The 57,671-nt window shown below is 60.2% G+C and carries 42 protein-coding genes, 1 tRNA gene and 2 pseudogenes (1 of these 45 running past the window's edge); 26 read left to right on the top strand and 19 right to left on the bottom strand.

What is annotated here, in order from left to right; all coding sequences use genetic code 11:
* Positions 1 to 64 precede the first annotated feature (64 nt).
* From HXW87_RS15730 to proP, 3 genes are all read right to left on the bottom strand, one after another.
* Positions 65 to 991, bottom strand: coding sequence for an alpha/beta hydrolase (locus HXW87_RS15730; RefSeq protein WP_239776527.1), 927 nt, complete (start codon positions 989 to 991; stop codon positions 65 to 67).
* A 90-nt stretch (positions 992 to 1,081) separates the two neighbouring features.
* Positions 1,082 to 2,344, bottom strand: coding sequence for an MFS transporter (locus HXW87_RS15735; protein ID WP_239776528.1), 1,263 nt, complete (start codon positions 2,342 to 2,344; stop codon positions 1,082 to 1,084).
* Between the two features lie 136 nt (positions 2,345 to 2,480).
* Positions 2,481 to 3,983 (bottom strand): glycine betaine/L-proline transporter ProP, encoded by a 1,503-nt coding sequence (proP, locus tag HXW87_RS15740; protein WP_041071723.1) that lies wholly within the window; start codon positions 3,981 to 3,983, stop codon positions 2,481 to 2,483.
* Between the two features lie 230 nt (positions 3,984 to 4,213).
* Between proP and HXW87_RS15745 the strand changes: the two genes are divergently transcribed.
* Positions 4,214 to 6,418 (top strand): OsmC domain/YcaO domain-containing protein, encoded by a 2,205-nt coding sequence (locus tag HXW87_RS15745; RefSeq protein WP_239776529.1) that lies wholly within the window; start codon positions 4,214 to 4,216, stop codon positions 6,416 to 6,418.
* A 270-nt stretch (positions 6,419 to 6,688) separates the two neighbouring features.
* Here HXW87_RS15745 and HXW87_RS15750 read toward each other — a convergent pair whose 3' ends face one another.
* Positions 6,689 to 7,330 carry a hypothetical protein gene (locus HXW87_RS15750; protein WP_121185854.1) on the bottom strand — a complete coding sequence of 214 codons (642 nt, stop codon included), beginning with the start codon at positions 7,328 to 7,330 and terminating at the stop codon, positions 6,689 to 6,691.
* A 191-nt stretch (positions 7,331 to 7,521) separates the two neighbouring features.
* Positions 7,522 to 7,803: a hypothetical protein gene (locus tag HXW87_RS15755; RefSeq protein WP_239776530.1), complete on the bottom strand. Its 282-nt coding sequence runs from the start codon at positions 7,801 to 7,803 to the stop codon at positions 7,522 to 7,524.
* A gap of 152 nt (positions 7,804 to 7,955) precedes the next feature.
* Here HXW87_RS15755 and HXW87_RS15760 point away from each other — a divergent pair.
* A pseudogene (locus HXW87_RS15760) lies at positions 7,956 to 8,177 on the top strand (hypothetical protein); the annotation flags it as partial.
* 57 nt (positions 8,178 to 8,234) lie between these two features.
* On the opposite strand, the gene HXW87_RS15765 reads toward HXW87_RS15760, so the two are convergent.
* Positions 8,235 to 9,143: a LysR family transcriptional regulator gene (locus HXW87_RS15765; RefSeq protein ID WP_239776531.1), complete on the bottom strand. Its 909-nt coding sequence runs from the start codon at positions 9,141 to 9,143 to the stop codon at positions 8,235 to 8,237.
* A 178-nt stretch (positions 9,144 to 9,321) separates the two neighbouring features.
* On the opposite strand from HXW87_RS15765, the gene HXW87_RS15770 reads away from it, so the two are divergent.
* The 3 genes from HXW87_RS15770 to HXW87_RS15780 all read left to right on the top strand — a co-directional run bounded on the left by HXW87_RS15770 (position 9,322) and on the right by HXW87_RS15780 (position 12,872).
* A complete protein-coding gene (locus tag HXW87_RS15770; RefSeq protein WP_121185848.1) occupies positions 9,322 to 9,759 on the top strand; it encodes a DoxX family protein in 438 nt (145 codons plus the stop codon).
* Between the two features lie 36 nt (positions 9,760 to 9,795).
* On the top strand, positions 9,796 to 10,719 hold the full coding sequence (locus tag HXW87_RS15775; RefSeq protein WP_131671707.1) for an NADP-dependent oxidoreductase: 924 nt from the start codon (positions 9,796 to 9,798) through the stop codon (positions 10,717 to 10,719).
* A gap of 233 nt (positions 10,720 to 10,952) precedes the next feature.
* A complete protein-coding gene (locus HXW87_RS15780) occupies positions 10,953 to 12,872 on the top strand; it encodes a tyrosine-protein phosphatase (protein ID WP_239776532.1) in 1,920 nt (639 codons plus the stop codon).
* A 187-nt stretch (positions 12,873 to 13,059) separates the two neighbouring features.
* Here HXW87_RS15780 and HXW87_RS15785 read toward each other — a convergent pair whose 3' ends face one another.
* A complete protein-coding gene (locus HXW87_RS15785) occupies positions 13,060 to 14,028 on the bottom strand; it encodes an AraC family transcriptional regulator (RefSeq protein ID WP_239776533.1) in 969 nt (322 codons plus the stop codon).
* A 150-nt stretch (positions 14,029 to 14,178) separates the two neighbouring features.
* On the bottom strand, positions 14,179 to 15,075 hold the full coding sequence (locus tag HXW87_RS15790) for an AraC family transcriptional regulator (RefSeq protein ID WP_041072747.1): 897 nt from the start codon (positions 15,073 to 15,075) through the stop codon (positions 14,179 to 14,181).
* 138 nt (positions 15,076 to 15,213) lie between these two features.
* Between HXW87_RS15790 and HXW87_RS15795 the strand changes: the two genes are divergently transcribed.
* From HXW87_RS15795 to HXW87_RS15805, 3 genes are read left to right on the top strand one after another with little or no spacing between them, the layout of a single operon-like run.
* The gene (locus tag HXW87_RS15795; protein ID WP_131671711.1) at positions 15,214 to 15,957 is read left to right on the top strand and encodes an SDR family oxidoreductase; all 744 of its coding nucleotides are present in this window, start codon (positions 15,214 to 15,216) and stop codon (positions 15,955 to 15,957) included.
* Positions 15,958 to 15,991: 34 nt separating this feature from the next.
* Entirely contained in the window at positions 15,992 to 16,393 is a 402-nt protein-coding gene (locus tag HXW87_RS15800) for a VOC family protein (RefSeq protein WP_041072743.1), read from the top strand.
* Positions 16,390 to 17,367: a saccharopine dehydrogenase NADP-binding domain-containing protein gene (locus HXW87_RS15805; protein ID WP_041072741.1), complete on the top strand. Its 978-nt coding sequence runs from the start codon at positions 16,390 to 16,392 to the stop codon at positions 17,365 to 17,367. The genes HXW87_RS15800 and HXW87_RS15805 overlap by 4 nt, the downstream gene beginning before the upstream one ends.
* A 10-nt stretch (positions 17,368 to 17,377) precedes the next feature.
* On the opposite strand, the gene HXW87_RS15810 is transcribed toward HXW87_RS15805, so the two are convergent.
* The gene (locus tag HXW87_RS15810) at positions 17,378 to 17,791 is read right to left on the bottom strand and encodes a helix-turn-helix domain-containing protein (RefSeq protein ID WP_041072739.1); all 414 of its coding nucleotides are present in this window, start codon (positions 17,789 to 17,791) and stop codon (positions 17,378 to 17,380) included.
* A 95-nt stretch (positions 17,792 to 17,886) separates the two neighbouring features.
* On the opposite strand from HXW87_RS15810, the gene HXW87_RS15815 reads away from it, so the two are divergent.
* Positions 17,887 to 18,351 carry a nuclear transport factor 2 family protein gene (locus tag HXW87_RS15815; RefSeq protein WP_239776534.1) on the top strand — a complete coding sequence of 155 codons (465 nt, stop codon included), beginning with the start codon at positions 17,887 to 17,889 and terminating at the stop codon, positions 18,349 to 18,351.
* Positions 18,352 to 18,596: 245 nt separating this feature from the next.
* Here HXW87_RS15815 and HXW87_RS15820 read toward each other — a convergent pair whose 3' ends face one another.
* On the bottom strand, positions 18,597 to 18,959 hold the full coding sequence (locus HXW87_RS15820; RefSeq protein WP_239776535.1) for a DUF6124 family protein: 363 nt from the start codon (positions 18,957 to 18,959) through the stop codon (positions 18,597 to 18,599).
* Positions 18,960 to 20,024: 1,065 nt separating this feature from the next.
* Here HXW87_RS15820 and HXW87_RS15825 point away from each other — a divergent pair.
* Together HXW87_RS15825 and HXW87_RS15830 are read left to right on the top strand one after the other, a co-directional pair.
* A tRNA-Gln gene (locus HXW87_RS15825) sits at positions 20,025 to 20,099 on the top strand.
* A 171-nt stretch (positions 20,100 to 20,270) separates the two neighbouring features.
* Positions 20,271 to 20,651: a RidA family protein gene (locus HXW87_RS15830; protein WP_239776536.1), complete on the top strand. Its 381-nt coding sequence runs from the start codon at positions 20,271 to 20,273 to the stop codon at positions 20,649 to 20,651.
* A gap of 65 nt (positions 20,652 to 20,716) precedes the next feature.
* Here HXW87_RS15830 and HXW87_RS15835 read toward each other — a convergent pair whose 3' ends face one another.
* The 4 genes and pseudogenes from HXW87_RS15835 to HXW87_RS15850 form a co-directional block, all read right to left on the bottom strand.
* Positions 20,717 to 21,787 carry an SMP-30/gluconolactonase/LRE family protein gene (locus HXW87_RS15835; protein ID WP_239776537.1) on the bottom strand — a complete coding sequence of 357 codons (1,071 nt, stop codon included), beginning with the start codon at positions 21,785 to 21,787 and terminating at the stop codon, positions 20,717 to 20,719.
* Positions 21,784 to 22,929, bottom strand: a pseudogene (locus HXW87_RS15840) (SRPBCC family protein). Before HXW87_RS15840 ends, HXW87_RS15835 begins: the two are co-directional and overlap by 4 nt.
* A 112-nt stretch (positions 22,930 to 23,041) precedes the next feature.
* Entirely contained in the window at positions 23,042 to 23,905 is an 864-nt protein-coding gene (locus HXW87_RS15845; RefSeq protein WP_041072725.1) for a LysR family transcriptional regulator, read from the bottom strand.
* Positions 23,906 to 24,172: 267 nt separating this feature from the next.
* Positions 24,173 to 25,891: a hydrogenase maturation protein gene (locus tag HXW87_RS15850; RefSeq protein ID WP_239776538.1), complete on the bottom strand. Its 1,719-nt coding sequence runs from the start codon at positions 25,889 to 25,891 to the stop codon at positions 24,173 to 24,175.
* Positions 25,892 to 26,186: 295 nt separating this feature from the next.
* Between HXW87_RS15850 and HXW87_RS15855 the strand changes: the two genes are divergently transcribed.
* From HXW87_RS15855 to HXW87_RS15905, 11 genes are all read left to right on the top strand, one after another.
* Positions 26,187 to 26,696 (top strand): sigma-70 family RNA polymerase sigma factor, encoded by a 510-nt coding sequence (locus HXW87_RS15855; protein ID WP_047291417.1) that lies wholly within the window; start codon positions 26,187 to 26,189, stop codon positions 26,694 to 26,696.
* The gene (locus HXW87_RS15860) at positions 26,693 to 27,655 is read left to right on the top strand and encodes a FecR family protein (protein WP_239776539.1); all 963 of its coding nucleotides are present in this window, start codon (positions 26,693 to 26,695) and stop codon (positions 27,653 to 27,655) included. The genes HXW87_RS15855 and HXW87_RS15860 overlap by 4 nt, the downstream gene beginning before the upstream one ends.
* Before the next feature lie 191 nt (positions 27,656 to 27,846).
* On the top strand, positions 27,847 to 30,768 hold the full coding sequence (locus HXW87_RS15865) for a TonB-dependent receptor (protein WP_239776540.1): 2,922 nt from the start codon (positions 27,847 to 27,849) through the stop codon (positions 30,766 to 30,768).
* A gap of 269 nt (positions 30,769 to 31,037) precedes the next feature.
* A complete protein-coding gene (locus HXW87_RS15870; RefSeq protein ID WP_182401459.1) occupies positions 31,038 to 31,514 on the top strand; it encodes an MbcA/ParS/Xre antitoxin family protein in 477 nt (158 codons plus the stop codon).
* On the top strand, positions 31,511 to 32,014 hold the full coding sequence (locus HXW87_RS15875; RefSeq protein WP_108182862.1) for an RES domain-containing protein: 504 nt from the start codon (positions 31,511 to 31,513) through the stop codon (positions 32,012 to 32,014). The genes HXW87_RS15870 and HXW87_RS15875 overlap by 4 nt, the downstream gene beginning before the upstream one ends.
* Before the next feature lie 115 nt (positions 32,015 to 32,129).
* On the top strand, positions 32,130 to 34,772 hold the full coding sequence (locus tag HXW87_RS15880) for a TonB-dependent receptor (RefSeq protein WP_239776541.1): 2,643 nt from the start codon (positions 32,130 to 32,132) through the stop codon (positions 34,770 to 34,772).
* A gap of 302 nt (positions 34,773 to 35,074) precedes the next feature.
* A complete protein-coding gene (locus tag HXW87_RS15885) occupies positions 35,075 to 36,925 on the top strand; it encodes an extracellular solute-binding protein (RefSeq protein ID WP_239776542.1) in 1,851 nt (616 codons plus the stop codon).
* Positions 36,912 to 37,976 carry a microcin C ABC transporter permease YejB gene (gene yejB, locus HXW87_RS15890; RefSeq protein WP_239776543.1) on the top strand — a complete coding sequence of 355 codons (1,065 nt, stop codon included), beginning with the start codon at positions 36,912 to 36,914 and terminating at the stop codon, positions 37,974 to 37,976. Before HXW87_RS15885 ends, yejB begins: the two co-directional genes overlap by 14 nt.
* A complete protein-coding gene (locus HXW87_RS15895) occupies positions 37,976 to 38,998 on the top strand; it encodes an ABC transporter permease (RefSeq protein ID WP_239776544.1) in 1,023 nt (340 codons plus the stop codon). The genes yejB and HXW87_RS15895 overlap by 1 nt, the downstream gene beginning before the upstream one ends.
* A 1-nt stretch (position 38,999) precedes the next feature.
* A complete protein-coding gene (locus tag HXW87_RS15900) occupies positions 39,000 to 40,619 on the top strand; it encodes an ABC transporter ATP-binding protein (RefSeq protein WP_239776545.1) in 1,620 nt (539 codons plus the stop codon).
* Between the two features lie 218 nt (positions 40,620 to 40,837).
* The gene (locus HXW87_RS15905) at positions 40,838 to 41,428 is read left to right on the top strand and encodes a hypothetical protein (protein WP_131671723.1); all 591 of its coding nucleotides are present in this window, start codon (positions 40,838 to 40,840) and stop codon (positions 41,426 to 41,428) included.
* 56 nt (positions 41,429 to 41,484) lie between these two features.
* Here the strand turns inward: HXW87_RS15905 and HXW87_RS15910 are convergent, their stop codons facing one another.
* Entirely contained in the window at positions 41,485 to 41,802 is a 318-nt protein-coding gene (locus HXW87_RS15910) for an SCP2 sterol-binding domain-containing protein (protein WP_041072702.1), read from the bottom strand.
* Positions 41,803 to 41,851: 49 nt separating this feature from the next.
* Entirely contained in the window at positions 41,852 to 42,562 is a 711-nt protein-coding gene (locus tag HXW87_RS15915; RefSeq protein WP_095695843.1) for a histidine phosphatase family protein, read from the bottom strand.
* Positions 42,563 to 42,768: 206 nt separating this feature from the next.
* Between HXW87_RS15915 and sohB the strand changes: the two genes are divergently transcribed.
* Both sohB and HXW87_RS15925 read left to right on the top strand, forming a co-directional pair.
* Entirely contained in the window at positions 42,769 to 43,800 is a 1,032-nt protein-coding gene (sohB, locus tag HXW87_RS15920) for a protease SohB (protein WP_239776546.1), read from the top strand.
* Between the two features lie 420 nt (positions 43,801 to 44,220).
* Positions 44,221 to 48,819, top strand: a complete 4,599-nt coding sequence (locus tag HXW87_RS15925; RefSeq protein WP_239776547.1) for an NEL-type E3 ubiquitin ligase domain-containing protein — start codon at positions 44,221 to 44,223, stop codon at positions 48,817 to 48,819.
* A gap of 88 nt (positions 48,820 to 48,907) precedes the next feature.
* Here HXW87_RS15925 and HXW87_RS15930 read toward each other — a convergent pair whose 3' ends face one another.
* Both HXW87_RS15930 and HXW87_RS15935 read right to left on the bottom strand, forming a co-directional pair.
* A complete protein-coding gene (locus HXW87_RS15930) occupies positions 48,908 to 49,402 on the bottom strand; it encodes a DUF934 domain-containing protein (protein ID WP_047291445.1) in 495 nt (164 codons plus the stop codon).
* On the bottom strand, positions 49,386 to 51,044 hold the full coding sequence (locus HXW87_RS15935) for a nitrite/sulfite reductase (protein ID WP_047291448.1): 1,659 nt from the start codon (positions 51,042 to 51,044) through the stop codon (positions 49,386 to 49,388). The genes HXW87_RS15930 and HXW87_RS15935 overlap by 17 nt, the downstream gene beginning before the upstream one ends.
* A gap of 524 nt (positions 51,045 to 51,568) precedes the next feature.
* On the opposite strand from HXW87_RS15935, the gene HXW87_RS15940 reads away from it, so the two are divergent.
* Positions 51,569 to 52,642 (top strand): ABC transporter substrate-binding protein, encoded by a 1,074-nt coding sequence (locus HXW87_RS15940; RefSeq protein ID WP_239776548.1) that lies wholly within the window; start codon positions 51,569 to 51,571, stop codon positions 52,640 to 52,642.
* 6 nt (positions 52,643 to 52,648) lie between these two features.
* Here the strand turns inward: HXW87_RS15940 and HXW87_RS15945 are convergent, their stop codons facing one another.
* The gene (locus HXW87_RS15945) at positions 52,649 to 52,867 is read right to left on the bottom strand and encodes a DUF2970 domain-containing protein (RefSeq protein ID WP_025112547.1); all 219 of its coding nucleotides are present in this window, start codon (positions 52,865 to 52,867) and stop codon (positions 52,649 to 52,651) included.
* A gap of 177 nt (positions 52,868 to 53,044) precedes the next feature.
* Between HXW87_RS15945 and HXW87_RS15950 the strand changes: the two genes are divergently transcribed.
* Positions 53,045 to 57,671, top strand: partial view of an NEL-type E3 ubiquitin ligase domain-containing protein gene (locus tag HXW87_RS15950; protein WP_239776549.1) — the 5' portion only. 2,387 nt of this gene lie beyond the right edge of the window; only the first 4,627 of its 7,014 coding nucleotides appear in the window; the start codon lies at positions 53,045 to 53,047; the stop codon falls past the right edge of the window.

The following is a 57,671-nucleotide window of genomic DNA, read 5'->3' on the forward strand; positions in this document are numbered from 1 at the left end:
AAACCCCAATTGCGAAAGCAGTTGGGGTTTTGTTTTGCCCGCAGGAAAGTGCTTCGCTTGCCAATTAGCTTCTAACTGCTCCGATCTGACGCGAAAGCCACGCTCGGCTGTGGTCCAGAACACCACTAGCCATGGTGGTAGGAAAATGAATAAAACCATGGGCGGACGAGGGCAGTAGATGTACTTCAACCGGTGCCGATTGTTGCCAACGCTCAGCGAGTTCCAGCGTGTCATCGCGCAGCGGATCCAGTTCACCGGTGAACATCAACGCCGGTGGCAATCCGCTCAAATCGCCGTAAAGCGGAGACAATGGCGCCTGTCGGCGTTCATCATCGCTCAGTCCTGGAGTCAGCAGGCGCAGCGCCTCAACCATGCCCGGGCCGTCGAGTACCAGCGTTTCTGCAGGTGCGGCGTGTACGCTCGGGGTGCCCGCGAGATCGTAGACGCCGTAATACAGCAAGGCGCCGCAGACGCGCTGCAACAAGCCGGGTGCTGGTTTGAGTGCCAATAACGTTGCGGTTGCCAAGTGCGCGCCCGCGGATTCACCGACAATGATCACCGGCAGGCCAACGAATTCCGTGCAATCGTCGCTCAGCAGCCAGCGTGCGGCGCAAAGACAATCCGCCATCAACGCCTCAACCGGCGTATTGACTGCCAACCGATAGTCAACAGACACCACTGCCACGTTGCAAGCCTTGACCATTGCGATGTTAAGGTCATCGTTCATCTGTGCATTGCCGATCACCCAGCCGCCACCGTGGTAATCAAGTACCACACCCTTGGGCTTTCCTTGTGCGCGGATGATTCGGACGGGCACTGAAGCCGCGTGCGAATGAACCACAGTGCTTTGCACTTGAAGGCCGTGCTTGACCGGTTTGTTCGCGCCGAGCATCTGACTGGCGCGCAGCAATGTCTGGATCAAACGTGGCGTCAGCCGATTGCGAACGCGAAACCGCGGCAGCCAGGCGAGTTTGCGGTTGAAGCGCTGCATTTGCGCCAAATCACTCTCGGTGAACTCAAGCGTGTTATCAGCCAAATCCTTCCTCCCTCATCAGCAATTCCCACTTAACGATATAGGGTGTTACGGCGGAGCAGTGAAGGGCGCCTCACGGTCAAGAACATTCACATCATTCCCCACCCGCTGCAAGGTTTCCGGTACCGCCAGCCACAACAGCACGAATGCCACCCCGGCTATCACCGCCAGGGTCAGAAATGCCGCGTTGTAACCGGCTTCCTGCAATACAACACCCGCAACGCTGGCACTTAATGCTGCGCCCAGACCAAACACCGTCGACAGGGCGCCAAGGCTGACATTGAAGTGGCCGGTGCCCAAGGTCAGATCTTTCACTACCACCGGAAACAGTGCGCCGAAGACTCCCGCGCCGACGCCATCGAGCATCTGTACGGCAACCAGCCAGTAAGGGTCTGCGGACAAGGTGTAGAGCACACCGCGCAACGGCAGTATCAGGAAGCCCGCGAGCAGCAGCGGCTTGCGTCCCCACACATCGGCTTTGGCCCCAACCAGCAAGGCGACCGGCACCATGACCAGTTGCGCGGCGACGATACAGGCCGAAGTCAGGGGCGTCGCCATTTGCAAATTGACCTGCGCCAGCTTCTGGCTCACCAGTGGCAGCATCGCCGCGTTGGCCAAGTGGAAGAGGGCACAACAGATGGCGAACATCAGCAGCGCTTTGTTGGTCAGCAATACCGTCAATCCCGATGGCGTCTTGCCGTGCGCGGCGTCGCTTGGGTCGAGCCCGCGGGCGAGATCATGGTTGATGGCGTTGCTGTCGACGAAGCTCACGGCGATCACGCTGCACAACGCCATGACCGCCATCAGATAGAACACCGCCACCGGCCCGAACAAGTAAGCAAACCCACCAGCCAGCAGCGCCGCACAGGCGTTGCCAGCATGGTTGAAAGTCTCGTTGCGTCCGGTGCGCCGGGTGAACGCGCGCGGGCCGGTGATGCCCAGGGTGATCGCCGAGATGGCCGGTGCGAATACCGATGCCGCTGCGGCGCTCAGCGCCTGAGTGATCGCCACCAGACTGAAGGACGTCACGAAGGGCACTACCACGCAACTGCCGGTCACCAGCAACGCAGCAATCGCGATGACCGCTCGTTTACTGCGCGTATTGTCGACCAGCGCACCGGCGGGTGTCTGGGTGACAAGGGCGGCGACGCCAGCGAGGGTCATCACCAGCCCGATACTGGCCGGTTCCCAGTGATGCACGGCCAACAGGTAAATCGCCAGATACGGCCCGAGTCCGTCGCGCACATCGGCGAGGAAGAAATTCAGGCTGTCCAGCGAGAGGTTGTTGCGACGATCGGAGTGAGTGTCCACGCTGGCACCTTCGATATCGAGGTTGCGTAAAGTGACGCAACCTCCGTCAATTCAGTGAGTGGTCGTCTGCGGATTGAGTTGCACGGTCCTTATGAGGCCACTCGACTCCGTTTTGAGTGGCCACGCTGCGAACGGCTCAGTTAATGCGCGGATGCTGCTGCACCAACTCCTTGCGTTTAGCTTCCAGTTCGGCGATTTCGGCGTCGATGTCTTCGATTTTCTGCTCGATGTGGTCGTGGTGTTCCTTGAGCAGTTCCTTGGCTTCCTCAAGGTCCGACGCCGCCGGTGCAGCACCCCGTAGCGGTTTGTTGGCGGTCTCTTTCATGGTCACGCCGGTGATCAGGCCGACCACGGCAATCACCATCAGGTAGTAGGCCGGCATGTACAGGTTGTTGGTACTCTCCACCAGCCAGGCTACGGCCGTCGGGGTCAGACCAGCAATGAGCACCGAGACGTTGAATGCAGCGGCCAGCGCGCTGTAGCGGATGTGCGTGGGGAACATCGCCGGCAGGGTCGAGGCCATGACGCCGATGAAGAAATTCAGCAACACCGCGAGGATCAGCAAACCGGAAAAGATCAGGCCGATCTTGCCGCTGTTGATCAGCATGAACGCCGGGATCGCCAGCAGAAACAGACCGATACTGCCGACAACAATGAAGGGCTTGCGGCCAATCTTGTCGCTGATAAAGCCGATTGCCGGCTGCACGAACAGCATGCCGACCATGATCGCGATGATGATCAGCACGCCACGGTTTTCGCTGTAGTGCAGGTTGTGCGACAAATAGCTCGGCATGTAGGTCAGCAGCATGTAATAGGTGACGTTAGTCACCGCCACCACGCCAATGCAGGTCATCAGGCTGCGCCAGTGCTTGGTCGCGACTTCCTTGAACGAGACTTTCGGCCCGCCCGCCAGACCTTCACGGTCGCCTTCTTCGAGTTTTTCGACGTGCTGCTGAAATGCCGGAGTTTCTTCCAGTGCATGCCGCAGATAGAGGCCGATCATACCCAGCGGCAGGGCGAGGAAGAACGGCAGGCGCCAGCCCCATTCGAGGAATTTCTCTTCGCCGATGATCGTCGAGATCAGCACCACCACGCCGGCACCGAGGACAAAACCGGCAATAGAGCCGAAGTCCAGCCAGCTGCCGAGGAAGCCGCGTTTGCGGTCGGGCGCGTATTCGGCGACGAAGATCGAGGCGCCGGTGTACTCACCGCCGACCGAAAAGCCCTGGGCCATTTTCGCCAGCAACAGCAGGATTGGTGCCCAGATGCCAATCGACTCATACGACGGTATCAAGCCAATGGCGAAGGTGCTCAGCGACATGATCACGATGGTCGCGGCCAACACTTTCTGCCGCCCGTATTTGTCACCCAGTGCACCGAAGAACAGCCCGCCCAGCGGACGAATCAGGAACGGCACCGAAAAGGTCGCCAGCGCTGCAATCATCTGTACACCAGGATCAGCCCCGGGGAAGAAGATCTTGCCGAGTGCATAGGCGACAAATCCGTAGACCCCGAAGTCGAACCATTCCATGGCATTGCCCAGCGCGGCGGCGGTGATCGCTTTGCGCATCTTGGCGTCGTCGACAATGGTGATGTCTTTCAATCCGATGGGATTGACCTTGTTTTTCCTTGATTTCATGCGGGTCACTCATAGCTGAACGGATTCGATGCCATTGTTTTGGTGGCATGGGTTCTTTCCGTCAGATACAAGAAGACACGAAATAATTCACTGCTCGTGGCATTTTTGTCGTCCGCAGCCGCACAGGCGCCGCACAGCCCACTCGGCGATGATTACGCAAAAGCACAAGACGTCAGGCTGAAAACCCGGATAATGGCCGCCAATTCGTTTCTGCTCTCTGGTAAACCCGCATGGAAATCAAGGTCAACTTTCTCGACAACCTTCGACTTGAAGCCAAGTTCGACGACTTCACGGTGATCGCCGATCAGCCTATTCGCTACAAAGGCGATGGCTCGGCACCCGGGCCGTTCGACTACTTCCTGGCGTCGTCGGCCTTGTGCGCGGCTTACTTTGTGAAGCTGTATTGCGAAACGCGCAATATCCCGACCGACAATATTCGCCTGTCGCAAAACAACATCGTCGACCCGGAAAACCGCTACAACCAGATCTTCAAGATTCAGGTCGAATTGCCGGCGGACATCTCTGAAAAGGATCGCCTGGGCATTCTGCGTTCGATTGATCGCTGCACGGTGAAGAAGGTCGTGCAGACCGGTCCCGAGTTTGTGATCGAGGAAGTCGAAAACCTCGACGCCGATGCGCAGGCGCTGCTGATGCCGCATTCGACGTCGGAGGCGGGCACTTACATCGTTGGTAAAGACCTGCCGCTTGAGCAGACCATCGCCAATATGTCGGGGATTCTCGCGGATCTGGGGATGAAGATCGAGATCGCCTCGTGGCGCAATATCGTGCCCAACGTCTGGTCGCTGCACATCCGTGACGCGCACTCGCCGATGTGCTTCACCAACGGCAAGGGCGCGACCAAAGAGGGCGCACTGGCCTCGGCACTGGGCGAGTTCATCGAGCGCCTGAACTGCAACTTCTTCTACAACGATCAATTCTGGGGCGAAGACATCGCCACCGCCGAGTTCGTGCATTACCCGAACGAGCGTTGGTTCAAACCCGGCCCGAAAGACGAGTTGCCGGCAGAGATTCTCGACGACTACTGCCTGGACATTTACAACCGCGACGGCGAACTCAAAGGCTCGCACCTGTACGACACCAACTCCGGCAACACCCAGCGTGGCATCTGCTCGCTGCCGTTCGTGCGCCAGTCGGATGGTGAGGTGGTGTACTTCCCGTCGAATCTGATCGAAAACCTGTTCCTGAGTAACGGCATGAGCGCCGGCAACACTCTGGCTGAAGCCCAGGTGCAATGCCTGTCGGAGATCTTCGAGCGCGCGGTCAAACGCGAAATCCTCGAAGGCGAAATGGCCCTGCCGGACGTGCCGCAGGAAGTACTGGAAAAGTACCCGAGCATTCTCGCCGGGATCAAAGGCCTGGAAGAGCAGGGCTTCCCGGTGCTGGTGAAGGATGCGTCGCTGGGCGGTGAATTCCCGGTAATGTGCGTGACCCTGATGAACCCGCGCACCGGTGGTGTGTTCGCCTCGTTCGGCGCGCACCCGAGCCTGGAAGTGGCGCTGGAGCGCAGCCTGACCGAGCTGTTGCAAGGCCGCAGTTTCGAAGGATTGAACGATTTGCCGCAACCGACGTTCTCCGGCCAGGCAGTGACCGAACCGAACAACTTCGTCGAGCACTTCATCGACTCCAGCGGTGTGGTGTCGTGGCGCTTCTTCAGTGCCAAGTCTGACTTCGAATTCGTCGAGTGGGACTTCTCCGGTCACGGCGAAAACTCCAACGCCGAAGAAGCCGCAACGCTGTTCGGCATTCTTGAAAACCTGGGCAAAGAAGCCTACATGGCGGTCTACGACGATCTCGGCGCCAACGCTTGCCGGATCCTGGTGCCGGATTACTCGGAAATCTATCCGGTCGACGATCTGATCTGGGACAACACCAACAAGGCCCTGCAATTCCGCGCCGACATCCTCAACCTGCACAACTTGAGCAAAGTCGGCCTGCGCAACCTCGCCCAGGGCCTGGAGAACAGCGAGCTGGATGATTACACCGACATCACCACGCTGATCGGCATCGAGTTCGACGACAACACGCCGTGGGGCAAGTTGACCATTCTGGAGCTACGCCTGCTGATCTGCCTTGCCCTGCAGAAATTCGAGCAGGCCAAGGATCTGGTCGAAGCCTTCCTGCAGTACAACGACAATACCGTCGAGCGCGGCTTGTTCTATCAGGCGGTGAATGTGTGTCTGGAAATGGAACTCGATGAAGACCTGGAACTGGCCGATTACGAAGCCAACTTCCGTCGCATGTTCGGCGACGAGCGCATGGACGCGGCGATTGGCTCGGTCAACGGCAGTGTGCGTTTCTACGGTCTGACACCGACCAGCATGAAGCTTGAGGGGCTGGATCGGCATCTGCGTCTGATCGACAGTTACAAGAAGCTGCACGCAGCAAGGGCGAATGCGGCGGCGTTGAAGCGCTGATAGCCGACGGTTACTTCTGCTGAGTAAACCTGTAGTGAGGGGATTTATCCCCGATGGCGCGCAAAGCGGGCCCGGCTTCTTCAACCAATAAAGAAGCGGGCCTGCTACGCAGTCCATCGGGGATAAATCCCCTCACCACAAATAAGTATTGTGGGGACAGGGAGATTCAAGGATTGAAGAGAATGTCGTGCAGCTGGTCACTTTCTGGTCACTTCAAAAGTTCATGAGCAAGACTCATCAATTGCGCCGATCAAGAATCAGCGCGTTGCCTCAGGGAGCACTGGGTCCCGGATCCATCGTGTGAAACGCACCGTCTGCCCCTTTGGCACAGAATTGTTTCGGCACTGGCGTTTCTACGGTGCTAGTGCCGACAACGGAAAGCGCGTTCAACTCGACGATGCAGCCTGCGCTGAAGGTGCTGAGTTTGACGATCTTCAGTTGCATCTCATAGTCCTGCCCCGGCTGCGGAATGAACGACACCGGTTTGGGCGAACAGGCGATTGAACCCACCATGCCAAAGACCGCCAGGAACGGTTTATTGGCTTCTACCACGTACTCGTCGAACTGTTTGGTGGTGCTGTTGATTTGTCGGGTGGTCTGGCTGGCCGGCATGCCGACCACACTGTTGCGATGGTCCGAATCCCTGAATGGATAGACCCCTGAGCTGTCGTTATGCGCCATCTTCCAGCCGGACTCCTCAGGCGAACCTCCCTTGAATGTTTCATTCATGAACTTCTCACAGCTTTGACCGTTGAAGTATGCGCCGTGGGCGTTATCACCGGTGATCAGTCGTACCCGGGCACTGTTGGCCGGATCGTACTTGGCCGCTTCGGTCTCGTTGCGGATGTCGATTTTACTGGTGGCGCAGCCGATGAGAGTCAAGCTGAGGGCGAGTGGGAGAAGCTGACGCATGGATGACCTTTCTGATCTGGAAGGGATTGGGCGCTGCACCCGCATTCTCGGGAAGAGACCGGGTACATGAGGAGCGCCCGGTTTATAGCGGCCTGATGGCGTAAAGGTTTAGAAGAAAGGGCGCTGAAGCGGTGCTTACGGAGTTGACCGGCTGGCTCAGCGTGCCTGGAAAATTGTCCAGCATGCTGCGATCAGCGTTTGCACTGCGCCTGCACCACCTGGCAAGTGTTCGGCGTCCCTCCGGAGCGGCTCGCATAGCGCATGCAGTTATTCATCGACTTCTTGCGCGCCATGCTCAAGGTGTCGCCCCAGGCCAGACCACCTTCGCCGGAAGTCGGCACGGCTTTGGCGTAGCAGTTCGAGCCGTTGGTGGCGTAGCGTTTGCTCGAACAGCCGGCCGTCAGCGCCATGGCTGTGCCAAGCAGGGTCAGTAGCACCCAGGACGAGCATTGGCGTGCAGTGATTGTGGTCATCCGGGTTCCTCGTTGGGTCATGCGCCTCAATGGCCTCGCTGACAGGCGTTGGGCATTATCCTGCAATTGACATAAGGAAGCGTCCCCAATGCGTGCACCCACACTACACCTGATGTGCGGCAAGATCGCCTCGGGCAGATCCGCTGGACCAATCACTGGCTGAGCGAGTGTCGCACTGCCTGCATTATCTCGAAGTGGATGACGCCACCTGCCGTGCTCGGTTGCCTGCACGCAACGCACTGGCCGAGCATGAATTCGCCGCTTCGGGTGCGGAGTTTGATTTAATCACTCGATACTTTAAGGTGCCGGAGGTAGGCGAGGGGCTGGAGATTCTCATGCACCGCAATCGCCAGCAGGGCTGGCTCTCACAATGATCTCAGTGACCCACCGCATGACCCTGCAAGAGTGAGCCTGCTCGCGATGGGGCCCTGTCAGGCACTCTGCAGACTTTGCTGCACAAACCGCTCGATCAACCACCGCGCCGCCGGCCCCGGTGGCAGGTCGGTGCGGTAGATGACATCGAACGGGTAGATGCCGCTCTGGTACTCCGGCAGGTTCAAGCGCACCAGGCGGCCAGACTGCAAATCCTCTTCGACCATCGGCAACGGCATATTCCCCCAGCCAATTCCTTCGCGCAGCAACATGTGCTTGGCACCCAGATCCGCCAAGCGCCAGGTGCGGTTGCTGAGGACGGCGAAGTCGCGATCCTTGGTCAGTTGTGAACGGTCGGAAAGAACCAGTTGCGTCAATTCACGCCCGGCGCCCGGTGTGTTCGCCTCACCCGAAGCCAACGGATGATTCGGTGCCGCCACCGGAATCAGCTCGACATTGCCTGCGCCAATCCGCTCGACCGCATCGATGCCTTCGTTCATTGGCCCACTGACGCCAATGATCGCCCCGCGATTGATCACTCGCTCCGTCACCGCCCCCAACGCCTCCATGTGCAAGTGCAGGGCGACCGTGGGAAACGCCTCGCGAAAGGACTTCAACGCATCCACTACCCGCTGCGGCGGTAGCATCACGTCCAGCACCACGTGCACCTCAGCCTCCAGCCCCTGCAACAGGCCTTTGACCTTGGCGCGTAAGCCATGCACGCCGTTGGCGATGGTGCGCGCCTCTGCCAGTACGGTGCGGCCGGCCTCGGTAAGTTGCGGTTTGCGCGTGGTCTGGCGATCAAACAGCGTCACCCCCAGCTGTAACTCCAGGTTGGCCATCGAATAGCTGATCACCGACGTCGCACGGTGCAGCTTCCTCGCGGCGGCGGCGAAACTGCCCAGTTCCACCACCGTCAGAAACACCCGCAATTGATCCAGCGTCGGCGTGCCCGGGTCCGAAATCATGGCTGCTATCTCCTCATCATCAGCGAACCGGCATCGTCGCTGAGCGGCGTCAGCTTGTCTATTTTTTAGAACGTAATGATCGAAATTAGTCGGCTATTCAGATTAGCTGGCCGGGCGCACCATTTCCTCACTCGGACGATTCATCTCGGATCGCCCCACCTTTGAAGGAAATACCGTCATGACCACCACTGCAAACATCGCTAAAACCGCTACTGAACAAAGCCGCAATGACATCACTCAGGCCTCGGCCTCGTTGGTCGGCCGCGTCCTGCTCAGCGCGATCTTCATCCTCTCCGGTTTTTCCAAACTGGCCGCCCCGGCGATGATGATCGGTTACATCAGTTCTGTCGGTCTGCCATTGCCACAAGTGGCGCTGGCGCTGGCAATCATCGTTGAAATCGGTGGCGGCCTGGCGCTGATCGCCGGTTACCGCACCCGTACCGTTGCCGCTGTGTTGGCGGTGTTCAGCGTGGTCACGGCGCTGGCATTCCACAATGCGCTGGGCGATCAGAACCAGTTCATCCACTTCTTCAAGAACATCGCCATGGCCGGTGGCCTGTTGCAAGTGGTCGCGTTCGGTGCCGGTCGTTTCAGCCTTGATGCCCGTCGTCGCTGATCACTTGCTAATTCCTTCAACCGATCGAGGTCTCCCATGAAAGCCATCCGCGTGTACGAATACGGCAACCCCGAAGTGCTGCAACTGGAAGAAGTCGCCGACCCTGTGGCCGGTGAAGGTGAAGTGTTGATCGAAGTCGCCGGAGCAGGGGTCAACCCGATCGACTGGAAGGTGCTTTCCGGGGCGATGAAAGCGTTCATCCCACTGCCGCTGCCATTCACCCCGGGCGTTGAAGTGTCTGGCAAGGTGATCGCCACCGGCCCAGGCGTGAGCGAATTCAAGCTCGGCGATGAAGTGTTTGGCTTCATCAACATCGTCGGTGGCTATGCGAGCAAAGCCGTGGCCCCGGTGGCCAAACTGGCACTGAAACCGCAATCGCTCAGCGCCTTGCAGGCTGGCGCCGTTCCGGCCACCGCGCTCACCGCGTGGCAAGCGTTGACCGAGCATGCTGGCGTTCAGCGGCGGCAGAAAGTGCTGATCCACGCAGCCGCCGGTGGCGTGGGCAGCATGGCGGTGCAGATCGCCAAGTACCTGGGCGCCGAAGTCATCGCGACCGCTTCGGCCAGTAACCATGCCTATCTCACAAAGCTCGGTGCTGATCAGGTGATCGACTACACCACCGAGGCGTTTGAAGAGCGGGTATCCGAGGTCGACGTGGTGCTCGATCTGGTCGGCGGCGACACCCAGAACCGTTCGTTTCGCGTGTTGAAACGCGGCGGGGTGCTGGTCTCGCCGGTCAGTGCGCCGAGCATGACTCTGGCCAACGACCATGGCGTGACGCCGATCAACTTCGCCACTCGTTCCGATGGTGCGCAGTTGTCGCTGATTGCCGAACTGTTTGATCGCGGCCACCTCACCGTCGACGTCGAAGTGTTCCCGCTGAGCGAGGCGCAACGTGCACTCGAAAAAAGCCTGAGCCGCCGTGGTCATGGGCGGTTGGTCCTCGATGCCACGAAGTAACCGCCGAACCCCTGTAGGAGCTGCCGCAGGCTGCGATCTATTGATCTTCGAAGGCAAAAGATCGCAGCCTGCGACAGCTCCTACAGGTTTTTTTCTTAACCCCCCCGCGGACAAAAAACGCAGCCCATGGCCCGATCGCGCAGCCATTTTCTTGCGCAGTCGTTCTGTCATATTCGGTATCAGTTGATTGCAGATAGTAGCCAGCCCAACACTAATTCCAATGAGGCTGCACTGTGTTTCAACGTCTTGTGTGTTCGCTGTCCGTTCTGAGCCTGTCCATCGCTGCTGCCCACGCTGCCGAGACCGTCGTACTCGACACGCCGCGCCTGCAAAGCATCGACAACTTCCGTGATGTCGCCGGGCTGACCACCGCGTATTCCACGGCCCACGATGGCACGATGCGCGGAGGCGTGTTCTACCGCTCCAACGCGATCACGCCGTCGGCAGCGGATCTGGCGACCCTCAACAGCCTCGGCATCAAAGCCGTCTACGACCTGCGCACGCCGAGCGAAATCGCTGGTACGCCGGACACAATGCTGAGCGGCGCGACCTACCAGAACATCGACATCATCGGCAGCACCACCTCGGGCGCGAACATCACCACCGTGTCGTTCAAAAGCGCCGCCGATGCCATCGCCATGATGGAACAGACCAACCGCGCCTTCGTCAGCGACGCGGGGATGCGCGGGCAGTTCGGCAAGTTGTTCAACGAACTGGCCAGCACCGACGGCGCGCAACTGTTCCATTGCACTGCCGGCAAGGACCGTACCGGCTGGACGGCCGCCGTGTTGCAGAGCATCGCCGGCGTCGACAACGCGACCATCATGGCCAACTACCTGGCGACCAACGACTACACGGCCGCGCGCGTCGCCGCGACCCTCAAAGCGTTGCCGCCTAGCATGGCCTCGATCTATGCGCCACTGCTTGGCGTGCAGGCCAGCTACCTGCAGGCCGGTCTTGATGAAGTCACCGCCGAATACGGCAGCATGGACAACTACCTCAAACAAGGTCTTGGCCTGTCGCAGGAAACCATTTATGTGCTGCGCGGCAAACTGGTCGAGTACAACAGCCTGCCGGGGCAGGCCGGATTGGTCGGTAACGCCGCTGCCGGTGCCGAATTACTGCGTCAATTGCAGAACACCAACCTGTCTGGCACCTACAGCGCCTACAACTATTATCTGCAATCGGCGATCGACGCCGGCACCCTCGGCGGTGTCGAAGCTCAGGTCGGCGGTCAGGTTCACGCCGACGCCGCCAGTTATCTGCTGCGGCAGAACGCGTTGATCGAACAAGCCGCCGCCCCCTACGCCAGCGGCTCCGATCTGAAAGTCGGGCAATACCGGTTGTGGACCACCGCGCTCGCCGGTTACCTCGGCACCGACGGCTCGTCCCACGCCGAGAGCAGCAACGAACACAGCCAAGGCCTGATGGTCGGCATCACCCAGCGCTTCTCCGAACAACTCAGCGCTCGCGGCGGTTTCGGTTACAGCAAAGGCACCGTCGGCGGCGCGAGTGGCGAGGCCGATACCGATTTCACCTTCTTCAACCTCGGTGCGCGCTACGGCTTCACCAGCCTGGAACGCGGGCTGTTCGTCGATGCCAATGCCAGCGCCGGCTACGTCGATTACGCCAGCAAACGCGAACTCGGCGGCGGCCTCGGCACGGCCAAGGGCGACACCCACGGCAACCTCACCGGCGCAACATTGGCGCTGGGTTACCGCGCACCGTTCAACGGCATGATCCTCGAACCGAGTCTCGGCGTGCGCATCAGCCACCTCGACCTCAAAGGCTTCCAAGAGAAGGGCAGCGAACTGTCCCTCGACGTCGACGACAACACCGCCACCCGCCGCAGTGCCGTCGCCAACCTCAACGTGGCGTTCGCCCCGGTGGCGATGGGCGCCTGGCAACTGGTGCCAGGCGTACAAGTCGGCTACGAGCGCACGCTGGGCAACAACGACGTCAACAGCCAGGGTCACCTGCTGGGCCTCGACATCGAACAACGCGCCGCCTTCGACAACCGCGACCAGTTCAGCGGCGGCGTCAACCTGATGGCCAGCCTTGGCGCTGTCAGCGTCGGCGCAGAAGTCGGTGCCAGTGGCGGTGGTGACAGCCACGGTTTCAGCGGCAGCCTCAAGGCGAGTTACGCGTTCTAAATGACGGGATGACAATCAGGTCAAGGATGACCGCTATTCACAAAGCACCAGCAAAAACGGGTGAAGGCAGGGGATTGGCAACCCTGATTTACCGCCTAACCCTGTGGGAGCGAGCCTGCTCGCGAAGGCGTCATGTCAGCCAACATCACCGTCAACTGACCCACAAGCTTACTTGCCTATAAACCAATCAACCCCGCTCCCTCAGTTGCGCCGGACTCACCCCATACGCCTGCTGAAAATACTGACAAAACCGCCCGACATTGCTGAAGCCAAAGCGCAACGCCACCTCCGTCACCGACGCCGAATGCCGCAGCGCCTCGAAAGCCCGCTCCAGCCGCACCTGCCGCTGATACGCCACAATCGACATCCCGACAAACCGTCGAAACCCCTCCTGCAATGCGCGCTGACTGACATTGCTCAACCGCGCCAGCTCCACGCCACTCACCAGTTGCTCCGGATGCGTCTGAATAAACGCCATCGCCAACTTCACATGCCGCGGCGCCACCCTCGGCGCCGGCTGGCGCAACGCCTCGGTAAAATTGTGCGGCCACGCCTCCAGCACCGCATCAATCAACATCTCACGCAACCGCGACGGCATCAGCGTGCCGCTGTTGAGCAACAGATCAAACTCCGTGCCCGTCGCCAGATCAATCAACGCCTTGATCCCGCCATACGCCGCCGTGTGCAGATCCACCACCGGCTCAAACACAATCTTCTGCACAACCGGCCGCCCCAACAACGCCGCCAACCGCTCCGTGAGCTGCGCCCGACTCACGGAAATCCCGTGCTGCGCGTGATCGTCGAGAAACCGCATCGAACGGATATCCGCCTTATCAATCGCCAACCCCACCTGCGCCACACCGATGGACTCGGTGCGGTGGTTGAACACAATCTTGCCCGCCGTGGTAATCACGAAAGTGATCTCGTCCTGCGGGTCGGGGAAGGTGACGGTGAAATCACCGTGGTAATGCATACGCCGGAAACTCACGCCGTCGTGCCTGCCGTAGACACCGCCGATGATGATGCTGGAAGGGATCGGCGGGGAGTCGGCGTAGCGATTGCCGAAGAACCGGGAGAAGAGGGCGCCGAAGTCTTCGGCGTGGAGGTTTTCGGAGCGGAGGATGATTGTTTGGCGGGGTGGGACGATGGAGTACACCTTGGGGCACCTTTTTTGGGGCTCTTGGGTAAGTGGCGGAGGGGAGGTTAGCGGGTTGGGGGTGACTGGTTTGTGACGGCGGTTTCGTCGGTGGAGAGAGGTCTTCTTTCGGCCAATAGCTGACACTCACAGTTTCCTGCAGTACGCCGCTCAATCGCCTCCAATGGCTCTCGCTCGCGCATGGATTCTGCTCGCATCCTGTGACGGTGGAAGCCCAAACACCTTTGCGTAGTCCCGGCTGAACTGGGTTGCGCTTTCGTACCCGACCTCGAATGCAGCGGCCATGACACTCTTTGCATTCGCCACCATCAATGTTCTGGCCTGGAGCAGGCGCACGCGTTTCTGATATTGCAACGGACTGAGGTTGGTCACGGCCTTGAAGTGGCGGTGAAACGCCGAGACGCTCATCGACGCTCGCTCGGCCAAGCGTTCGACGCCGATGGGTTGGGCAAAGTCCTGACGGATCCACTGTACCGCAAGGTTCACTCGGGCCATCGCGCTGTCGGGCGCCGCGATCTCTCGCAGCATCCAGCCCAGGGGGCCCTGAAGTACGCGGAAGATGATCTCCCGCTCGTAGACCGGGGCCAGCGCTGCGATGGCATCCGGATCGCCCATGAGTCTGAGCATGCGCACCCAGGCGTCCATGAGGTCAGTGGTCATGGATGCGACTGAAAAGCCAGGCGTGGGATCGACGCGACTGGCAGGTTTGGGCAGGTCGGCGAACAAGGTGGATAACACCGTTGGATCGAGTGTCAGGCTGACGGCCAAATAGGGCTCCCCGGTTTCGGCAGGGTGCACCGAACCCACGGCAGGCAGGTCGATGGACATGACGAAATAGGTCGCGGGGTCATACCGCAGGGTGTGGTCGCCCACGGTCATGCTTTTACTGCCTTGCAGAATCACGTTGATCATCGGGTCATAGACCGCCGCGAGCATGTGCTCAGGGATTTTGCCCTTGACCATGGCCACACGCGGAATACCGGTTTCCGTACGTCGGTTTTCCGCCTTGGCCGCGAGTGACCTGAGTTCGTTCAGTTGATTGTCCATGGTGTGCATGCTGAGGGCTGACACGGGTGCGCTGCAAGCAAAAAGCAGAAACAGGCAGGTTTCGAGGAGGAACGGATGCGCTCAGGCTTGTAAGGCTCAGTACGCTGGATCCTCATTCGAAGCACAGAGAAACAGCACATGAGCGTTATCGTCATTACAGGTGGGAGTCGCGGCATCGGTGCCAGCGCCGCCGAGCATATTGCGCAGCGCGGTATGGGTGTGATCCTGACCTACAACAGTCATCCAGAAGCAGCCGCTTCAGTCGTGGAGCGTATTGAGCATGCGGGAGGCAAGGCAGTTGCGCTCAAGCTCGATGTGGCTGACGTAGCAAGTTTCTCCGGGTTTCGCGAGTCAGTGATATTTGCCTTGCGCGAGATTTGGGGCCTCACCTCCCTCAGTGGCCTGGTCAACAATGCCGGGTATGGTCTGTTCAAACCCTTGGCCAGCGTCAGCGAAGCGCAGTTCGACGGCTTGTTCAATGTGCATCTCAAAGGCCCGTTTTTCCTAACGCAGACATTGTTGCCGCTGCTGGCGGACGGCGCGAGTATCGTCAACCTGACCAGCGCGACCACTCGTGTCGCCACAGCGGGTGTTGCGCCTTATGCGGCGTTCAAGGGCGGACTCGAAGTGCTCACCCGTTACATGGCCAAAGAATTTGGCGAACGACGGATCCGCGCCAACGCCGTCTCCCCCGGCGCGATCCGTACCGAACTTGGCGGCGGCTTGAATGACGAGTTCGAGGCTTTGCTGGCGGGGCAGACTGCGCTGGGCAGGGTGGGTGAGCCGGAGGACGTCGCGCGCGTAATTGCCTGTTTGCTGTCGCAGGACGGTAGCTGGATCAATGCCCAGACCATCGAGGTCGCTGGCGGTTACAACATCTGAGTCGCCCGCAGCTACACCATTTGAGGATTACGCAATGCTGGATCATGTCTTTTTGTCGGTAAGCGACATCACCCGTTCCATCCGTTTCTACGAAGCCGCCTTAACTCCGTTGGGCATTACCGCGCGCTTGGATTACGACGGCAAAGATGGCCCGCCGGGGCATCCTGACCTCAAAGGTTTCGGCGCCAATGGCCGGATGTTTCTCTGGCTGCGTGAGGGGATTGTTGAAGGACGTGCCGTCCATGTGGGGTTCGTCGCCAAGAGCAAGGCTGAGGTGGACGCCGCCTACGCCGCAGCCATGAAAGAGGGCGCGGTCGATAACGGCGCGCCAGGTGCACGTTTGCACTACGACCCGGATTACTATGCCGGCAATGTGTTGGACCCGGACGGGTACAGCCTTGAATTCGTCTATAAAAAATGGCAGCACGTCCAATGAGCAAACTGCTGATCTACGGCGCCACCGGCTATACCGGTCGCATGGCTGCTGAACGGGCAAAAACGCTGGGCTTGCGGTTCGAAATCGCCGGGCGCGATCACACGCGTGTGGCGGCACTCGCTGCGCATCTGGACGTGCCGTTTCGAGTGTTCGATGCCGACGCGAAGGCAGCGAGCGCGTTGTCCGGTATCTCTGTCCTGCTCAATTTCGCCGGCCCTTTTGCGTACACCGCAGAGCCGTTGATGCGTGCCTGTATCAAGGCCAATGTGGACTATCTGGACATCACCGCAGAGATCAACGTCTATCGGCTGGCCGAGCAACTGGGCGCAGAGGCCGTTTCGCAGCAGGTCATGCTCTTGCCCGGCGTAGGTTGGGACGTGGTACCGACCGATTCGCTGGCGGTGCATGTCGCCAAGCGTGTCGAACAGCCTTTTGCGCTGAGCATCGCGCTTCAGGTCCCAGGCTCGATGTCACGTGGCTCGGCCATGAGCGTCAGTGAAATCATCGGGGCAGGGGTCATGGCGAGGGTCGATGGCGAGCTGGTCGCCACGCCTGACGCCACGCTGCGTCATTTCGATTTCGGTGACGGCCCGGTTCTGTGCGCACCGCTATCGTTTGGTGATCTGGTGACGGGCTGGCACTCGACTGGCATCCCGAACATCGCGATGTTCGTGCACATTTCAGGCGATGCGTTTCCCGAAGGGGATCTCTCAACACTGCCCGATGGTCCGACGTCTGAGGAAAGGGAGGCACATCGTGCCCGAGCAGTTGTCGAGGTCATGGGTGTTGACAGAGTAATCGCTCGGTCTGTGATCGAAACCGTGAACGGCTATTCCTACACGCCTCTCGCGGCAGTGGAGGCCGCGCGTCGGGTGCTCGAAGGTGAACGTCAGGCGGGTTTCGCTACACCGGCCAAAGCCTTCGGTGGCGGGTTTGCCGAGAGTATAGAGGGGACGTTGATCACCGACTTCTGAGGTCATCTGGTCAGGCTTGCGCTGCCTCGATTTCCCGAGAATCGAATGCTGCCTGGGCCTTGATAACCGTATCCAGGTGTTCAAGGGTCCAGAGATAAAGCGCGTTGAACGGGTGCTCAAGTGTTCGGCCTAGTGGGGTGATGCTGTATTCCACTGCCACCTGAGAGGACGGGATGACGCGTCTCTGCAGAATGCCGTTGCGTTCAAGGCGGCGCAGTGCCTGGGTCAAGGCTTTTTGGGTGATGCCGTCCAGGCATCGCTTGAGCTCATTGAATCGAAGGGGCTTTTTGCACAGGGCCGCCAGGATCAACACTGACCACTTGTCAGCGATCTGGTCGAGCAGAAAGCGGCTTGAGCAATCAACGCCTCGATCTGTGGTTGTCGGGTCGCTGTTCTTTGCGGTTTGCGTGGCAGATTCGTGCATGGGTTTCCCTGGATATACCTGAGCACTTTGAAGTGCGTAATTGATATTAGGTATACACAATATACCATCGCGGCTCTACCTTTCTGGAGTTACCCATGTCATCCATTTATCAGACAGACACCGCCGATCAGCTTGCGGTCATTGATGCCCTCTACCGCTTTGCCGCTGGCATTGATTTGCGTGACGCAACACTGCTGTCCAGCGCTTTCATGGAGTATGCAGTTTCCGACTTCGGGCCTGCCGCAGCAAAGGCAGGATTTGAATTCCCTGTGCTGGAAGGCCGAGAGGTCATTGTCGCAACGTTATTCGGCGCGTTGGGACAGGTCGATACCACTCATTCGGTCAGCAATCCCCGTGTGACGTTCGAAGGTGGAAAGGCACATCTAGATGCGTTGGTGGAGGCCCAGCACGTCCTGAAAAACGACCCGGCACGCCACTACCTCATGAAGAACCGCTATGCCGTTGAGTTGATGAGACTCGGCGCGGGCTGGGGCATCGAGCGGGTGACGGTAGACAACGTCTGGCGGACAGGCGACGCCGGTGTGCTCATAGGCGCTTAATCGGGAAGAGGACCTAATGTGTTCCGAGCGTGACTCGTGCGTCGCGCCCGGTTTCAAGAGGCTGCTCTCGGCCAGGTACGTAAGATTTAACGTGTGGGTGCAAAGCGCCAGCGATAAAGCTGCAAATGGGCCGGAATTGGTCACTTCTGAACGTCTGCTTCTGGCCGGAAGCAGACAAATCACGCAGTCAGTTTCTGACAGATCCCTCTCGGCGCTCACCATAGAGCGCCAAGCGGGAATGTTCGCTAGGCCGTCGGCACAACATTATCCAGCGCCTGATTCACCGCCAATTCCCCCAGCATCACCACTTGCGCAATGCCCAGCAGGGTCTTGCGAATCGGCCCCTCCACCAGCGCGGCCACATCCCCCAACATCACCGTCGCCGAACCCAGCGACTCACTGGCGTTCGCCAGCAATTCTTCGGTCGTGATTTCGGGATTGACGAGGAACAGGGTGTTGGGTGTGTAGGGCGTGGCCATGATTGGGCTGGCGGGGTTGAGGTAGTGGTCGAGGGCGCGTTCGGCGGCTTCGCTGAGTTTTCGGGAATCGGGGGATTCGTAGGGTGAGACCGTTTCGGTTTCGGGCGGGTTTGGTGTGACCTTGAACATAGTGAAGCTCCATATGTGGCTAAGGGAACCATCACATTCGCTACCAAACGAGGGTGGTGGCCATTACGAAGGTTGGTAGACCGGCACACATGGAAAAACCGGCGTGCTCGAAAGCACCCTGCGCATGGCCACCATAAAACGCAGGCGCCAGAAGGCATCTGTGTAAGGTGACGTTTTGCGCCATGTGTGAACCGGGCTACCAAACCCGATCGCTGCTTTTCAGCGACCGAACCACGATAAAACCCGCACCCTGGGCGCACAAGCCGGCGGATTCTGGCGTAGTCGTAGGCAATGGCGCAAGGCGTTGTAGCCTGGGATGACGTAACGGCGAGTGTTTTTAAACGTGTGCGGGGAAAAGGTTAAACGTGAGGGTTTTCGGGGCTGCGCTTTTCGTGAACGGATGGTTTGGCAAAGAGGAAAGCGGGGCAGTGCGACGTTTCGCTAAATCCCCTCGCGACGGGGATAGTATTTGTGTGGAAATCAGAGGCTTCAGAGGATGGAGCTGACTCAAGCTCATCGCTGACTGGACTGATGCCTTCGCGAGCAGGCTCGCTCCCACATGAGGTTGGCGGTGTACACCCATGGTGTGGTCGATACGAAACCTGTGGGAGCGAGCTTGCTCGCGAATGGCCTGTCCACAGTTCTCAGGACTTATTCATCACCATTCTGGACACAGTGTTTGTCCAGCCGATCGATTATTGTCGTGCGCTTCAATCCCTAACACCGTCTGCAACCCGTGACACAATACGGTTGCCCACGAGACGGTGAACATCATGAAACTTGCAAAAAAGCGCTCTTCTTCTGGCCTTTGGCGGTGTCGATCTCCGAGGCGGCGAAGTGAATCGTGGCGTTTGCCTTGATTCAGAAAATAACTGGCTGTTTTAAAACAATTTTTTTTGCACTTGGGGCTTCCCAGATCAAAAAAAGGTTGGTAAATTGCGGCCCATTCTCGCAGAGCTTGTTACAGAGCTTGNAATTTTTTTTGCACTTGGGGCTTCCCAGATCAAAAAAAGGTTGGTAAATTGCGGCCCATTCTCGCAGAGCTTGTTACAGAGCTTGAGATACAGGGGCGTCGCCAAGCGGTAAGGCAGCAGGTTTTGATCCTGCCATGCGTTGGTTCGAATCCAGCCGCCCCTGCCATATTCAGAAAAACGCCAGTCCGAAAGGGCTGGCGTTTTTTTATGCGCGTGATTTTTGTCCGGCAGCGAGGGTTGCCTGAGCCGCACCGGAAGACTGTTGTAAACTGCCCCGCGAAAAGTCCCGGCGGGTTGTTGGCCGGCGACCCTCATTCTCTCCAGACCAGAGACTTACATGGCTAATCACGACCTCAGCTTCACCCCTGATCCGGATACGGATTCGATTTCCTCGGATGTTGTCGGTTTCAACGGCATTCTGGTCTCGACCCAGATCCCGACCCGCGCCGATGGCAGCCTGGAACTGGGCGATATCACCCTGCAAAGCGAATGCACCCTGCAGGCGCTGAAAGTGGCGCTGGAGCGGGCGGGCAGTTCGATGGATCGGGTGATGCACCTGACCATTTACCTCACCGACATGGCCGACCGCGCTGCGTTCAATGAAGTCTACAAGCGCTTCTTCGCCAAGCCATGGCCGGTGCGCGCGGCGGTGGGCGTGGCGTCGCTGGCGGTGGAAGGCATGCGCGTGGAAGTCACCGCGATGGCCGCCAAGGCCTGATCAACCTGCAAAACCGTGCTGGTGGCCAGCGATGACGCCCGGCCATCCAGCACTCGTCTGCGCACTTACTTCAGCGCATCAGCCAACGGCAACCGCGCCATGTGCCTGGCTTTCAGTGAGCCCAGGTACAACCAGTCCCCATACTCGCGCGCCGTGGTGATCGGCGAGTAATTGCCGCTGCTGGCATCCTGCAGATTGGCGATCACCTTGCCCTGCAGATCCAGCCCCAGCACAAACCCGCGTTTCTCCACCGGTTTGGGCAGCACAGTCAGTGCCCGGACGATCATCGTGCGCACCCACGGATGCCCGGCGGTGCCGTCGAGCAAGGCACTGCGCGGTGCGTAGAGGGCGACCCAGAAGCGGTTGCTGCCATTGAACGCGAGGTTGTCCGGCAAACCGGGCAGGTTGTCGATGAACAGGTCATGGGTGCCAGCCTTGGGGCCCGTTAGCCAGTAACGACTGATGCGGTAGGCGCCGGTTTCGTTGACCAGCACATAAGCGTCGTCCGGGCCGAGTGTCACGCCGTTGGCAAACTGCAATTTGTCCAGCAGCACGCTGGTCTTGCCGGTCTGAAAGTCGTAGCGCAGCAAACGCCCGTCACCGCCATGTTCGATGATCGCCTCACCGTCGTGGCCGTAACCCCAGCGGCTGCTGGCATCGCTGAAATAGGCGTAGTGCCCGGACTTGTCGATCGCCACGTCGTCGGTAAAGCCGAAGGGCAGGCCATTGGCCTCGGTCGTCAGAGGAATCAGTCGACCCTGCGCGTCGAGCGAGAGCAGGCCTTTGACCGCGTCGGCAATCACCAGCAGACCGTTGGGATGCCGCGCCAGCCCGAGAGGGCGACCGCCCGTGTCGCTCAGGACTTGGCGTGTCTTGCCATCGAGGCTGGTGCGAATCAGCCGCCCGTCATGCAGGCCGGTGATCAGGAAGTCGCCTTCCAGCAGCAGTGCTTCCGGGCCGTCGATGTCGCCCGGCCCAACCTGTTCGACGGCTTTGAGTCGCTGGTTTTCGGCGTACAGTCCTTCGCTCAGTGACGGTGCCGCTGGCGGTTTCCAGGCCACCGGTTGAACCCTGGTTGGCATCAACAGCAAAAACGCGATGACGAGAACGACGAGCAGTAACAGCAGGCGCTTCATGAATGTTGCCCCGTCAGCGTCAGGTGCTTGAGTGCCATGTCGCGCAGAGCGTGCATCGATGTGGCCGATTCACGTTCGATGCGGCGTTTCAACAGCAACAGGTTGGCAACGCGCATGCCCAGGCCGTCGAAGCGATAATCCAGGGTGCGCACGAACCGTGTGCCGTCGCCTTCGGCCGTGCATTCGTAGGTCAGCCGCAACGACAGACCGTGGTCACCGCGCGCCCGCGCGCACCAGCGCCGGCCGGGCAGATACTCGGTGACCTCCCAGCGCAAATGGCCGGCGCGCCCGCCGGCATGAATGTCTTCTTCGAAACGCGCGCCGGCATGCAGCGGGCCTGGCGGTCCGTCGATTTTCAGCGACGAGGGATGCCACTGCGGCCAGTGGTTGACGCTGGCGGCGTAGCGGAGCACGGCGATCGGTTCGCCGGCGATATCGATCTGGTGCTGCATGCGGGTCATGGGCGATCTCGAATAGCGCAACGGGGCGGGTTGCGGCTCCCAGTAGAGGGTGCCGAACAGGTAATCCATCAACGGCAGAACGATATTGAAATTACGCTCCTGCATGCACTCGCGACGGTGATGCAGTTCATGCAGATGACGCATCTGGCGGATCTACGGCAGGCGCGTCAACGGATTATCCGGCGGCAGATGTTCGCAGGCGTGAAACACCTCGTAGGTCAGGTAGCCCAGCACCATGCAGCCGCCAAACAGCCCGGCGACATTGGCATTGAACTGTGCGAGCAGCCACCAGAGCGGCAGGGTGAAAAGCAGCGTATGCACGACGATGAGCCAGGCCGGAAACAGAATCGCCCGCCAGTCGCGAGCGCCGTCGTAGGTCATGTGGCCGGGAGTGAAAAAACTGTGGTGGTCACCGGCATGCCGCGCATAGAACAGCTTGGCGAACGTCTTTTTGTGGTGGCCGAGATGGCGATGGACCATGTACACGCCAACGTTGAAGAACAGCAGGGTTAGCGGCACGCTCAGCCATTCCAGTGGCTGTACCTGACGCGTGCTGCTCCAGAAGGCGCCGATCGCCAGCACGCCGAACAGCAGCACGAAAGCGCCGTGCAGCCACGGGTTGTACAACGGATGAATGGCCGCACGGTAGCGGCTGCGGAATGCCTCGGTGGTCTGCCTCAATGCGTTCACCTGCGGGTATTGTTGTTATACCCGGCAGATTAGCCGATCGGGCCGTTTGTGCAGGACGGACCTTGAGGTCAGTTGTGCCATGCTCCGGTGCAAAGCGGCCGACTCAGCTCAACGGGTTCCAGCGTTGCGACCAGTCGTCATCGGTCTCGATCACCTGGCGCAACAGATCGAAGGCCTGTTGCAGGGTCGCCGAGTCTCGCTCGCGAGCGTACACCAGATAGGTTGGATAGCCGAATTCCGGGGCTTTGGTCACCGCTTCCAGCGCGCCGGTTTCCAGATAGCTGCGCACCACACGGGTGCGAAAGTAGCCGCTGCCGCCGTGTTCGAGGATGTATTGCAGGGCCAGCGGGCCGAGGTTGAAACTCAGCGCGGCTTTGGCCTTGTCTGGCAGGGCGGCGTCGTGCTGGCGACGGAAGTCCGGCCCCCAGTCGATGTAGACGTAAGGATCCGGGCGGTTTGGCGCACGTACCAGAATCAGTTTTTCTTCCAGTACCTGCTCGACTTGCAGGCCGGGCCAATATTCCGGCTGATAGACCAGCGCGGCATCGAGCACACCGAGTTCGAGTTGGCGCAGCAGGTTTTCGCCGTCGCGGATTTCCATGCGCAGGGCATGTCCGGGGATTTTTTCGCGCAGTTCGGCGGCCCAACTGAGCATCAACGGGTTGCACAGGCTGACTTCACCGCCGATGTGCAGCACGTTGTGATAGCCGTCCAGCAGCGGCAAGTCGCGCCGCGCGGCTTCCCAGGTCTGCACCAGTTGATTGGCGTAGACCACGAAGGCCTCGCCATTGGCCGTCAGTTTCGCCCCGGCGCGGTTGCGCACGAACAGCGTGCTGCCCAGCTGACTTTCGAGCTTCTGCACCCGGGCGGTGATCGCCGTTTGTGTGACGAACAACTTCTGCGCCGCCGCGGCGAGGCTGCCGTGGCGGACGATTTCCAGAAAGGTGCGGGCGAGGTCGATGTCCATGGGCGGGCCGGAGTCTGAGGTGCGGGCATTGTAAGTGCCGGCTCGCCACCGCGTCATCGTTCATTGCGCTGCGGTTTCCATGGATTTCGTGAGCGATGCAAACCCCTGCAGGAGTGAGCCTGCTGGCGATGGCGGAATGTCTGCCAAACCAGTGCCGCCCGAGACACCGCCATCGCTGGCAAGCCAGCTCCCACAGGTACTGTGTCGGACGCAGAACCCTGTGGGAGTCTGGCTTGCCAGCGATGGGGCCGTAGGAGTCGCTGAAGCTCAACCCGCCAACTCAACCTTGCGCACCCGCGCCCAGTCTTCCACCAGCCGCGCCGGCGTGCCGCAGGCCTTGCGCTTGTAGACGAAGTGGCTGCACTTCTCGGCAAACTGGTTGCGGTTGTAGAGCATGTCTTCCTGCATTTCCTGCAGTTCGTTTTCTCGGCATTGCTCGATCAGCACCTGATCAACCCGCAATTTGCGCTCACGCACGGCGGCATAGGTCGGGTCGGTCAATGCCGCGTTGGCCCGTTGCAGCAACCACAACGAAAACTCGTCCGGGCAGCGCGGACCGATCTCCTGGACCATGCCCAGTTGCAGCGCCTGCGTGGCGCTGATTGGCAGGCAGGCCTGGGTCAGTTGTTCGGCCACCGTCGGGCCGACAGCGCGGGGCAGGCTGTAGGTCCAGTATTCCGAGCCATACAGGCCCATGCTCTTGTAATGCGGATTGAGCACGATGTCGGCCCGGGCGAACACAATGTCGGCGGCCAGTGCGAGCATCACGCCGCCGGCCCCGGCATTGCCGGTCACGCCGCTGACCACCAGTTGCTGCGCGCTGAGCAGCTCGGCGCAGACATCGTCGATCGCCTGAATATTGGCCCAGGCCTCGGCGCCCGGATCCTGCGCGGCCTGGATCACGTTCAGGTGCACACCGTTGGAAAAACTGCCGCGCCCGCCCTTGATCAACAGCACGCGGGTGTCCCGCGATTTGGCCCAGCGCAGCGCCTCGACCATACGCTGACACTGTTCGGTACTCATCGCGCCGTTGTAGAACTCGAAGGTCAGCTCCCCGACATGCCCGGATTCACGGTAGCGGATCGGCTGATACGCCTCCTCATTGAACGGCTCGCGGGCGATTGACCAGTCGAGCGTCGGCACGTCGGCCAGTTGCCCGGCCAGCACGTGCCGCGCCGGTTGCTTGAAGGTTTCTTCGCCGGGCAGTGGTTTGCGCCGCAACGAACCGATCCACAGGCTTTGATCACCGGTGGCAACCAGCACCGCGTCATCATGCACCGCGAGGATCTTGCCGGGAATGCCGGTGCGTTGATCAAGGTGCGCGTCGTACACGTAATACTGCCCGCCGGCCAGACTCGCCAGTACACCGGGCTGGCCGTCAGCCGCGTCAATGCAGCGTTTGATGAATCGCGAGCAGTCGTGCCAGCTGAAGGTGCGGTCGGCCTGCTTCATGTTCGGTTGCAGGCGGCCACGGACTTTGGGATCGCTGTAATCCAGTGCGACAGGGACAAAGCCGTCGATGAATTTTTCGACCACTTCGCGAATACAGCGAATCGCCGCATCGCTCACCCGACCGTTGTACAACTCGGACTTGCGCAAGCCCGGCGGCAGATTGAATTCGCAGGTGGCCCAGACCGGGCCGGCGTCCATTTCCTCCACCGCTTGCAGGGCGGTCACGCCCCAACTGGTGAGTTCGTGGGTGATCGCCCAGTCCAGCGCGCTGGCGCCACGATCGCCGACGATGCCCGGATGTATGATCACCACCGGCCGCCGGAGATTGCTCCACAGCGCTTGCGGCACGCGGTCCTTGAGGAACGGGCAGATCACCAGATCGGCGCCGCTGTGTTCGATCTGTTCGCACACCGAAGCCTCGTCGGTGAACACCACAACGCTGGGCGAATGCCCGGCCTGGCGCAGTTCCAGCCATGCGCGTTGAGTCAGGCCGTTGAAGGCCGAGGACAGCAGAATAATCTTCAGTGATCGCATGGTTTTCTTCCTTGAAAGGGCTGCCGTGGGCTCCTGATGAGCCGTCCCTGGCATTCGATGGAGCGCGCAGATTAGTCAGTGCTGCAGCGCTGGCAACTGATCCGGGTCAACGTTGTGTGAGTCAATATTTCCCCGGCGATGAGGTTCCTTATTCTCAAAGGTTTGACTGTCCTGATTTTTTATTACTTCAAATGTAAGCAGCGCTATTGCACAGTCGCGCCAGATCAGGAGTCGGACGATCCCGGCAGAACGATGGTTTTTCGCAGCGGGTGGGACCCGTTTCAGGGAGCAAGACATGGGTGATGTTCAAAACCCGCATGACCGGATCATTGGGCAAATGTTCCAAAAGGACTATCGCTGGCTGTGCGCTGCCGTTGGCCGCACGCTGGGTTGCCCGCACAGTGCACAGGACATCGCCTCGGAAACTTTTCTGCGGGTATTGACCCTGCCGGACCCGACCGCGATTCGTGAACCGAGGGCGCTGTTGACCACCATCGCCCGACGGCTGATGTATGAAGGCTGGCGTCGCCAGGACCTGGAACGCGCCTATCTGGAAAGCCTGGCCCTGGCGCCGGAACCGGTGCATCCATCGCCGGAGGAACGCGCGCTGGTGATCGAAGCGCTGTTGGCGGTCGATCGCCTGCTCAATGGCTTGTCGGCCAAGGCCAAAGCGGCGTTTCTCTACCATCAGCTCGACGGTCTGACCTACAGCGAAATCGGCGAACGGCTTGGGGTTTCCACCAGTCGGGTGCAGCAATACATGGTCGAGGCGTTCAAACGCTGCTATCAGGCGATGCAGGCATGAGGCCGGACGACGCGGTGATCGATGAGGCGGCGCAGTGGATGGCGCTGTTGCAGTCCGGTGAAGCCAGCGCTGGCGAGCGTGCGGCGTTCGACGCGTGGCGGGCAGCCGACCCGCGACATCAGCGGATCATCGAACAAATGGACGGCGGTTTGAACCTGCTGCGCCATCCGGACTTGCGCGGGCTGCCCCGCAACAGTCTGCTGCACAGCCTGAATGCGCCGTCGAGTCGTCGGCGTTTTCTCAGCGGTAGCCTGAGTGTGCTCGGGATTGCCGTGCTGGCCGGATTGCTCGGGCGCCGCTACGGCTGGCTGCCGGAGGCGGGGGAGTTGGCGACCGGCACCGGCGAGCGGCGCGACTTTACCCTGGAAGATGGCAGTGCACTGAGTCTGAATGCCCGCACGCGGGTGGTGGCGCAATTCGATGCGACTCAACGCTTGTTGGCGTTACGCTCGGGTGAGTTGCTGGTGAACGTCGCCAAGGATCCCGCGCGGCCATTCGTGGTCGAGACCGAACATGGGCGGATGCGGGCGCTGGGCACTAAATTTCTCGTGCAACAGGGCGACGATTTTACGCGGCTGGTGATGCTGTATTCGCAGGTCGAAGTGGTCACCGCCGGCGGTGCACGGCAAGTGGTGGAGGCGGGGGAGAGTCTGCTGTTCAACGCTCAGGACATTCTGGCGCTGGAGCGCAGCAGCGGACAGGAAAGCGCGTGGGTGCAAGGTCGCCTGGAAGTGCGCGACCAGCCACTGAGCGAAGTGATCGACAGCCTGCGTCGCTATCGCCGGGGCATTCTGCACCTGAGTCCCGATGTGGCCGATCTGCGCCTGAGCGGTCTCTATCCGCTGGACGACAGTGACCGCACTCTGCAATTGCTGGAGCGCTCGCTGCCGATTCGCGTCACATGGCACAACCCTTACTGGGTCAGCATCGAACCCTCAATTCCACCTAACACCCTGTAGGAGCTGCCGCAGGCTGCGATCTTTTGATCTTTAAAAGCGAAAATCAAAAGATCGCAGCCTGCGGCAGCTCCTACACAAATGTGTGTGGAGTCCGGTTATAGGTTTATGACTTCTTGGCCTAATCGCCGCCCTATAAAAAGCGCCGGCCCGCTGCTCATTCCCTGCAGACGCCTTCAACAGGGAAGCCCTTGATGATTTCATTCAAACAACAATTACCTCGCCTGACTCTCGCCGCCGCATTGGCGATGGGGCTGGTGCCGATCGCGGTGTATGCGCAGGACTCTGCGGCCCAGGTCTACACCTTCGACATCGCCAGCGGCCCGCTGGATGAGGTTTTGCTGGATATCTCGCGCCAGACCGGCGTACCGATTTCCTTCAGTCAGAATCTGGTGGAGGGCAAACGCAGCAGTGCCGTGCGCGGTGCGTTGGGCGGGCGTCAGGCGGTCGAGAAAGCGTTGCTCGGCAGTGGCCTGCATGTCGAGCAGAGTGCCCAGGGCCTGAGCGTGCGCGAAGGCGCGGCGAGTACGCCGGTAGCGGCCAAAGTCAGCGCCGCGGCCCCGGCCACCAGCGCCGATTACCGCATGGAAAAAGTCACCGTCACCGGCTCGCGAATCGCTCGTGCACAGAGCGATGGCGCGACCCCGGTCAACGTCATCACCCACGAAGAGATGGAGGCGCGCGGCTACAAGAACGTCTATGACGCCTTGGCGACGCAGACGCAAAACACCGGCATGACCCAGGGCGAGGACTACGGCAATACCTGGCAACCGGCGGCCAGCGCGATCAACCTGCGGGGCCTTGGCCCCAATCACACGCTGGTGTTGATCAACGGCCGGCGCGTCGCCGATTACCCGACGCCGTACGACGGCAAAGTCAACTTCACCAACCTGGCGAACATTCCTTCGGCAGTCATCGAACGCATCGAAGTTCTCAGCAGCGGCGCTTCGGCAATCTACGGTTCTGACGCGATTGCCGGGGTGGTCAACATCATTCTCAAGAAGCAGATCAATGGCATCGACGTCAATCTCAAGGGCGGTACCAGTGAGCGTGGCGGTGGCGACAATCAGCGCCTGCAAATCAGCGGCGGCGGCAGTTGGGGCGACTTCGACGGCTTGTTCGGCCTGGAGCTGACCAACCGAGATCCGATCTGGGCCGATGATCGCGGCTTCATGCAGAGCGGCCCGCTGGCGGACGTCGGTTACCGTCGCGACCTGAGCAATAACCGCTACCTCGGCCCCGGTTGCGGCGCCTATCAAGGCACCTTCGACAACAAGCTGTTGAACAACGGCGGACGCTGCCGCACCGATCAGATGTACAACGATTACTGGACCATTCAGACGCAAAAGGAAAACTACGACGGCTACACCCGTGGCACCTGGCACTTCAGCGACAGCGGTCAGGTGTTTGCCGACTTGATGTATGGCCTCGATCACATTCAGAATAACACCCGTGGCCCGACGTTCACTTCGCCGGACTTCATCAACCAGAACAGCGGCAATCTCGAGCGCTGGTATCGCCGTTACGGCGAAGAGGAAATCGGTGGCCGCACCAGCAACAACAGCAAGTGGACCGACACGTCGTGGACCGGCACCCTCGGCCTCTCGGACAAGATTGCCGACTCCGGCTGGCGTTATGACCTGGCGGCCAACCGCTCGGAATATCGCAGCGTCAGAACCACGCGCTACACGCCGCTGTCCTCGATTCAGGATTTCTACCTCGGCCCGCAACTGGGCACGCGTGACGGTTACCCGGTGTTCGCCCCGGATGCCTCGCGTCTCGATCGTCCGCTGACGCCCCAAGAGTGGGAGCAGTTTCGCAGCAACCTGACACAGCGCAGCAAGTCGGTTTCCACCAGCTACAACGCGTCGATCAACGGTGACCTGTTTGACCTGCCGGCCGGCCCGGTCGGATTTGCCGGGGTGCTGGAAGCGGGCAAGCAGGAGTATCGCGTCGACCCGGACGACGGACTGAATGACGGCACTTTCTATGGTGTGAGCCCGGCACAAAGTTCCGGTGGTTCGCGCAAGCGTTACGCCGCCGGTGGCGAGTTCAGCATTCCGGTCACTGACACCGTGCTGGCCACTGCCGCCGGACGTTGGGACCAGTACAAATTCAGTGGCCGCAGCGAGCAGCAGAAAACCTACAACCTTGGGCTGGAGTGGCGCCCGATCACCAGTCTGTTGCTGCGTGGCAGTTACGGCACCAGTTTCCGCGCGCCGGATCTGAACTACATCTACCAGTCCGACAGCAACGGTTACTACCCGGCGCAGATCGACTACTACGGTTGCAGCCAGGGCGTGCAGGGCGCGTGTGATCGCGGGCGGGTCGATTACACCCAGAGCGGCACCCCGGACCTTGAGTCCGAACGCGGCAAATCCTGGACCTACGGTTTTGTCTGGTCGCCGTCGCGCAATTTCGATTTCTCCACGGATTTCTGGCGCGTAGAGATTGATGACCTGCTGACCACCGTCGACGAAAACCGCCTGTTGCAGCAAGAGAACGAATGCCGCAACGGCACACAGGACATCAACTCGGCCAACTGCCAGTCGACCCTGGCGCGCATCGACCGCAACCCGGGCAATGCCGCCATCGATCCGAATCAGTTGCAACGGGTGCGGGTCAATGCGATCAACGCCGCCAGCGAGCGGGTCAGTGGTCTGGATTTCAAGAGCAACATCCGCTGGGGCGCCGGTCAGTACGGTGCGTTCAGTTCGGCGCTGGGCTATACCCTGGTGCTTTCGCATTTCTATAAAGAGTCGGACGAGGCGCCGACCCAGGACTGGCGCACATCGCGGACCAATTACGACTGGCGCAGCAAGGTCAACGCCAGTTTGACCTGGGATTACCAGAAGGCCACGGCGACGCTGATGGGCATTCGCTATGGGTCGGTGACCAACGGCGCGGGTGACGGGCGCCTGTCGCCGTGGACGGTGTTCAACGCCAGTGCGCGATACAAACTCAATGACCGCGCCAGCGTCGGGCTGACCGTGAACAACGTGCTCAACCAGATCAAACACGATGACTCGGCTGGCTGGCCGTATTACCCGACCGGTAACTATGACCCGTACGGGCGGCAGTGGTGGCTGGATGTGAGTTATCACTTCGGCAGTTGAGCGCACGGTATTCGTGGGTAATGTCCTACGGAAACAGGTCTGGATTTCGCAGAAGCGGGGATATTTCCGACGACATTCTCAGGTTGGTCGTCGGAAGCGCGATCTATAGCATCGGAGCTGACATTGAAGTCGTAAACGGCTTGGACGCTCAGGCCTCTGATAACGGATGGATTATGCGAACTCCCCAACTCGAATACGAAACGCCTGCTTATTCCCATCGCCTTCACTGGCGCACTGATCGTGCCAGATGCCCCATGGAGGAGGTCACGATGCCCAGCGTCAAGGTACCCCGGCTGACGGGGGTGAAGAGGGCCGAGGGCAGACCTGTCGACTTGCTCGTGAATGGCCGGAACATAGGTGACGATGCCTTTCTGATCGTTGACCTGACCGATGAAGGTTTTGAGCTGAACGATGTCGTCAACATGCTTTCAACCTCTGAGCTTTATCTGCAAGGCGACATGGTCAAACGCATCACCGGCAAGTCGGTCAGCACCGTACGCCGATTACTGAAGGAAGGTAAAACGGTACGGCTTGACCCGCAGCAGAGCGTCGTCGCCTACCAATATGCCTTGGTGCTGGAAAAGGCCACTCGCGCCTTCGGGAGGCAGTCACGGGCCGAGGAGTGGCTGCGCAAGCCCAGCACCTACCTGAACGGTCGCGTCCCCGCGGAGTTTATTCGGCACTCACTGGGGTTTCAGATGGTGGAGCAGTATCTGGGGCAGCTGATATACGGGGTTTACACATGAATCCCTTGCCCTGGGACGAGCACTGGTATGCCTGGCGGCTGGATCCCGAGGTTTATGGCGGGACTTGGGACAGCGGGATGGGTTCAAATCTCAATGGTGGCCGATGGAACAAACCCGGACGACGAGTCGTTTATGCATCGGTCGATCCGTCGTCGGCCATTCTGGAGGTGGCAGCCAATCACAGCTTTGATGCGCTGGACAGTGAACCCTATGTACTCACGTGTTTTGAGGTCATCAACGAAGCAAAAGTGAAAATAGTGCAGCCTGAGGAAGTGCCGAATCCTTACTGGTTGAGCCCCGCCAAACCTTCACCCAATCAACAACTGTTTGCCGATTCGTTATTGGCAGAACATCCGTTTGTACTGATCCCCTCGGCGGCAACCCGCCATTCGTGGAATTTGCTGGTGAGCTGCGAATTGGCGGAGGGCCAGTTCAGGATGGTTTCTCAGGAGCGGTTTGGGCTGGATACCCGGTTGCTGAGGGAGATGGAACTGGTTTGATACACAGCTGGTTTTTTTGCATAACCTCATCACCCAACGGTCTAAATCGGGCTCTATAAAACCCTGCTGTCCATTGCACATCCCTGCATAAACCAAAACGCAGGGATGGCTGTTCATGATCCATTTTTCACCCGTTAGATCCCGTTTGAGCCTGGCCTTGCTGCTGGCGATCAATACCTTGCCGGCAGTTGCTGCCGACGAACCCACGACCCAGCTGCAACGGGTCGAAGTCACCGGCACCGCGATTCGCCGCGTCGATGCGGAAACGGCGGTGCCGGTCACAATCCTGCGAGTTGAAGAATTGCGCGAGCAGGGCGTGAGCACCACAGAAGAACTGGTGAGCCGGATTTCCGCCAACCAGTCCTCGGTCGGCTCCGGCCGCTCAGTGGGTTCGAGCAGCGGCGGGGCGTCGTATGCCGATTTGCGTGGCATCGGCCCGAACAAGACGCTGGTGCTGCTCAACGGCCGGCGCCTGAGCAACAACGCGACCAACGCGATCAATGGGTCCGGGGTTGACCTGAACACCATTCCGTTCGCCGCCATTGATCGTGTCGAAGTGCTACGTGACGGCGCTTCGGCGTTGTACGGCACCGATGCGATCGGCGGGGTGATCAACTTCATCACCAAGACCAGCCTCACCGAAGGCCAGCTCAGCACCAACTACGACACGCCGACTCATGCCGGCGGTGGTGAAAGTCGTAACTTCAGTGGCAGCTGGGGCTTTGGCGATTTGCAGAATGACCGCTTCAACGTGTTCGGTGTGGTCAGTTACGACAAGCAGCAACGCCTGGCTGCCGAGGATCGTGGCTACACCTACAACTATCAGCCCGGACGCGGTCTCGATTACACCTCCGGCACCGCATCGCCGGCGAACTGGAGTCAGGGCAGCAATGCCACCAATCCGCTGGCCGGTTCCGGTTGCAACGCGCCGGGATTGCTGGCACGCAACGGTATTTGCCGCCAGAGCCTGTGGAACTATCTCGATCTGGTACCGGAAACCGAGAAGACTTCGGCGTTCGCCAAAACCACCGGCAAGCTCGCGGATGACCATAACGTCAGCCTCGAATACTTCTGGGCACGCAACGAAAACCGTACGCAGATCGGCCCTGGCACCTTGATGGGCAATCAGGTCAATCCCGGCACGACGTTCTATCCCGGCAACGGCATTACCCCCGGCCCCAACGGCTTCGCCCTCGACCCGACGCAACCGGTGGATGTGAACTGGCGAGAAACCGCCGTCGGCGCGCGCCAGCATGAAGACGACAACACTGGCCAGCGTTTGTTGTTGAACTTCGATGGCAGCGTGGTGGGTTGGGACTATAACGTCGGTGCGTCGTACAACCAGAACAAAGTGGTGAATGCCATTGAGGCCGGTTACGTCAACGACCGCGCCGTCAGTGCCGGTATCGCCAATGGCATCATCAACCCGTTTGGCGCGCAGACCGCTGCCGGACAGGCGTTGCTGGCGGCCAGCACGGTAGACGGCGATTACTCGACGGCGGTCGGTCGGGTGAAGGCGATTGACGGGCGTGTCAGCCGCGAGATTGGCGATTGGTTCGGCGCCGGCCCGTCGGCGCTGGCGCTGGGTGGCGAATACCGCAAGGAAGATTTCCACCAGGACTTCGCCCAGTTCGCCGCTGATGTGCAAAGCCTGGGTGTCGACCCCAATGCCAGCGTCGCCGGGGATCGCAGCGTCTCGGCGCAATACGCCGAGGTCAACGTGCCGGTGCTCGACAGCCTGGAGTTGTCCGCCGCCGTGCGCCACGACAAGTACAGCGACTTCGGCAGCACCACCAACCCGAAATACTCGTTCCGCTTCCAGCCGTTCAAGGAGCTGGTTGTGCGTGGCGCCTACAGCGAGGGTTTCCGCGCGCCGTCGCTGTACGAGTTGTACAACCCGAACTTCACCACGTTCACCGTCGCCAACTACAACGACCCACGGCTGTGCGCTGGCGGTAATCCGAGCAACGGCGGGATCGCCAACCGCGACTGCGCCCAGCAGTTTTACAGCCGCACCGGTGGCAACACGGACCTGAGCCCGGAAACCGCGCGCAACGTCACCCTCGGTTTCGTCTATCAGCCATTCGAGCGCCTGAGCACCGGGCTGGACTTCTGGTGGATCAACATCGCTAACCAGATCGCCGAATTCCCCGAGTCAGCGGTATTCGAGAACCCGGAACTGTACCCGGATCGCCTGGTGCGCAAGCCCGACGGCTCCATTGATCACATCGTCACGGGGCTGGCCAACCTCGGCAAGATCAAGACCAATGGTGTCGATGTCAGCTTCGATTACCGCCTGCCGAGCACCCCGTACGGCAACTTCGGTATCGGCCTGCAAGGCACCTATGTCAGCCGCTACGAGTATCAGCAGCAACTCAAGGGCGACTACATCGACAAGCTCGGCGATTTTCGTGGCGGCGACTTTTCCTCGGCCGGCGCTGTGGCTCGTTGGCGCCACAGCCTGACCGGCAGCTGGAACTACGGCCCCTACGGGGTGGCGCTGACCAACCGCTACACCAGCGGTTACCACGACTCCGACCGTGAGACTCACGATTACGTCGGCTCGTACAACGTCTGGGATCTGGCCGGCACCTACACCTGGCACAAAACCCTGAGCGTGACCCTCGGTGCGAAGAACCTGTTCGACCGCGAGCCACCGTTCAGCAACCAGACCTACACCTTCCAGAGCGGCTACGACCCGAAGTACGGCGACCCGTTCGGGCGGACGCTGTACACGCGGGTCAATTACAAGTTCTGACCCGCTCTGTGTAGGAGCTGCCGCAGGCTGCGATCTGTTGATCTTCAAAAGTCAAAAGATCGCAGCCTGCGGGAGCGGATTTCATGGAAGGGGCGGGTTTTAGTCACTTATTGATCTAAGCCTGCCCTATAAAAATCGCCGGCCTGTTGCACATCACAGGTAGGCAGAAGGTTTGGTGATTGTTAGGGCCTCATCGCTGGCAAGCCAGCTCCCACAGGGATTTGTGAGCACCGCAAAACCTGTGGGCGCTGGCTTGCCAGCGATGAGGCCATAAACAGCGCCGTGCAAAAAAGGATCTGCCAATGTTCTCCAGGCTCATTCTGTTCAGCGCTTTTGCGCTGCTAAGCCCATTCAATTGGGCCGCTCCACAACCCGCCCTCACGGTCTACGGCGAAGCCCCCAAATACGCCCCGGACTTCCAGCACCTGGCTTACACCAATCCCAACGCTCCCAAGGGCGGGACACTGCGCCGCTCTTCGCTGGAAAGCGGCCCGTTCGATCACCTGATTCCGTACATCGACAAAGGCACTGGCGTCGCCGAGATCGACGGCTGGCTCTACGCGCCGCTGGCCTATCGCAGCAAGGACGAACCCTACAGCGTCTACGGTCTGGTGGCGCAGCAGATGGAGCTGGATGCGGATCGCCGCTGGTTGCGCTTTTACCTCAACCCCAAGGCCCGGTTCGACGACGGCACGCCAATCACTGCCGAAGACGTGCGTTACACCTTCGAGCTGTTTATCACTCAGGGCAGCCTCAAATACCGCCAACAGTTTCGTGACGTCGCCGACGTCGTGGTGGAGTCGCCGACGCAAGTGCGCTTCAACTTCAAGAACAAGGACAGCCGCACCTTGCCACTGGATCTGGCGACACTGCCGGTGTTGCCCGAACATTGGTGGCGCACGCGCAACTTCGCCGAGGGCGCCGGTTTCGAGATCCCGCCGGGCAGCGGCCCGTACCGCATCAGCGCGGTGGATGCCGGGCGCAGCGTGAAATTTCAACGCGTTGCCGACTGGTGGGCCAAGGACCTGCCGATTACGCGCGGCCTCTATAACTTCGATCACTTGAGTGTGGAGTTCTTCGCCGACACCGATGTTTCACGGCAAGTGCTCAAGGCTGGCGGCTTCGACTACAACCGCGAATTTTCCGCAACCAGTTACACCATCGGCTATGCCGGGGCAGCGCTGGAGCAGGGCAAACTGCTTCGCGAACATCTGGCGCCGGGTGCTGCGCAAGGTTCGCAGGGGTTCGTGTTCAACCTGCAAAAACCGCTGTTTCAGGATCGCCGGGTGCGGCAGGCGATCGCCATGCTCTGGGATTTTGAATGGAGCAACCGGCAGATGATGCGCAGCATGTACTTGCGTCAGCGCAGTTACTTCTCGCACAGCGCATTGGCGGCCACCGAGTTGCCGGACGCCGAGGAACTGAAAATCCTCGAACCGTGGCGCGGCGAGATCCCCGACGAGGTGTTTACCCAAGTCTTCGAAGCGCCGAAAACCGACGGCAGCGGCAACATTCGCGCCGAGCAGTTACAGGCCCTGAAACTGCTCGAAGCCGCCGGCTGGAAACCCCATGGCGATCAGTTGGTGAACGCCAAAGGCGAACCGCTGCAGTTCACCTTTCTCAACGGTCAGAAGGGTTTTGAACGGCTGCTGCTGCCGTTCAAGCGCAACCTGGCGCAGATCGGTGTCGGCTTCGATATTCGCCAAGTCGACACCGCGCAATACACCAACCGCGTGCGCAATCGCGACTACGACATGATCGTGGTCGGCTACCCGGTGAGTCAGGCGCCGGGGCGCGAGATGTTCAATTACTTCGGCTCCGACGGCGCCGACGATCCCGGCTCGAATAACTACATGGTGCTGCGTGATCCGGCGGTCGATGCCTTGCTCGAAGGGCTGGTGCAGGCCGACAACCGCGAAAGCATGCTGCGCCATGCCCACGCCCTGGATCGGGTGTTGCAGTGGGGTTACTACTGGATTCCCAATTACTACCCGCCGGGGATTTCCACAGTGTGGTGGAACCGTTTTGGCCGCCCGGCGACAGCGCCGCTGTATGACGCCGGGCTCGATACCTGGTGGGAAATCAGCCCGACCGCGTTGACCGCCACGCAGATGCAGCAACAGCAAAAGGAGTATGCGCATGTGGGGTTATAGCCTGCGGCGTCTGCTGCTGGTCGTGCCGACCTTGCTCGCCATTCTGCTGGTCAATTTCGTGATCGTGCAGGCCGCGCCGGGTGGCCCGGTGGAACAAGCCATCGCGCGCTTGCAGGGCATCGGAGTCGGCGCAGCGGTGGGCGGCGGTCATGTCGAAACCATTGGTGGCGAATCCCGCGCGACCCGAGGCCTGGACCCGAAACTGGTGGCCGACATCGAACGTCAGTACGGCTTCGACAAACCGGCCGGTGAACGCCTGTGGCTGATGCTCAAAAGCTACGCGCAGCTGGATTTCGGTCAGAGCTTTTTCCGCGGTGCCAGCGTCACCGAGCTGATTTGGCAAAAGCTCCCGGTGACTTTGTCGCTGGGCTTGTGGGCGACGTTGATCACCTATCTGGTGTCGATTCCGCTGGGCATTTGCAAGGCCGTGCACAACGGTTCGGCGTTCGATGTCTGGAGCAGCGTGGCGATCATCATCGGCTACGCAATGCCGGGCTTTCTGTTTGCGCTGCTGCTGATCATCGTGTTTGCCGGTGGCAGCGCGCTGGACTGGTTTCCGGTGCGCGGGCTGGTCTCGGACAACTTCGCCGAGTTGTCGCCGTGGGGCAAGGTTGCCGATTACTTCTGGCATCTGGTGCTGCCGGTCACCGCGTTGGTGATCGGCGGATTCGCCACCCTGACGATCCTCACCAAGAACAGCTTTCTCAACGAGATCTCGCGGCTGTACGTGCTGACGGCGCGGGCCAAGGGCTTGAGCCAGCGTCAGGTGTTGTACGGCCACGTGTTCCGCAATGCGATGCTGCTGGTGGTCGCCGGATTACCGCAGGCACTGGTGACGGTGTTTTTCGGCGGCTCGTTGCTGATCGAAGTGATCTTCTCCCTCGATGGCCTCGGCCGTCTGAGTTACGAGGCGGCGGTGTCGCGTGACTACCCGGTGGTGTTCGGTTCGCTGTTCATCTTCACCCTGTTCGGCCTGCTGATAAAACTGCTCGGCGACCTGTGCTACACGCTGGTCGACCCGCGCATCGACTTCACCGCGAGGACTGTCTGATGCTGACTCTATCTCCCATCGGACAGCGGCGCTGGGCGCGGTTCAAGGCGCATCGGCGTGGCTGGTGGTCGTTGTGGCTGTTTTTGCTGTTGTTCGGTCTGAGCCTGGGCGGCGAGCTCATCGCCAACGACAAACCGCTGCTGGTCGAGTATCAGGGCCAATGGTATTTCCCGGCGCTCAAACGCTACACCGAGCAGGATTTCGCCGGCGAACTGCCGTTCCAGCCGGACTATCGCAGCGCGCAGGTGCGGCAACTGATCGAAGAGCAGGGCGGACGGATGTGGTTTGCGCCGATCCCGTTCGGTTTCGATACCGTGAATTACGACCTGACCGATCCGGCACCGAGCCCGCCGAGCGCCGAGAACTGGCTGGGCACCGATGATCAGGCGCGGGATGTGCTCGCGCGGGTGATCTTTGGCACGCGGGTGTCGTTGCTGTTTGCCCTGGCGCTGACCGCTGCCAGTGCGCTGATCGGCATTGCGGCCGGTGCCTTGCAAGGCTATTACGGCGGTTGGGTCGATCTGCTCGGGCAGCGGTTGCTGGAGGTATGGTCGGGGCTGCCGGTGTTGTACCTGCTGATCATTCTGTCCGGGTTCGTCGAGCCGAATTTCTGGTGGTTGCTGGGGATCATGGCGCTGTTTTCCTGGCTGAGTCTGGTGGATGTGGTGCGCGCCGAGTTTCTGCGCAGCCGCGGTCTGGAATACGTGAAAGCCGCGCGGGCGTTGGGCGTTGGCGATGTGCAGGTGATCTGTCGGCACATCCTGCCCAATGCGATGAGCGCGACCCTGACGTACCTGCCGTTCATTCTCACCGGAGCGATTGCCACGCTGTCGGCACTGGATTTTCTCGGATTCGGCATGCCCGCCGGCAGCGCTTCGCTGGGCGAATTGATCGGTCAGGGCAAGAGCAATCTGCAAGCGCCGTGGTTAGGGCTGACGGCGTTTTTTGCCCTGGCGCTGATTCTTTCTCTGTTGGTGTTCATCGGTGAGGCTTGCCGAGATGCTTATGATCCAAGGACTTGAGATGAGCGAAAATCTGATCGAAATACGCAACCTGCGTGTGACATTCAACGGCCAGCCTGTGGTGCATGGCATCGACCTCGATATTCGTCCGGGCGAATGCCTGGCGCTGGTCGGCGAGTCCGGCTCGGGCAAATCGGTGACCGCTCACAGCATCCTGCAATTGCTCGACCCGAACATCACGCGGATCGACGGCAGCATTCGTTATGCCGGCGAAGAGCTGCTCGGCGTGCATGAGCGTTATCTGCGCCAGTTACGCGGCAACCGTATTGCGATGATTTTTCAGGAGCCGATGAGTTCGCTGAATCCACTGCACACGATCGAGCGGCAACTCGGTGAGAGCCTGGCGCTGCACAAAGGCCTGGCGGGCGCGCAGGCCCGTGAACGGATGCTTGAACTGCTCGAACTGGTTGGCATTCAGAACCCGCGCGAACGGCTCAAGGCCTATCCGCATCAACTCTCCGGCGGCCAGCGCCAACGGGTGATGATCGCCATGGCGCTGGCCTGTGAGCCGCAATTGTTGATCGCAGACGAACCCACCACTGCACTGGACGTGACGGTACAGCGCAGGATTCTGTTGCTGCTCAAGAAATTGCAGCAGCGCCTGGGCATGGCGCTGCTGATCATCAGCCACGACCTCAATCTGGTGCGAACCCTCGCGCAGCGGGTGGCGGTGATGCGCGGTGGACGGATCGTCGAACAGGCGCCGTGCGAGCAGTTGTTCAGTGCGCCGCAGCATCCTTACAGCATTGAATTGCTGAATGCCGAGCCGGGCGGGCATGCCTTGTGTCTCGGCGCGACAGAGGACTTGTTGCAGGTGCGCGATCTGAAGGTGCGTTTTCGTCTGAGCGGCGGTTGGCTGCGGCGCAACACCTGGCTGGACGCGGTGAAGGGCATCGATCTGAATCTGCAGCGCGGCAAAACGCTGGGGATTGTCGGCGAGTCGGGCTCGGGCAAGTCGACATTGGGCCAGGCGATTCTGCGTCTGATCGACGCCGAGGGCAGCATTCACTTTGCCGGTGAGGCGCTGCAACAGTTGAGCGGCAAGCAGTTGCGACCCCTGCGCAGGCGCCTGCAGGTGGTGTTTCAGGATCCGTTCGGCAGTCTCAGCCCGCGCCTGTGTGTGGAGCAGATCATTGCCGAGGGTTTGCAGGTGCACAGCGATTTGAATGCTGCCGAGCGCGAACAGACGGTGATCGACGCGCTGCGCGAGGTCGGCCTCGATCCGGCCACCCGACATCGTTATCCGCACGAGTTCTCCGGTGGCCAGCGGCAGCGGATTGCCATCGCCCGGGCGCTGGTACTCAAGCCAGATCTGATTCTGCTCGATGAGCCGACCTCGGCGCTGGATCGCACGGTGCAGAAGCAGATCGTTGCTTTATTGCGGCGACTGCAGGAAGAGCATGGGCTGACTTACCTGTTCATCAGTCATGACCTGGCGGTGGTGCGGGCGTTGGCCCATGACTTGATTGTGATGAAGGAGGGGGAGGTGGTGGAGCGTGGTCGGACGGATGAGCTGTTTAGGGCGGCGCGGCATCCTTATACGCAGGAGCTGCTGGCGGCATCGTTTGTCACGACGATTTTGCCTGCTACACATACGGACAAACTTTTATCCGTGGTGTAGTTCCGTTACATTCCGCGCCCTGGCCAATACAAGGAAGTAGATGATGGCAAACCCATTTCCTTCCTCGGCAGCGCCACCGCTCATGGCGGCATGATCATCACTGCTCCGGTGACGTTTTCGTCGGCACGGCAGTCGGTGCCGTGCCGTTCACCCCGATCGTACCGTGCCCAAGCATAGCGAACGCTTTCAAATGGTCGACGAAACCACCGGCGAAAACCATGACTGTTAATTTTCACAAGCGCGTGGGTCTCATAGCGGCCTTTTTGCTGGTTTTTAGTGCGATGGGTCTCTATCTGCACACAAGGGAAGATGCAATGAGCGAGAAAGTGATGATGTACTACGGCGACTGGAGTCCGGAAGAAAACCGTTTTGATGCAACAAAATGGTTTCGTACCGATATGTACCGCAGTGATGTTGTCGATGGAAAAAAAAGCGCCGTAACCATGCTGCGTAATAGACCGTTACCTTTTAAGCCAAGCGACAACGATGAGTTGGTAGCTGGCGCCATTGTGGCCCTCGAGGCGGCGTATCCGCCGGTCAATGGTGACTTGCTTGGCAAGGAATGGCCGATGCTGATTCCACGTATCCGCTACCGTTACAGCGCTTTCGAAGCGCCGGATCAGCCGCAGGATTATTACAACATTTATCTGAAGTACCAGGGTGAGCGGTATGTCATCACTTTCGCCCGGGATGCGCAAACCGGTGAAATCATTCCAGGGGGTAGTGTCCAGTTGATGTACCCCGAGAGTGAGACCCAGATCGCCGATCGGCAGGTCTTCAAAGAGCTGGACGCCGCCGGCATCCAATGACCCGGAAATGACAAATCCCGCCATCAAGGCGGGATTTGTTTGTAATGCGACGAATCTTACGACGGGAACAGCTCGGACAGCTTCATCGACAGCATCATGTCGCCTTCAACGCGCAGCTTGCCGCCCATGAACGCTTGCATGCCGTCGGTTTCACCGCTGACGATGTCTTTCAGCGTTGCGCTGTCCAGTACCAGCGTGCAGTTGGCGTTGGCGTTTTCGCCTTCCTGAATGTCGCAAGTACCGTCTTTGACGATCAGCGCGTAGTGCTTGTCTTCGTCGGTGATGTTGAAACCGAAGACCAGATCCAGACCGGCAGCGGCGGCTGGGTTGAACTTGGCTTGCATCGCTTTTACGGCATCAGCTACGGAGGTCATGGTTCGATCCTTTATGGGTTGATTGCAGCAGGGTCACAGTAATCCGGACTCAACGGTAAGTGATGAGTTCCGGGGCCTTCAGCAGTTGCAGATGCGCATGACTGTTGAAGGAAGCCAGAGTCACCTCGCGACCGCGGAATTTCAGCTGGTTGAGCGAGGTGTTGACGATTTGCCAATTCAGTTCAAAGGCCTGCCTGGCCGGTATTTGGGTAATCAGGTGGAGCAGGGCGGTAATGGTGCCGCCGGAGGTGAATACGGCGACTTTCTGATTGCCGTCGGCCTGTTCGAGGATGCGCTGGAGCCCCCCCTGAACCCGTTCGACGAAACCCAGCCAGCTTTCCAGCCCGGGGGTGTCGTGGGTGCCGGCCAGCCAGCGCTCGATGACCAGCGCGAAGATGCGCTGGAACTCGGCGCGGTTCTGCGCGGCGTTGCGCAGGATGTCGATGGCTTCCGGCTCGTCCTCCAGCATGGCGGGGATCAGCGCACGAATCACTGCGTCGGCGTCGAACTCGTTGAACGCAGAGTCGGTTTCCAGCGTCGGTACCGACAGGCCCTTGGCGCTGAATTGTTCCAGCGCGCTGCTGGCCGTGTGTTGCTGGCGGCGCAGGTCGCCCGCCAGGCAGCGATCGAAACGGATTCCCAACTCGGCCAGGTGCTGGCCGAGGATTTCTGCCTGGCGCACACCGATGGGCGACAGGACGTCATAGTCGTCTGCACCAAAGGAGGCCTGGCCATGTCGAATCAGATAGATGCTGCCCACGTCCGCGTCATCCCGGTACGTTGAAGGTTGTGGCGAGGTTATGAGGATGACGGAGTGCTGTCAATGAAAAAACATACGCTTGTTTGAAATGCCCGTTACAGGCCTGTTGCCAGAGGTTTCACGGCTGGCCGAGGAGGCGGCGCATGGGTATGCTGGAACCATCCCGCGCGTGTTTTTGCATCCGCGCATTGTTTTAAGGAGTCTCTGTGGAGTTTTTCACCGAATACGCCAGCTTCCTGGCCAAGACTGTAACGCTGGTGGTCGCCATTCTGGTGGTGCTCGCCAGTTTTGCTGCGTTGCGCAGCAAGGGCCGGCGCAAGTCGTCCGGGCAGTTGCAGGTCAGCAAGCTCAATGATTTCTATAAAGGCTTGCGTGAGCGCCTGGAGCAGACCCTGCTCGACAAGGATCAGCTCAAGGCCCTGCGCAAGGGTCAGGCCAAATCGGAGAAGTCCGAGAAGAAGCAAAAGAACAAGCCCGAGGCCAAATCCCGGGTGTTCGTGCTGGATTTCGACGGTGATATCAAAGCCTCGGCCACCGAGAGCCTGCGTCACGAAATCACCGCATTGCTGACCCTCGCCACGCCGAAGGACGAAGTGGTGCTGCGCCTGGAAAGTGGTGGTGGCATGGTGCACAGCTATGGTCTGGCCTCATCGCAACTGGCGCGGATCCGTGAGGCCGGCGTGCCGTTGACCGTGTGCATCGACAAGGTCGCCGCCAGCGGCGGCTACATGATGGCGTGCATCGGCGAGAAGATCATCAGCGCTCCGTTCGCGATTCTCGGCTCGATCGGGGTAGTTGCACAGTTGCCCAACGTCAACCGACTGCTGAAAAAGCACGACATCGATTTCGAAGTGCTGACCGCGGGTGAGTACAAACGCACCCTCACCGTATTTGGCGAAAACACTGAGAAGGGCCGGGAGAAGTTTCAGGAAGACCTGGACATCACCCACCAGTTGTTCAAGAACTTCGTGGCCCGTTATCGGCCACAACTGGCCATCGATGAAGTGGCTACCGGAGAAATCTGGCTGGGCGTCGCGGCGCTGGACAAACAATTGGTCGATGAACTCAAGACCAGCGACGAATACCTGGCCGACAAGGCGAAGAAAGCCGAGGTCTACCACCTGCATTACGCCGAGCGCAAAAGCCTGCCGGAACGCATCGGCATGGCCGCCAGTGGTTCGGTGGAACGCGTGTTGGTGAACGGCTGGAGTCGCCTGACCCAGCAACGCTTCTGGTAAGCCACTTGCATAAAAGGCCCTTCATTGTTCTGCAATGAAGGGCCTTTTTATTGAGGTGGTATATATGTATTTTTTAAGTTTGAAATGTTGATTGTGCGAGCGTTGGTTTGATCTGTTATTCGCGCTTTTATAAAGAGGTCGGCTCGCTAAGCTGATGACTCCTTTAAGTGCGTGAGATCATCAATGTCCTCGTTAACCGATACAACTGCGTCAGCCACGCCAACTTCAGAACAGAAAGGCCTCTTTTTTTATTTGATCAAAAAGAATGCACCGCCCTGGATATTGGCGGCTTCCGGGGCGTTGCGCCGCGAACTCTACGACAGCCTCATTGACAGTCATCGCACGCGCAGTACCGCAGGCGCGCTCCTGAACAAACTGCAGTCACCCGAGCAGTTTTGCGCCCCCTTGCTGGCCAAGGCCATGTCCGACAAGCTGTCCACGCCTGTGGATGTGTCTGGCGTAGTGTTTCAACACGTGCGTTCAACGTCGAGCCTGCTGGGACTGCGCAAAAAACTGGTGCTGCCGATCAATCGCGATCTGCTGGTCGCCGCGTGCGAGAACTTCGAATCCCGCGAAACCGAGGCAAAAAACTACAGCGACACTTCACTGATCTATATCCCACAGAAACTGAACGCTGGCGTGGCTTCGATATTGCCAATACAACCCCATGAGTTTGCGCAATTGTGCCGGACACTGGATCTGGGCAAGCAATATCAGACTCATCTTGAATCGGTATTTGAACTTAACGTCGAATCGAACAATGTGCTTACCCAGTGCGCTGCTCATGTGCGAAGTTGTTTTGATGTGGAACGGCATATTGCGCTGATGAAAAAACATATCAGCACGTCGGTTCACCAAATGTTGAAGTGCGTGAAGGACGGCGACAGCACGATCAAGCTGGGGAAAAACACCCTCGGGTATCAGAGTCTGGAAATGTTCAACATGACCCTGCATGGCCCGTTGTTCATCGGGCCTGTCAGCGAGCATGCCGACGATGATTATCGCTGCGCCGTTTACCTGCCGGGCGATCCGCTGCATCCGCTGAAAGAGTACGCCTCGTTCACCGACTTTGAGGTCGAGTTGAGCGGGCGCCTGAAAAATCCGGCGTTCAAGACGTTTTTCATGGGCTTCCTGAAGCTGGGCGAGCGCGCGGCCTTTCAACAGGAACTGAACATTCGTTTATACCCCGGTGGCAGTTCACTACTGACGAGCACCGGCACTTACGTGACGTTGACGGGTGTCGATATCGAGGGCGATCCCTTTACCGGGATACACCGTCAGCAGGTTGCGCGGACCTTGGCCGACGCCCGGCTTCTGGTGGTTCCCACGGATGATGAAGACGAGAAAACCCGCCTCGCACGCCTGGAGACCTTCAAGGAAATCGGTATCGATCTATTGCTGGTCGCGGCCTCGTTTTTGCCCGGAGTGGGTGAAGTGCTGTTGACGGTGGGTACTCTGCAACTTCTGTCGCACGTGTATGAGGGCATTGCGAGTTGGACCCGTGGCGAGCAGGAGCAGGCCACGGATCACCTGTTCGATGTCATCGAAAACATCATTCTGATGGCCGCTTTTGCCGCCGGGACGAAAGTCGTCGGGGCGGCCTATAAAACTGTCAGGTCGTCGGCCTTCATCGAACGTTTGATCGTGGTCAATCCGGGCGGTGGACGCCTGCGCCTGTGGAAGCCGGACCTCAAGGCTTTTCGTCAACATCGGCGGTTGCCCAAAGGATTGCCCGTCGACGAGCGCGGGTTACGTTGGCTCGAGGGACAGGCTTACGTCACCCTCGACTCCGTTCGGTACGCAGTGCATCAGCAACCCGAGACCGAACTGTGGGAAGTGCTGCCTCCACCGGGCGCAGCAGAAAGCTACCGTCCGTTGCTCGAAACCAATGACCGCGGCGCCTGGCGTCATGACTCGGAGCGGGTGCAGGAGTGGGGGCGGCTGACGTTGTTCCGTCGTTTCGGCTACACCAGAGAAGCGATCCCGGACGCCATGGCGACGCGTGTTCTGGCGGTCAGTGGACTTGATGACAGCGTGTTGCGGCAGGTGCATATCGATCAGGTGCAGACCCCGGCACTGTTGGTCGATACCGCGCAACGTTTCATGGCGGACGCTGCAGTCAAAGCGTTTATCGAACAGTTACAGACGCCGAATACGGCAGCGCTGGCGGACCCTGATCTGCAGTTGCATGTGCTCACCAGCGCGGCGAAATGGCCCTCCGATAACGCAATCAGCGTGGTCAACGCATTGGATTACCCGGTCAACCGTTACGGTTCGCAAACCGCCAAGAGCGTTATCCGGCTGACTGAGGACGCGCTGCACAACGGTCAGTTGCACCGTTTGCTGTTGTCGAAGCTGTCGCGCAATCAGCGAGAAAGCCTGCTCGGCAACGCGTCGACGAACACTGAAGTACAAGCACAGGAACTGGCACGGATCGTTGCTGAACAGGCTCAAACCGCGCGCCCCGATTTGTTCCGGCGGGTATACCAGCGTAGCCAGGTCCCAGGCCATCCCCGGGTCGCGGTACTGATGCAACACTTTCCCGAGCTGCCCGCCAGTGCCGCCGAAGAGCTGGTGAATAATGCGTTCAGTGGCGAATGGCGCGAGCTGGACGCGAAACGCGTGCCCTTGCGGCCGGCGGAGGAGGCCCGGCGCTATCAGCAGATGATCCGTGTCTGTCGCGCCTACGAAGGTCTGTATCTCGACGGGGTGGGAGGGCAGTACACCAATCGACTGGTGCTCGATGCACTCAAACACCTCCCGGGCTGGTCGGACGCCGCGTTCGTGCAAATACTCGAATGGACCGCGACCCATGATTCGGCAGCCGCGATCGGGCCGGCGACAGCGAGCGAGCGCACGGTGGTCAGCGTGTTCGAGGATCGAATCAACGTCATTCAGGGCACCGACGCACCGCTTGTCACATTCACCAGGCGCACCCGCGAACACTATTTCCGCGCGCTCTGGATGGGGCTTTCGGCACAGCGCAGGACGGCGCTGGGCGTACAGGCGGAAAATGGTGCTGCCGCGCTGCAGGAAAAGATTACCCGCGTGGCGCAGGAGCGACGGACGATCTTCGCGCAGAGCGTCGGCGCGCGTCTCGGAGAGCTGTCACCCATGGGACTGGCCGAGCGTACTGCTGTCGTGTCCGGTGCGACCTCCGGCGAGGTGACCAATGTCATGGTGCGCCGGGCTCTGGAGCTGTATCCGATGCACACCCCTGCGCAGATTCATCGTCTGCTCAACGCTCTGGGCACCAACGAAATCAAGGTGCTGATGAAGCTCGAAGCGCTGCGGCTGGAGTTTTTCGCGCTCAGAGAAACCTTGAGTCGCTGGGTCAGCCGTCAGACCTGGCATTTGAGCGCCGATGGCACACGGCAGCCGACTCCCCGAGACAGCAAGCTGCGCGCCATGCGCGCGATCATTCGCAGTTGGCGCAAGGAACCGGGGAATGTGGCTGCAGACCAAAGTTTATATGGCACCTTGCGGTTCGCGCCGGAGCCTTTGGGGGAGCTGCCGCCGGTGGTGGCCGATTTCAGTCATGTCGGGCGGGTCATCATGGACGGTGTGATGCCCCATGCCGGACTGAACGAATTTCTGCGCAACTTCAGCCAGTTGCGCAGCCTGTCACTGAGCGACAATCAGCTCACCCAGTTGCCCGAGTCGCTGGAGCGGATACGCTGGCTGACGCATCTGGACCTGAGCAGCAATCGCCTGCAGTCCTCTGAAGCATCGCTTGCTCAATTGGGGCGGATGAAAGACTTGCGGGTGCTGCACCTTGATTTCAACCCGAACCTGGCGCAATTGCCCGATCTCGGTGGGCTGGCGCATCTTGAGCAGTTGACCGTGCGCGGTAGCCGGATGACACACTGGCCACAGCGCCTGTCCGGGCTGCGTCGATTGCAGTTGCTGGATCTGCGCGACAATCGGATTGAAACCCTGCCAGCGCGGGCGTTCGATACTACTCAATTGCCGCAGATGATTCGCTTGCACGGCAATCCGTTGTCCTCCGAAACGCTGAAAAACATCGCGACTTATCAGCAGACCTTCAGCGGTCGTTTCGGTGTGACGGCGATGGAGGGGCGCAAATCCCCCCTGCAAACCGTGGCGCGGGAAGATCAGAGTGTGCAGTGGCTGGCCGGGGAAAGTGCCAGCGTGGCGTCGTCCCGGCGCGAGGTATGGGAGGCGCTGCGCGCGTTACCTGATTCCGCTGACTTTTTTCAAGTGCTGTTGCAACTGGTGCACACCGCAGAATTTACCCACGTGTATCCGCATTTGCGCCAGCGTGTCTGGGATGTGGTGGACGCGGCTGCCGGCGATCAGCGCCTGCGTCGGTCATTGTTCAATGCGGCGCGCAGTGCCAGGGTCAGTGTCGACGGCTACAGCGCGTTGTTCAGCGAAATGGAAGTGCTGGTCTTGTGTTTCCGGGCGAGCGCGGCGGCCTCCGCCGGTGTGCAGGTGCTGGAAGCGCAACTGGTGAGTCGGCTCAAGGGCCTGTTCCGTTTGCACGAAGTGGAAAGCCTTGCGCTGGCGGACATCAGCGCACGTTTCCACACCGCGCCGATGGACTACGATCAGGCGCTGCAAGTCAGCCTGGCCTATCGGGTTGGTCTGGCGCAACGCCTGAACCTGCCGGCGCAGCCGCAGACGCTGAGCAAACCCTTGAATATCGAGGTATCGCCGACCGTCCTGGATCAGGCCTTTCAACAGGTGCTCAAGACCGAAAGCAGCGGCGCCTTACGCGACTGGAGCGTAGCGCAGACGTTCTGGGTCGAGTACCTGGAGTCGGCTCACGGTGATCGGTTTTCCGCCGTGAACGAACAGACGTCGCGGGAAATGGCTCAATTGGAAGGGCAGATCGAACTGACGCGCGAGGCGGCCTCGACGCAGATGAATGCCATCCTCGACAACTTCGGTAATCAGCGCCGGGAATTGATCGGGCAACTGACGGATCAGGCGTTGGCACGCCACGCCGAACTCGACGCAGCAAAGGCCGCGACGGCTGAAATGATGGAGGCTTGATGCGGCGTCGCTTGCACGCAACGCTTGGCGTTAACGCCCGGAATGAACAACGCCTTGAGCCCGATTGCAGGCTCAAGGCGTTTTTCGATCAGCGACGACGGAACAGCGGCAGCGGTTCGTCGGTGGCGGCCTGATAGGTGACCGAGAAGTCCTTCAGGCTTTCCAGTGCTTCGTACGGGTCCTTGTCGGCGCGCAAGGCGAACGCATCGAAACCGCAGCGGTGCATGTAGAACAACTGGTCACGCAGCACATCGCCAATCGCCCGCAGTTCGCCTTTGAAACCGTAACGGTCGCGCAGCAGGCGGGCGTTGGAGTAGTTGCGGCCATCGGTGAAGGCCGGGAAGTTCAGCGCGATGACCTGAAACTCGGCCACGTCGTTACCGATCTCCTCGGCTTCTTCATCGGCGTCCAGCCACACACCCAGTCCGCCGTCGCGGGCCTTGAGCATGCGGCTGTGTTCACGCCAAAGCTGCAACGGAACAATCAGATCGTCGCAATTGCTGATGTCGTCGATGTTGAAATCTTTCGGCAGCAAGTGCCAGGTTTCGTCGACGACTTCGTTGTTCTTAATGATTCGCTGCATAGACGCGTTCCTTGAAGAGGTCGATGCCAATACGCTGGTAGGTGTCGATGAAGCGCTCGTCTTCGGTACGTTGTTCAACGTACACGTCGATCAGCTTCGAGATCACGTCCGGCATGTCGTCCTGGGCAAAGGACGGGCCGAGGATCTTGCCCAGGCTCGCGTCACGGCTGGCGCTGCCACCGAGGGACACTTGGTAGAACTCTTCCCCTTTCTTGTCCACCCCGAGAATGCCGATGTGACCGACGTGGTGGTGACCACAGGCGTTCATGCAGCCGGAGATGTTCAGGTCCAGCTCACCGATGTCGAACAGGTAGTCCAGGTCGTCGAAACGGCGCTGGATCGATTCGGCGATCGGGATCGACTTGGCGTTGGCCAGCGAGCAGAAATCACCGCCCGGGCAGCAGATGATGTCGGTCAACAGGCCGATGTTTGGCGTGGCGAAGCCGCTTTCACGCAGCTCGCCCCACAGGGTGAACAGTTGGCTCTGCTCGACATCGGCCAGGATGATGTTCTGCTCGTGCGACGTGCGCAGTTGGCCGAAGCTGTAACGCTCGGCCAGGTCGGCGACAGCGTCGAGCTGCTTGTCGGTGATGTCGCCCGGAGCAACGCCGGTCGGTTTCAGCGACAGGGTCACCGCGACATACCCCGGCTTCTTGTGCGCCAGGGTGTTGCGCGAGCGCCAGCGGGCGAAACCCGGATGCTCCTTGTCGAGTTCGGCCAGGGCCGCGGTCTGGTTCTCCAGAACCTTGTAGTCCGGATCGACGAAGTGCTTGGCGACGCGATGCAGTTCGGCTTCGGTCAGTGTGGTCTGGCCGCCGCGCAGGTGCTCCATCTCGGCATCGACTTTTTGCGCGAAGACTTCGGGGGTCAGCGCCTTGACGAGGATCTTGATCCGCGCCTTGTATTTGTTGTCGCGACGGCCATAGCGGTTGTACACACGCAGGATGGCGTCGAGGTAGCTCAACAGGTCCTGCCACGGCAGGAACTCGTTGATGAATGCGCCGACCACCGGGGTACGGCCCAGGCCACCGCCGACCAGTACACGGAAACCCAGTTCGCCGGCGGCGTTGTGGACCGGCTCCAGGCCGATGTCGTGAACTTCGATGGCGGCACGGTCAGCGGTCGAACCGTTGACGGCAATCTTGAATTTGCGTGGCAGGTAGGCGAATTCCGGGTGGAATGTGGTCCACTGACGGACGATTTCGCACCATGGGCGTGGGTCGATCACCTCATCGGCGGCGACACCGGCGAACTGGTCGGTGGTGACGTTGCGCAGGCAGTTGCCGCTGGTCTGGATCGCGTGCATTTGCACGGTGGCCAGTTCCGCGAGGATGTCCGGAATGTCTTCCACCGCCGGCCAGTTGAACTGCACGTTCTGCCGGGTACTGATGTGGGCGTAGCCCTTGTCGTAGTCGCGGGCAATCTTCGCCATCATGCGCACCTGACGGGAAGTCAGTTGGCCGTAAGGCACCGCCACGCGCAACATCGGCGCAAAACGCTGGATGTACAGGCCATTTTGCAGGCGCAGGGGGCGGAATTCTTCTTCGCTCAGCTCACCTGCCAGATAGCGTCGGGTCTGATCACGGAACTGCTTGACGCGGTCCTCGATGATCCGCTGATCGTACTCGTCGTATACGTACATATAAGTCCTGTTCTCAGGCTTTGGGCTACTCGGAAAACGCTGCGTTTTCGCTTGCTGGAGTCCGATGGTGCCTCTGCAATTACGCGCGCACGGCCGCGCACTCCCTAACGGAGCCGGGGCAATATACCCGTTTGCAGTTATGCGCAAAAGTGATGTTTGAGTATATGTAAAGAACCAAATCGCCTAACGAGAATGGTTGTTGATTAACCCACATTTGTCGCGGGGACAATCATCGTCTTAACTGTGATCGAGTCTTTCTGCAATCACCGATAAAACCGACAAGAGGCGATGCAATGAGCAATCCGACCAAGGCAAAGAAAAGCGATAGCAGTGTCGATGCATGGGCCATTCTGTTCCTGATTATTCTGGTCGTAGGGACAGCGGTATTCTGGGTCAGCCATCAGTAAACGACCGATCCGGGTCCGCTTCCGACGATTGTCGGACAAAAAACGGGATCAGGCGTCAATAGCCGCTGATTCGGGGGCTATAATGCGCGGCCATTTTTCCTTGGGCCCGGGTCTTTCATGTTGAAGTTTTTCTGCCTCAGCCTCCTGCTGTTCGGTGCGGTTTTCGGATCCGCAGCCCGGGCAGAGTCGGTGCTGTTCCTCAACCCGGGTACGACTCAGGAAGCGTTCTGGGTCAGCTATTCGCAATTCATGCAAGCGGCGGCCCACGACCTTGGCATCGATTTGCAGATCCTCTATTCCCGACGCCAGCCCGAACTCACCGTGGCCCAGGCCAGGATTGCCCTGCAGGGACCGAACCGGCCCGACTACCTGATGTTTGTCAACGAGCAGTACGTTGCACCACAGATCCTGCGACTGGCGGAAGGCAGCGGGGTCAAGCTGTTCATGGTCAACGCGGTGCTGACCGCCGATCAGCAGGCGCTGGTCGGCGAGCGGGCCGATCGCATTGGCAGCCTGGTGCCCAATGACGAGGAGGGCGGCTACCTGATGATGAAAGAGTTGATTCGCTTGCATCCGCCAGTGGCGCGAGACGAGCCGATCGAAGTGCTGGCGTTTTCCGGTCTGAAGATCACGCCATCGGCGCAATTGCGCGAGCGCGGCATGCAGCGTGCCTTGGCCGAGCATCCTCAGGTGCGCCTGCGACAACTGGTGTACAGCGGCTGGACACGGCAGCGCGCCTACGAACAGGCGCGGCAACTGGTCAGCCGGTATCCGAAGGTGTCACTGGTGTGGTCGGCGAATGACGAGATGGCGTTCGGCGCCATGCGCGCGTTTGCCGAAGCGGGCAAGGTGCCGGGCAAGGACGTGCTGTTCAGCGCGGTCAATACCTCATCCGAGGCGTTGCAGGCGGTGATCGATGGACGCCTGAGCGCACTGGTGGGCGGTCATTTCACCCTCGGTGGCTGGGCGCTGGTGGAGTTGCATGATTATGACCAGGGCGTCGACCTGGCCCGTTACGGCGGTCGTGATCGCCAGGTGCCGTTGCTGCAACTGATCGACAAGCATCAGGCCCGGCAAATTCTGGCCATGGGCTCGGCACCGGGTTACGGGGTGGGCTTTCGCAAGCTGTCCGCCAAGGGGCGTCCGGCCTCGTATCGTTACCCGTTCGAGCTGCAGACCCTGATGCACTGACCGCCCTCAGACCCCGGCGAAATGCAGCACCAGTTTGACGATGGCAAACAGGGTCAGGGCGAACACGGCGGTGAAGCCGATCCCCAGGATCACGAAGTGGCTGGGCTTGCCATGGGTGAAGTCCCTTGCCCGATTCTTCCCGCTTTGCACGCCAAATGCCGCCGCCATCACGCTGTGCAGCATCTGCCAGAAGCTCGGTGGTTTGTTGTCGACTGGATCGTCCATAAATCCCCCGTCCGAAAGGCTGTCCCGACAGCATAGTCAATCCTGCGGGTTGTGCCGTGGTCGCACGGGGGACCCTGACGTGTCCGGACATAGGTTCAAGGCCATGCGATAACTATGTACCGCAGGTCACTGCGGCGGACATGGTGTCCTGTGCTCCCATTATTCAGGAGAGACAGGATGTCCCATCATTCCCCGACGTTGCCCCGTGCGCCCGTCAGCGCCAGCGTCCACGGCAAGTTGCTTGAGCAGATGATCCCCGATTGGCTGATTGCCGCCTCGCCAGCCCGGCAAGCCGCGATGAAAGCGGCCAGTACCCGTCCACCGCCCGGCTATCACGAATTCCCGCAGAAACAGCAACAAGCCTTGAAAGACCAGGTCACGGCTGCCTTTGTCGCCCAGACCCGACTCGACAAGACCATGGCCGGCCTCGAAAGCGTCGAGGCATTTGCCCAAACGTTGCTTGGCGAGGCACTCAAGGATCAGTTCAACATCACGGTCGATCTCGGCAAGACCTTGCTGTGCCTCAGACGGCCCTTCGAACTCGGAGTGCTGGAGGTGGAAGTGTCCACCTTCGAAGTGTTGAAACTGCCATTGTTGCAAGCGGCACTGCACAACTTCGAGGCCTGGGAATGTGAAGCAGGGGCCTATCACGCCAAATCCGGTTTCGTGGTCGAGACAGCGACCCCCGGCGAGTTTCAGGCCGCAGAAATCGGCATCTCGGTCAGTCAGTTTCTGACGCTGTGCCGTTTACTCGACGTCGGTTCGCTTTATCAGACACGGATCAAAGCGTTTTTCGAGAACAACGACACCTTGCGTGGGCAGTTCATTGCCAGTCAGAAAGCCGCGTTGCGTGCCGCCGCGCAATGGGCGCTGCTGAAAAAGGACATCGAGCCTGCCGACTACCGGATGATTCTGTCGGTGGTGGACGGTCAGATCCACCCGCAACTTGGCGGCAAGGCTGTGTGGTTTCGCGATCTGAGCCTGATGAAGCGGCGGATGACCGGTTGCGTCGTGTTCAGCATCAGCGAGCGCTACCGCTACACCAACGAATTCATCGTCTACATTCCCCATGACCCGCAACACCCGCTCAAGCGTTACAGCAGCGCGCAGATGCGTGAGGTGTTCAAACGCAAGTTCACGGCGACCGACACTACGGCGACCGGGCAAGGATCGACCGCTTACCAGCGGTTTTTCAGTCAGTTCGTGGCCTACGCCGACCGCCCTTACTATTTCAGTCAGTTCACCCAGAAGGCCGCGGACGCCCCGAGTGACCCGTTGCATTCGATCTGGGTCAAGGTCGCACAGCTGATACCGCCGCTGTCCACTATCGTGCAGATCAAGGAGTTGCCACCCGAAGTCCCCGGCAAGCGCGAGCCGCACCCTGACCCGTATCTCGACCCGTTTGCCATCACGCGCCAGGACGTTGCCGGGATCTGGGGCGCCAACACCGATTTGTGGCAATACCTTTACGAACAGCACCGGGCCAAATTCATCGCCGACGCGCGCGCCCATGCCGTGCCCACGGCGGACGTCGACGCCCGGGTCCGGGCAGCCAAACTCAATCATCTGCTCGAACTCGGCATGCTGGGATTGAACATGGTGTCGATGTTCGTCCCGGTGCTGGGCGAAATCATGATGACCGTGATGGCGGGGCAACTGCTCTACGAGTCCTTCGAAGGCGCCATCGAATGGTCGGAAGGCGATCGTCAGGCTGCCAAGGCGCATCTGGTCGATGTGGCGCAGAACCTGGCACTGATTGGCGTAATGGGCGCGGTGGGCAAGGGCGTAAGCCGCCTGCGCGCGGCCTCCGCCGAACCCGTGATCGAGCACCTGCAACCGGTCGAGCGGCCCGATGGCTCGGTTCGCCTGTGGAAACCCGACCTCGATGCCTACGCCAGCGATATTGTCCTGCCAGCGACTGTCGGGCCCGACGCGCAAGGCGTGTATCGGTTCGACGGCAAGACCTTCATTCGCCAGCAGGGCAAGCTCTATCAGACGCACTACGACGAGAACCTGAATAACTGGCGCATCCTCCACCCGCAGGATCCGGCGGCGTATCAACCGCTCCTCGAGCACAATCGACTGGGCGCCTGGCGCCACACCCTCGAGCGGCCGCTGCACTGGGATCGACTGACCCTGCTGCGGCGCATCGGTCACTCGACTGAGGCATTTTCGGATGAGCAATTGCTCGAAATCGCCGACCTCAGTGGTGTCAGTGATGATGCCCTGCGGCAGATGCACCTCGATCACCAGCCGGCGCCACTGGCCCTGGCCGACGCGCTGCGCTTGTATGAGGCGAATCAGCAGGTCGGGCGCTTGATCGACCAAGTCGAACGAGGAACCAGGCTTGACGATTCGTACCTGCTGACGCTGCCCATGCTTACGCAAATGCCGCGCTGGCCGAGCGGGCAGATGCTGGAAGTCTTCGACGGACCGCAGTTGTCCGGCCCCAGCCGTCTGTTCGGCGCGCCGTCAGGTGCAATCGAGGGCCCGACGCGTGCGCCGATCCGGATCACCCGCGCCGACGTGCTCGACGGCCAACTGCCTGCGCGCATTCTGGCAACGCTGGATGAGCCGCAAACCGTTTGGCTGCTGGGTGCCGAGCCGGCGCGGGTCATGGAATCCCGGCCGCTGGAGTTGCGCAAACAGATCGCCGATTACTTGCGAACCCGGCAGCCGGCAATGTTCGACAGGCTGTATGACGAACCCGCGCTGAACGACCCGCGAATCGCCAGGCTACAGGCCGCCACGCCGGGGCTGGGCAGTTCGGCGGCAATCCGCGTGCTGCTCGAGGCGAATGCCGAGGAACTGACGCGTCTGCAGAACGGTGGGCGGGTACCGTTGCGGCTGCTGGAGATCTCCCGTGAATATGCCCGGCAGCGGCGTTTCAACCATGCGATTGCCGGTCTGCACATGGAAAATTCGGCCGGCGGCGACAGCCAATGGCTGGCCTTGCGCGCCCTGGAGCGGCTGCCGGGCTGGTCGGACGAAGTGCGTCTGGAAGTACGTGAAGGCAGTGTCGACGGGCCGTTGATCGACAGCATCGGCAGCGAAAGCGCCGGTCAGACTCACTACCTGGTCAAGCGCGGGCCGGCCTATCAGGCGTACAACGCGCACGGGGAAGCGCTCAACGGCGTCCCGCGGCGCGGGGACAACTTTTTTGCCTCGATCCTCCATGCGTTGCCCGATCAGACGCGACAGACTCTGGGTTTTGCCGAGGTTTCGCGTAGTGCCAGACTGCGCCGGGCAGTGATCGAGTATGTGGCCCGCCATCGCACCGAACTGGCTCGGCTGGCGAGCAGGCGCCATGGCCACAAGCAGCGCTTCAAGGCGCCAGTGCGGGTACGCCAGCACGGCCTGGGTTATTACGCCAGCGGTCGCGGCGAAGGCGTGAACCCGCTGCTGGTGACGCGCGTGCAGGACGTGTATCCGGCGCTCACCGATCAGCAGGCGGGCGGGTTCATCCTCAAGCAATTGGCCGCCGGGCGAACTGACGCGCAGATCTACGAGATGTTGCAACGGCGCCTGCGTGAATGGCAGGCGCTCGAATCGACACTGGCGCAATGGGAAGGTGTGCCTTCCCCGGAGCCGACGCTGCAATCGATGATCGGCGGCAAATCCAGCGTCGTGCGCAGCCTCAAGCAGAGCTGGCGCCATGCGCCGCTGGCCGACAGTCAGGCGAGTGCCGCACGCCTCGATCTGACGTGCGACGAGCCGTTGCCGGAGCTGCCGGCAGATTTCTCGCATGTGCGCGACCTGCGCGTCAGAGGGCGTTGCATCACCGATGCCAACGGCGATGAACTGTTGAGCCATTTCCCCAGGCTCAAGGCGCTGCGCATCAACGCCACCGCAGAAACGTTTACCAACGTGCCGGCGGTGCTGCAGAACATGCCGGAGCTGACTGACCTGACGCTCTACGGCGCGATGCCCTATGCCGCCGACATGCCGGCACGCCTGGCTCAATTGACCCGACTTGAAGCATTGAGTGTCAGCACCTCGAGTTATCAGTCGCTGGCGTTCGACGTCAGCGGCATGCGCAATTTGCGCAGCCTGGACATCGTCGCCTATTCATTGTTCGACTGGCCTGCGGGTGCGTTGGAGCTGCCGGCCCTGGAGCGTCTGAACCTCAGGGACACGAGCATCAGCACCGTGCCCGCCGAGCTGCTGCAGGGGCACGAAAAACTCTGGTCGGGGCTGTCGCTGGACTGGTCAAGATTCTCCCGGGAAAACTTCGCGGGCGTGTACGAATACGTCAAAACCCTTCCGGAGCACCTGATCGATCGAGAAACGATGGTCAGGGATTATTGTCGCGGCGAGTTGCGGCGCCTGGGCGAGGGCGTGCATCAATCCACCGAGGGGATATTCCATCGTTTCTTCGAGCAATGGCCCGATGAGCAGCAGCGTTTCACCGCCATCAATGCCTTGAGTGATCAATATGCGGCGCTGGAACGTGAACTCAATCAGTGGCAGCAGCGTCTGGTGGTATCGGCAGAATCGCTGTCCGAACTGATCGCGCGATCAAACCTGGTCCATGTGCTCAAAGCCAGTTGGCGCAACGGGTTGTTCAAGCGCTATGGCGCAACGATCAGCGCCTCGACCGTCGATTTGTCGGGCTTGAGGCTCAGCGAGCTTCCGGTGTTACCGGCAGACGCCTTTGCGCATGTACGCACGCTGCTGCTCAATGGCCAGCGGGTTGCCGGCGCGCAGATGCGCGGGTTCATCAGCGCATTCAGCGAAGTCCGCACCCTTGATCTGAGTAACAATGCCTTGCACGAGTGGCCGATCGAGTCGCAGCGCCTTTCGC

This window comes from Pseudomonas sp. Y5-11, from assembly GCF_022368695.1.
Taxonomy (GTDB): Bacteria; Pseudomonadota; Gammaproteobacteria; order Pseudomonadales; family Pseudomonadaceae; genus Aquipseudomonas; species Aquipseudomonas parakoreensis.

Coding starts and splice junctions, on each gene's coding strand:
- HXW87_RS15730 (WP_239776527.1), bottom strand. CDS start 991: ATGCAGCGCTTCAACCGCAAACTCGCCTGGCTGCCGCGGTTTCGCGTT.
- proP (WP_041071723.1), bottom strand. CDS start 3,983: ATGAAATCAAGGAAAAACAAGGTCAATCCCATCGGATTGAAAGACATC.
- HXW87_RS15745 (WP_239776529.1), top strand. CDS start 4,214: ATGGAAATCAAGGTCAACTTTCTCGACAACCTTCGACTTGAAGCCAAG.
- HXW87_RS15750 (WP_121185854.1), bottom strand. CDS start 7,330: ATGCGTCAGCTTCTCCCACTCGCCCTCAGCTTGACTCTCATCGGCTGC.
- HXW87_RS15755 (WP_239776530.1), bottom strand. CDS start 7,803: ATGACCACAATCACTGCACGCCAATGCTCGTCCTGGGTGCTACTGACC.
- HXW87_RS15765 (WP_239776531.1), bottom strand. CDS start 9,143: ATGATTTCGGACCCGGGCACGCCGACGCTGGATCAATTGCGGGTGTTT.
- HXW87_RS15770 (WP_121185848.1), top strand. CDS start 9,322: ATGACCACCACTGCAAACATCGCTAAAACCGCTACTGAACAAAGCCGC.
- HXW87_RS15775 (WP_131671707.1), top strand. CDS start 9,796: ATGAAAGCCATCCGCGTGTACGAATACGGCAACCCCGAAGTGCTGCAA.
- HXW87_RS15790 (WP_041072747.1), bottom strand. CDS start 15,075: ATGGACAATCAACTGAACGAACTCAGGTCACTCGCGGCCAAGGCGGAA.
- HXW87_RS15795 (WP_131671711.1), top strand. CDS start 15,214: ATGAGCGTTATCGTCATTACAGGTGGGAGTCGCGGCATCGGTGCCAGC.
- HXW87_RS15800 (WP_041072743.1), top strand. CDS start 15,992: ATGCTGGATCATGTCTTTTTGTCGGTAAGCGACATCACCCGTTCCATC.
- HXW87_RS15805 (WP_041072741.1), top strand. CDS start 16,390: ATGAGCAAACTGCTGATCTACGGCGCCACCGGCTATACCGGTCGCATG.
- HXW87_RS15810 (WP_041072739.1), bottom strand. CDS start 17,791: ATGCACGAATCTGCCACGCAAACCGCAAAGAACAGCGACCCGACAACC.
- HXW87_RS15815 (WP_239776534.1), top strand. CDS start 17,887: ATGTCATCCATTTATCAGACAGACACCGCCGATCAGCTTGCGGTCATT.
- HXW87_RS15820 (WP_239776535.1), bottom strand. CDS start 18,959: ATGTTCAAGGTCACACCAAACCCGCCCGAAACCGAAACGGTCTCACCC.
- HXW87_RS15830 (WP_239776536.1), top strand. CDS start 20,271: ATGGCTAATCACGACCTCAGCTTCACCCCTGATCCGGATACGGATTCG.
- HXW87_RS15835 (WP_239776537.1), bottom strand. CDS start 21,787: ATGAAGCGCCTGCTGTTACTGCTCGTCGTTCTCGTCATCGCGTTTTTG.
- HXW87_RS15845 (WP_041072725.1), bottom strand. CDS start 23,905: ATGGACATCGACCTCGCCCGCACCTTTCTGGAAATCGTCCGCCACGGC.
- HXW87_RS15850 (WP_239776538.1), bottom strand. CDS start 25,891: ATGCGATCACTGAAGATTATTCTGCTGTCCTCGGCCTTCAACGGCCTG.
- HXW87_RS15855 (WP_047291417.1), top strand. CDS start 26,187: ATGGGTGATGTTCAAAACCCGCATGACCGGATCATTGGGCAAATGTTC.
- HXW87_RS15860 (WP_239776539.1), top strand. CDS start 26,693: ATGAGGCCGGACGACGCGGTGATCGATGAGGCGGCGCAGTGGATGGCG.
- HXW87_RS15865 (WP_239776540.1), top strand. CDS start 27,847: ATGATTTCATTCAAACAACAATTACCTCGCCTGACTCTCGCCGCCGCA.
- HXW87_RS15870 (WP_182401459.1), top strand. CDS start 31,038: ATGCCCAGCGTCAAGGTACCCCGGCTGACGGGGGTGAAGAGGGCCGAG.
- HXW87_RS15875 (WP_108182862.1), top strand. CDS start 31,511: ATGAATCCCTTGCCCTGGGACGAGCACTGGTATGCCTGGCGGCTGGAT.
- HXW87_RS15880 (WP_239776541.1), top strand. CDS start 32,130: ATGATCCATTTTTCACCCGTTAGATCCCGTTTGAGCCTGGCCTTGCTG.
- HXW87_RS15885 (WP_239776542.1), top strand. CDS start 35,075: ATGTTCTCCAGGCTCATTCTGTTCAGCGCTTTTGCGCTGCTAAGCCCA.
- yejB (WP_239776543.1), top strand. CDS start 36,912: ATGTGGGGTTATAGCCTGCGGCGTCTGCTGCTGGTCGTGCCGACCTTG.
- HXW87_RS15895 (WP_239776544.1), top strand. CDS start 37,976: ATGCTGACTCTATCTCCCATCGGACAGCGGCGCTGGGCGCGGTTCAAG.
- HXW87_RS15900 (WP_239776545.1), top strand. CDS start 39,000: ATGAGCGAAAATCTGATCGAAATACGCAACCTGCGTGTGACATTCAAC.
- HXW87_RS15905 (WP_131671723.1), top strand. CDS start 40,838: ATGACTGTTAATTTTCACAAGCGCGTGGGTCTCATAGCGGCCTTTTTG.
- HXW87_RS15910 (WP_041072702.1), bottom strand. CDS start 41,802: ATGACCTCCGTAGCTGATGCCGTAAAAGCGATGCAAGCCAAGTTCAAC.
- HXW87_RS15925 (WP_239776547.1), top strand. CDS start 44,221: ATGTCCGACAAGCTGTCCACGCCTGTGGATGTGTCTGGCGTAGTGTTT.
- HXW87_RS15930 (WP_047291445.1), bottom strand. CDS start 49,402: ATGCAGCGAATCATTAAGAACAACGAAGTCGTCGACGAAACCTGGCAC.
- HXW87_RS15935 (WP_047291448.1), bottom strand. CDS start 51,044: ATGTACGTATACGACGAGTACGATCAGCGGATCATCGAGGACCGCGTC.
- HXW87_RS15940 (WP_239776548.1), top strand. CDS start 51,569: ATGTTGAAGTTTTTCTGCCTCAGCCTCCTGCTGTTCGGTGCGGTTTTC.
- HXW87_RS15945 (WP_025112547.1), bottom strand. CDS start 52,867: ATGGACGATCCAGTCGACAACAAACCACCGAGCTTCTGGCAGATGCTG.